The sequence below is a fragment of the Fictibacillus sp. NRS-1165 genome, assembly GCF_050468105.1.
Classification (GTDB): Bacteria; Bacillota; Bacilli; order Bacillales; family Fictibacillaceae; genus Fictibacillus_C; species Fictibacillus_C terrinigri.
This window is the reverse complement of sequence record NZ_JBDPNU010000025.1, coordinates 57,672-115,342: the sequence shown is the minus strand read 5'-3', so window position 1 is coordinate 115,342 and position 57,671 is coordinate 57,672. Positions and strand designations below refer to the sequence as shown.

At 44.1% G+C, this 57,671-nt stretch carries 57 protein-coding genes and 2 pseudogenes (2 of these 59 cut by a window edge); 7 read left to right on the top strand and 52 right to left on the bottom strand.

Annotated elements, in window-relative coordinates; genetic code table 11:
* The 22 genes from ybeY to gpr all read right to left on the bottom strand — a co-directional run.
* A protein-coding gene (gene ybeY / locus ABHN01_RS11180) for an rRNA maturation RNase YbeY (RefSeq protein WP_429875613.1) crosses the window boundary here: on the bottom strand, positions 1 to 379 show its 5' portion. Its footprint begins 92 nt before the window's first position; only the first 379 of its 471 coding nucleotides appear in the window; its start codon is at positions 377 to 379; its stop codon lies beyond the left edge, outside the window.
* Positions 380 to 381: 2 nt separating this feature from the next.
* Positions 382 to 2,517, bottom strand: coding sequence for an HD family phosphohydrolase (locus ABHN01_RS11175; protein ID WP_429875612.1), 2,136 nt, complete (start codon positions 2,515 to 2,517; stop codon positions 382 to 384).
* Positions 2,518 to 2,641: 124 nt separating this feature from the next.
* Complete coding sequence (locus tag ABHN01_RS11170) at positions 2,642 to 3,604, bottom strand: PhoH family protein (protein ID WP_429875611.1); 963 nt, start codon at positions 3,602 to 3,604, stop codon at positions 2,642 to 2,644.
* A gap of 5 nt (positions 3,605 to 3,609) precedes the next feature.
* A complete protein-coding gene (gene yqfD / locus ABHN01_RS11165) occupies positions 3,610 to 4,803 on the bottom strand; it encodes a sporulation protein YqfD (RefSeq protein WP_429875610.1) in 1,194 nt (397 codons plus the stop codon).
* Positions 4,804 to 4,824: 21 nt separating this feature from the next.
* Positions 4,825 to 5,109, bottom strand: coding sequence for a sporulation protein YqfC (gene yqfC / locus ABHN01_RS11160; RefSeq protein WP_429875609.1), 285 nt, complete (start codon positions 5,107 to 5,109; stop codon positions 4,825 to 4,827).
* A 100-nt stretch (positions 5,110 to 5,209) separates the two neighbouring features.
* Positions 5,210 to 5,605, bottom strand: coding sequence for a hypothetical protein (locus ABHN01_RS11155; protein WP_429875608.1), 396 nt, complete (start codon positions 5,603 to 5,605; stop codon positions 5,210 to 5,212).
* A 2-nt stretch (positions 5,606 to 5,607) separates the two neighbouring features.
* Positions 5,608 to 6,615: a flotillin-like protein FloA gene (gene floA / locus ABHN01_RS11150; RefSeq protein ID WP_290400912.1), complete on the bottom strand. Its 1,008-nt coding sequence runs from the start codon at positions 6,613 to 6,615 to the stop codon at positions 5,608 to 5,610.
* Entirely contained in the window at positions 6,616 to 7,950 is a 1,335-nt protein-coding gene (locus ABHN01_RS11145; protein ID WP_429875607.1) for an NfeD family protein, read from the bottom strand.
* A gap of 186 nt (positions 7,951 to 8,136) precedes the next feature.
* Positions 8,137 to 8,580, bottom strand: coding sequence for a GatB/YqeY domain-containing protein (locus tag ABHN01_RS11140; RefSeq protein ID WP_429875606.1), 444 nt, complete (start codon positions 8,578 to 8,580; stop codon positions 8,137 to 8,139).
* Positions 8,581 to 8,594: 14 nt separating this feature from the next.
* Entirely contained in the window at positions 8,595 to 8,768 is a 174-nt protein-coding gene (rpsU, locus tag ABHN01_RS11135) for a 30S ribosomal protein S21 (RefSeq protein ID WP_007202240.1), read from the bottom strand.
* Between the two features lie 115 nt (positions 8,769 to 8,883).
* Positions 8,884 to 9,549, bottom strand: a complete 666-nt coding sequence (deoC, locus tag ABHN01_RS11130; protein ID WP_429875828.1) for a deoxyribose-phosphate aldolase — start codon at positions 9,547 to 9,549, stop codon at positions 8,884 to 8,886.
* Positions 9,550 to 9,678: 129 nt separating this feature from the next.
* Positions 9,679 to 11,031, bottom strand: coding sequence for a tRNA (N(6)-L-threonylcarbamoyladenosine(37)-C(2))-methylthiotransferase MtaB (mtaB, locus tag ABHN01_RS11125; protein ID WP_429875605.1), 1,353 nt, complete (start codon positions 11,029 to 11,031; stop codon positions 9,679 to 9,681).
* A gap of 5 nt (positions 11,032 to 11,036) precedes the next feature.
* The gene (locus ABHN01_RS11120; protein ID WP_429875604.1) at positions 11,037 to 11,789 is read right to left on the bottom strand and encodes a 16S rRNA (uracil(1498)-N(3))-methyltransferase; all 753 of its coding nucleotides are present in this window, start codon (positions 11,787 to 11,789) and stop codon (positions 11,037 to 11,039) included.
* A gap of 3 nt (positions 11,790 to 11,792) precedes the next feature.
* Positions 11,793 to 12,752 (bottom strand): 50S ribosomal protein L11 methyltransferase, encoded by a 960-nt coding sequence (prmA, locus tag ABHN01_RS11115; RefSeq protein WP_429875603.1) that lies wholly within the window; start codon positions 12,750 to 12,752, stop codon positions 11,793 to 11,795.
* Positions 12,753 to 12,793: 41 nt separating this feature from the next.
* Positions 12,794 to 13,915, bottom strand: a complete 1,122-nt coding sequence (dnaJ, locus tag ABHN01_RS11110) for a molecular chaperone DnaJ (protein WP_429875602.1) — start codon at positions 13,913 to 13,915, stop codon at positions 12,794 to 12,796.
* A 171-nt stretch (positions 13,916 to 14,086) separates the two neighbouring features.
* Complete coding sequence (dnaK, locus tag ABHN01_RS11105) at positions 14,087 to 15,919, bottom strand: molecular chaperone DnaK (RefSeq protein ID WP_290400919.1); 1,833 nt, start codon at positions 15,917 to 15,919, stop codon at positions 14,087 to 14,089.
* Positions 15,920 to 15,964: 45 nt separating this feature from the next.
* Complete coding sequence (gene grpE, locus ABHN01_RS11100) at positions 15,965 to 16,546, bottom strand: nucleotide exchange factor GrpE (protein WP_429875601.1); 582 nt, start codon at positions 16,544 to 16,546, stop codon at positions 15,965 to 15,967.
* A gap of 40 nt (positions 16,547 to 16,586) precedes the next feature.
* On the bottom strand, positions 16,587 to 17,609 hold the full coding sequence (gene hrcA, locus ABHN01_RS11095; protein WP_429875600.1) for a heat-inducible transcriptional repressor HrcA: 1,023 nt from the start codon (positions 17,607 to 17,609) through the stop codon (positions 16,587 to 16,589).
* Between the two features lie 89 nt (positions 17,610 to 17,698).
* Positions 17,699 to 18,838 carry a radical SAM family heme chaperone HemW gene (gene hemW / locus ABHN01_RS11090; protein ID WP_429875599.1) on the bottom strand — a complete coding sequence of 380 codons (1,140 nt, stop codon included), beginning with the start codon at positions 18,836 to 18,838 and terminating at the stop codon, positions 17,699 to 17,701.
* 82 nt (positions 18,839 to 18,920) lie between these two features.
* Positions 18,921 to 20,744 carry a translation elongation factor 4 gene (gene lepA / locus ABHN01_RS11085; RefSeq protein ID WP_429875598.1) on the bottom strand — a complete coding sequence of 608 codons (1,824 nt, stop codon included), beginning with the start codon at positions 20,742 to 20,744 and terminating at the stop codon, positions 18,921 to 18,923.
* Positions 20,745 to 20,911: 167 nt separating this feature from the next.
* Positions 20,912 to 21,250, bottom strand: a complete 339-nt coding sequence (locus tag ABHN01_RS11080) for a DUF3679 domain-containing protein (protein ID WP_290400924.1) — start codon at positions 21,248 to 21,250, stop codon at positions 20,912 to 20,914.
* Between the two features lie 76 nt (positions 21,251 to 21,326).
* Positions 21,327 to 22,442, bottom strand: a complete 1,116-nt coding sequence (gene gpr / locus ABHN01_RS11075; protein ID WP_290400925.1) for a GPR endopeptidase — start codon at positions 22,440 to 22,442, stop codon at positions 21,327 to 21,329.
* A gap of 153 nt (positions 22,443 to 22,595) precedes the next feature.
* Here gpr and rpsT point away from each other — a divergent pair, with 153 nt between their 5' ends.
* Entirely contained in the window at positions 22,596 to 22,862 is a 267-nt protein-coding gene (gene rpsT / locus ABHN01_RS11070; RefSeq protein WP_429875597.1) for a 30S ribosomal protein S20, read from the top strand.
* Between the two features lie 458 nt (positions 22,863 to 23,320).
* On the opposite strand, the gene holA is transcribed toward rpsT, so the two are convergent.
* Positions 23,321 to 24,340, bottom strand: a complete 1,020-nt coding sequence (gene holA / locus ABHN01_RS11065; RefSeq protein ID WP_429875596.1) for a DNA polymerase III subunit delta — start codon at positions 24,338 to 24,340, stop codon at positions 23,321 to 23,323.
* A 330-nt stretch (positions 24,341 to 24,670) separates the two neighbouring features.
* Here holA and ABHN01_RS11060 point away from each other — a divergent pair, with 330 nt between their 5' ends.
* Complete coding sequence (locus ABHN01_RS11060) at positions 24,671 to 24,805, top strand: YqzM family protein (RefSeq protein WP_289486104.1); 135 nt, start codon at positions 24,671 to 24,673, stop codon at positions 24,803 to 24,805.
* 31 nt (positions 24,806 to 24,836) lie between these two features.
* Here the strand turns inward: ABHN01_RS11060 and ABHN01_RS11055 are convergent, their stop codons facing one another.
* The 4 genes and pseudogenes from ABHN01_RS11055 to ABHN01_RS11040 form a co-directional block, all read right to left on the bottom strand.
* Positions 24,837 to 26,492 (bottom strand): DNA internalization-related competence protein ComEC/Rec2, encoded by a 1,656-nt coding sequence (locus ABHN01_RS11055; protein WP_429875827.1) that lies wholly within the window; start codon positions 26,490 to 26,492, stop codon positions 24,837 to 24,839.
* 151 nt (positions 26,493 to 26,643) lie between these two features.
* Positions 26,644 to 27,144 (bottom strand): ComEC/Rec2 family competence protein, encoded by a 501-nt coding sequence (locus ABHN01_RS11050; protein ID WP_429875595.1) that lies wholly within the window; start codon positions 27,142 to 27,144, stop codon positions 26,644 to 26,646.
* Positions 27,145 to 27,147: 3 nt separating this feature from the next.
* The gene (locus tag ABHN01_RS11045) at positions 27,148 to 27,729 is read right to left on the bottom strand and encodes a ComE operon protein 2 (RefSeq protein ID WP_429875594.1); all 582 of its coding nucleotides are present in this window, start codon (positions 27,727 to 27,729) and stop codon (positions 27,148 to 27,150) included.
* Positions 27,730 to 27,793: 64 nt separating this feature from the next.
* A pseudogene (locus ABHN01_RS11040) lies at positions 27,794 to 28,182 on the bottom strand (helix-hairpin-helix domain-containing protein).
* Positions 28,183 to 28,532: 350 nt separating this feature from the next.
* Here ABHN01_RS11040 and comER point away from each other — a divergent pair.
* Positions 28,533 to 29,369: a late competence protein ComER gene (gene comER / locus ABHN01_RS11035; protein WP_429875593.1), complete on the top strand. Its 837-nt coding sequence runs from the start codon at positions 28,533 to 28,535 to the stop codon at positions 29,367 to 29,369.
* A gap of 71 nt (positions 29,370 to 29,440) precedes the next feature.
* Here comER and ABHN01_RS11030 read toward each other — a convergent pair whose 3' ends face one another.
* Genes ABHN01_RS11030 through ABHN01_RS10995 form a run of 8 tightly spaced genes read right to left on the bottom strand, consistent with a single transcriptional unit; the run spans position 29,441 to position 34,471 of the window.
* Positions 29,441 to 30,181, bottom strand: coding sequence for a class I SAM-dependent DNA methyltransferase (locus ABHN01_RS11030; protein WP_429875592.1), 741 nt, complete (start codon positions 30,179 to 30,181; stop codon positions 29,441 to 29,443).
* Between the two features lie 13 nt (positions 30,182 to 30,194).
* Entirely contained in the window at positions 30,195 to 30,554 is a 360-nt protein-coding gene (gene rsfS, locus ABHN01_RS11025) for a ribosome silencing factor (protein ID WP_429875591.1), read from the bottom strand.
* Positions 30,551 to 31,138 carry a bis(5'-nucleosyl)-tetraphosphatase (symmetrical) YqeK gene (gene yqeK / locus ABHN01_RS11020; protein ID WP_429875590.1) on the bottom strand — a complete coding sequence of 196 codons (588 nt, stop codon included), beginning with the start codon at positions 31,136 to 31,138 and terminating at the stop codon, positions 30,551 to 30,553. Before yqeK ends, rsfS begins: the two co-directional genes overlap by 4 nt.
* Positions 31,116 to 31,706 carry a nicotinate-nucleotide adenylyltransferase gene (locus ABHN01_RS11015; RefSeq protein ID WP_429875589.1) on the bottom strand — a complete coding sequence of 197 codons (591 nt, stop codon included), beginning with the start codon at positions 31,704 to 31,706 and terminating at the stop codon, positions 31,116 to 31,118. The genes yqeK and ABHN01_RS11015 overlap by 23 nt, the downstream gene beginning before the upstream one ends.
* Positions 31,707 to 31,718: 12 nt before the next feature.
* Positions 31,719 to 32,009 (bottom strand): ribosome assembly RNA-binding protein YhbY, encoded by a 291-nt coding sequence (gene yhbY / locus ABHN01_RS11010; protein ID WP_429875588.1) that lies wholly within the window; start codon positions 32,007 to 32,009, stop codon positions 31,719 to 31,721.
* The gene (gene aroE / locus ABHN01_RS11005) at positions 31,996 to 32,838 is read right to left on the bottom strand and encodes a shikimate dehydrogenase (RefSeq protein ID WP_429875587.1); all 843 of its coding nucleotides are present in this window, start codon (positions 32,836 to 32,838) and stop codon (positions 31,996 to 31,998) included. The genes yhbY and aroE overlap by 14 nt, the downstream gene beginning before the upstream one ends.
* 14 nt (positions 32,839 to 32,852) lie before the next feature.
* Positions 32,853 to 33,953, bottom strand: coding sequence for a ribosome biogenesis GTPase YqeH (gene yqeH / locus ABHN01_RS11000; RefSeq protein ID WP_429875586.1), 1,101 nt, complete (start codon positions 33,951 to 33,953; stop codon positions 32,853 to 32,855).
* A 2-nt stretch (positions 33,954 to 33,955) separates the two neighbouring features.
* On the bottom strand, positions 33,956 to 34,471 hold the full coding sequence (locus ABHN01_RS10995; protein ID WP_290400938.1) for a YqeG family HAD IIIA-type phosphatase: 516 nt from the start codon (positions 34,469 to 34,471) through the stop codon (positions 33,956 to 33,958).
* A 391-nt stretch (positions 34,472 to 34,862) separates the two neighbouring features.
* Here ABHN01_RS10995 and ABHN01_RS10990 point away from each other — a divergent pair, with 391 nt between their 5' ends.
* Both ABHN01_RS10990 and pssA read left to right on the top strand, forming a co-directional pair.
* Positions 34,863 to 35,018 (top strand): sporulation histidine kinase inhibitor Sda, encoded by a 156-nt coding sequence (locus ABHN01_RS10990; protein ID WP_290400939.1) that lies wholly within the window; start codon positions 34,863 to 34,865, stop codon positions 35,016 to 35,018.
* A 400-nt stretch (positions 35,019 to 35,418) separates the two neighbouring features.
* On the top strand, positions 35,419 to 35,958 hold the full coding sequence (gene pssA / locus ABHN01_RS10985; RefSeq protein ID WP_429875826.1) for a CDP-diacylglycerol--serine O-phosphatidyltransferase: 540 nt from the start codon (positions 35,419 to 35,421) through the stop codon (positions 35,956 to 35,958).
* 39 nt (positions 35,959 to 35,997) lie between these two features.
* On the opposite strand, the gene ABHN01_RS10980 is transcribed toward pssA, so the two are convergent.
* Positions 35,998 to 37,770, bottom strand: a complete 1,773-nt coding sequence (locus ABHN01_RS10980) for a M3 family oligoendopeptidase (protein WP_429875585.1) — start codon at positions 37,768 to 37,770, stop codon at positions 35,998 to 36,000.
* 887 nt (positions 37,771 to 38,657) lie between these two features.
* On the opposite strand from ABHN01_RS10980, the gene ABHN01_RS10975 reads away from it, so the two are divergent.
* On the top strand, positions 38,658 to 39,908 hold the full coding sequence (locus tag ABHN01_RS10975; RefSeq protein WP_429875584.1) for an Nramp family divalent metal transporter: 1,251 nt from the start codon (positions 38,658 to 38,660) through the stop codon (positions 39,906 to 39,908).
* Between the two features lie 44 nt (positions 39,909 to 39,952).
* Here ABHN01_RS10975 and cysI read toward each other — a convergent pair whose 3' ends face one another.
* Together cysI and ABHN01_RS10965 are read right to left on the bottom strand one after the other, a co-directional pair.
* Positions 39,953 to 41,671, bottom strand: coding sequence for an assimilatory sulfite reductase (NADPH) hemoprotein subunit (gene cysI, locus ABHN01_RS10970; RefSeq protein WP_429875583.1), 1,719 nt, complete (start codon positions 41,669 to 41,671; stop codon positions 39,953 to 39,955).
* Between the two features lie 26 nt (positions 41,672 to 41,697).
* Positions 41,698 to 43,509 (bottom strand): assimilatory sulfite reductase (NADPH) flavoprotein subunit, encoded by a 1,812-nt coding sequence (locus ABHN01_RS10965; protein ID WP_429875582.1) that lies wholly within the window; start codon positions 43,507 to 43,509, stop codon positions 41,698 to 41,700.
* 215 nt (positions 43,510 to 43,724) lie between these two features.
* Between ABHN01_RS10965 and ABHN01_RS10960 the strand changes: the two genes are divergently transcribed.
* Positions 43,725 to 44,618 (top strand): LysR family transcriptional regulator, encoded by an 894-nt coding sequence (locus tag ABHN01_RS10960; protein WP_429875581.1) that lies wholly within the window; start codon positions 43,725 to 43,727, stop codon positions 44,616 to 44,618.
* A gap of 170 nt (positions 44,619 to 44,788) precedes the next feature.
* Here the strand turns inward: ABHN01_RS10960 and ABHN01_RS10955 are convergent.
* The 14 genes and pseudogenes from ABHN01_RS10955 to ABHN01_RS10890 form a co-directional block, all read right to left on the bottom strand.
* Positions 44,789 to 45,184: pseudogene (locus ABHN01_RS10955) on the bottom strand (sigma-70 family RNA polymerase sigma factor); the annotation flags it as partial.
* Between the two features lie 28 nt (positions 45,185 to 45,212).
* Complete coding sequence (locus ABHN01_RS10950) at positions 45,213 to 46,721, bottom strand: recombinase family protein (protein ID WP_429875580.1); 1,509 nt, start codon at positions 46,719 to 46,721, stop codon at positions 45,213 to 45,215.
* A gap of 503 nt (positions 46,722 to 47,224) precedes the next feature.
* A complete protein-coding gene (locus ABHN01_RS10945) occupies positions 47,225 to 47,389 on the bottom strand; it encodes a nuclear transport factor 2 family protein (RefSeq protein ID WP_429875579.1) in 165 nt (54 codons plus the stop codon).
* A gap of 544 nt (positions 47,390 to 47,933) precedes the next feature.
* Positions 47,934 to 48,104 (bottom strand): hypothetical protein, encoded by a 171-nt coding sequence (locus ABHN01_RS10940; protein ID WP_429875578.1) that lies wholly within the window; start codon positions 48,102 to 48,104, stop codon positions 47,934 to 47,936.
* Entirely contained in the window at positions 48,067 to 48,246 is a 180-nt protein-coding gene (locus ABHN01_RS10935; protein ID WP_429875825.1) for a GNAT family N-acetyltransferase, read from the bottom strand. Before ABHN01_RS10935 ends, ABHN01_RS10940 begins: the two co-directional genes overlap by 38 nt.
* Before the next feature lie 483 nt (positions 48,247 to 48,729).
* Positions 48,730 to 49,287 carry a helix-turn-helix domain-containing protein gene (locus ABHN01_RS10930; protein WP_429875577.1) on the bottom strand — a complete coding sequence of 186 codons (558 nt, stop codon included), beginning with the start codon at positions 49,285 to 49,287 and terminating at the stop codon, positions 48,730 to 48,732.
* 17 nt (positions 49,288 to 49,304) lie between these two features.
* The gene (locus ABHN01_RS10925; protein WP_429875576.1) at positions 49,305 to 50,297 is read right to left on the bottom strand and encodes an ABC transporter ATP-binding protein; all 993 of its coding nucleotides are present in this window, start codon (positions 50,295 to 50,297) and stop codon (positions 49,305 to 49,307) included.
* Complete coding sequence (locus tag ABHN01_RS10920; protein WP_429875575.1) at positions 50,294 to 51,295, bottom strand: ABC transporter ATP-binding protein; 1,002 nt, start codon at positions 51,293 to 51,295, stop codon at positions 50,294 to 50,296. The genes ABHN01_RS10925 and ABHN01_RS10920 overlap by 4 nt, the downstream gene beginning before the upstream one ends.
* 51 nt (positions 51,296 to 51,346) lie before the next feature.
* Positions 51,347 to 52,345, bottom strand: coding sequence for a succinylglutamate desuccinylase/aspartoacylase family protein (locus ABHN01_RS10915; protein WP_429875574.1), 999 nt, complete (start codon positions 52,343 to 52,345; stop codon positions 51,347 to 51,349).
* Between the two features lie 14 nt (positions 52,346 to 52,359).
* Complete coding sequence (gene opp4C / locus ABHN01_RS10910) at positions 52,360 to 53,256, bottom strand: oligopeptide ABC transporter permease (protein ID WP_429875573.1); 897 nt, start codon at positions 53,254 to 53,256, stop codon at positions 52,360 to 52,362.
* A 4-nt stretch (positions 53,257 to 53,260) separates the two neighbouring features.
* Positions 53,261 to 54,211, bottom strand: coding sequence for an ABC transporter permease (locus ABHN01_RS10905; RefSeq protein WP_429875572.1), 951 nt, complete (start codon positions 54,209 to 54,211; stop codon positions 53,261 to 53,263).
* Positions 54,212 to 54,288: 77 nt separating this feature from the next.
* Complete coding sequence (locus tag ABHN01_RS10900; RefSeq protein WP_429875571.1) at positions 54,289 to 55,929, bottom strand: ABC transporter substrate-binding protein; 1,641 nt, start codon at positions 55,927 to 55,929, stop codon at positions 54,289 to 54,291.
* Between the two features lie 25 nt (positions 55,930 to 55,954).
* A complete protein-coding gene (locus ABHN01_RS10895) occupies positions 55,955 to 57,373 on the bottom strand; it encodes a M20/M25/M40 family metallo-hydrolase (protein WP_429875570.1) in 1,419 nt (472 codons plus the stop codon).
* Positions 57,374 to 57,480: 107 nt separating this feature from the next.
* A protein-coding gene (locus ABHN01_RS10890; RefSeq protein ID WP_429875569.1) for an ABC transporter ATP-binding protein crosses the window boundary here: on the bottom strand, positions 57,481 to 57,671 show its 3' portion. It continues 805 nt past the right edge of the window; the window shows 191 of its 996 coding nt (coding positions 806-996); its start codon lies beyond the right edge, outside the window; the stop codon is at positions 57,481 to 57,483.

Sequence of the window (57,671 nt, the reverse complement as noted above, 5' to 3'; positions counted from 1 at the left end):
GATGAAGAAATCCATGTACGGTCAGGAAACCAAGCTCTCTCATGAAAGAATGGCCATACTCTTCCGCCTGGCCTTTGGCAATTTCTACAGAGATGATGATGTCGCCAAGTGTTCTCGGCAAGTCTGCACCGGTAATCTCCATTTCTCCCTCCCCCATTTCTTCCATCGCAAAAGAGATGACATCCGTAGGTGTATCTTTGTCCCGAAATTGTTTATTGATCTCGTGAATCCGTTCATTGGTTACAAAGGTAACAGAGAGCTCTGTTTCATCAGGGATACCTTCCATAACGGCCGCATGGTTTAAAAGGTTTGTTAATTCTTCCGTTTGCTCCGGAGTTATTCGTTCTGTTTCGTCTGTAAAATCAATGTGTAAGCTCATTATTAGTCCACCTTCTTTTTGATTTGCTGCTCAGGATATTCAATCCTCGAATGGAATATCCCGTTTAGTGTTTCACTGAGTGTTTTTGCAACCGTATTTAATTCTTTAAACGTAAGATCACATTCATCGAACTGCCCATCCTCCAGGCGTTCTGTGATAATTTTTCGGATGATCGCTTCAATTTTAACCGGTGTCGGTTTGGATAGCGAGCGGACAGCCGCTTCTACACCGTCTGCAATTCCTACTACCGCCGCTTCTCGGGACTGTGCTTTTGGGCCAGGATACCTGAAATCTGATTCCTGAATCTCGGAGTTGCTCATCTCTGTTGCCTTGTGATAAAAATATTGCAGCAAGGATGTTCCATGATGCTGTTCAGCGATATCAATAATTTCTCCCGGCAGCTTATATTCTTTCAACATTTCCGCCCCATCATACGGATGGGCAATAATGATCGTCTTGCTCAATTGCGGTGTCAGTTTATCATGCGGATTTTCCATATTCATCTGGTTTTCGATGAAGAAATGAGGCCGTTTCGTTTTACCCAGATCATGATAGTAAGATCCCACTCTGGCAAGAAGGCCGTTTGCTCCTATCGATTCACAGCCGGCTTCTGACAGGTTAGCCACCATAACGGAATGATGATAGGTACCAGGAGCTTCGATCAGCAGTTTTCTCAACAGCGGATGATTAGGGTTTGAAAGTTCGATCAGCCTCGTTGTGGATAAGATGCCGAACCAGGATTCGAATACCGGCATCAGCCCTAGAGTCAAAACAGATGCGAGGCAGCCTGATAAAAAGCCGAATCCAATCTCCACTCCGATTTGAACCGGAGAGTACTTCCCGTTCTGAAGCAAAAGAATGATCAATATTGATAAAATATTTACGAAGGAAACCAATACTCCAGACTTTAAAATTCTTGTTTTGAGATGCCGTTTTCCTAAATAAATGATGCCTGCGATGCACCCGAGCAATACATAGATGCCTAAAGGAAAATTAAACGTACCTGTTGATCCTTCATTAAAGATCAGGGTGGCACAAACGGCAAATAACACACTGGACAGGATGGCTGTAAACTCATTAAGAAGCATTTTTATCATCATAGCCCCTGCAGCGATCGGTACCACAAAGAAGATACCAGTAACCTCGAGTTTATCAATAAAGCTTGTCAGTTTCATTACGATCAGGGAAAAAGTGACCAGGATGACATACAGCATTATCTGTTTTTTTTGCAGAGGAACCGTAGCTTTTAGAGATTCCCTTATAAAATAATACAAGCCCATGACTAAAATCAGAACAAAAAGCAGAAGGCCCAAATACGGATAAATGGCAATTTCCTTATCAAGAAGTCCTACCAGCTTAAGCTGCCTGAATTTCTCCGGTGTAACGACGTCCCCCTCTCGGACGATGATCTCTCCTTCTTTAATTTCAACCGGCTCTGCTTCATCAATAGCCTTTTGCTTTGCCAATTTGGTCTTGTCCACGTCCAGAAGATAATTGGATATAATATTGCTTCTCGTCAGTTCAACAACCGCATTTTTTAACGCGCCCGAAAAATTCGAATTCTGCTGAATCTTATCTTCTGCACGATCACGGAAAAACTCAATCTGATCAACCCTGATCTTATTTTTAAGCGTGTCATTGATCACTGAACTTGCAAGATCTCTCCCTGTTCTAAGTTCAGTCGGTGAAGCATTGAACAAGGCAGTATAGGCTTCAGGTGAAATCTGATCGTTTCCGACCATCCCCTTGATCTGATCGATTTTCTGCTCCAATGTGAGCGGTTCTTTATCTTTTTTATTGTCCTTCTCCGCCTCATTGATCTTCTCGATCGCCTTAAATATCTCATTGGACTTCTCTGCCTGTTTCAGCGGACTCTCTTCGTCATAGGAATAAATATTCTCCACTTTATCCGCGGCTTCGTTTTGCTTTTTCAGTGTTTCTTCTTTCATTTCAATCGTGATGGGTGATTGGATATCACGCGGGGAAATGGAGTACGGCCCGACATCTACCGTATCGGGAGTTACATTGCTGAGCAGGCTTGCGTAGATGATAAGAGCGAGTAAACCAAACATAAAGAAATTCCATTTGTTTTGCAGACTCTTTTTAATGCGAAAATGTTTTTTTATCTTATTCGTCAACTTGAACATCCCCCGCCTGTCTCAGCTTTTTGTTATCTTCATATTAACAAAAACTGGACATAGAATGTATATTTAATAAAAAAAGAAAAAACGTTCAGGTTTTTCATGAACCCGAACGTTTTTTCTACTTCTCCGTCTTTTCGTATGCTGATATAATTCTTTGCACAAGCGGGTGTCTTACTACATCCAGCTGTTTTAAGAATATGAATTGTATACCTGGAACACCATTGAGTGTCCGCTCGGCGATCTTCAGCCCTGATTCCTTTCCTTTCGGCAGATCAATTTGTGTCAGATCCCCTGTAATCACCATTTTCGAACCAAAACCAAGGCGTGTTAAAAACATTTTCATTTGTTCCGGAGATGTATTCTGTGCTTCATCCAAAATAACGAAACATTCATCAAGAGTCCGGCCTCTCATGTAGGCAAGCGGGGCAATTTCAATCGTGCCCCTTTCGAGAAGCCGTTCTGTATGCTCCATTCCCAATAGATCGTGAAGCGCATCGTACAAGGGGCGTAAATATGGATCGACCTTTTCCTTTAAGTCACCAGGCAGGAATCCGAGGCTCTCACCTGCTTCAACCGCCGGCCTTGTCAGTACGATTTTTTTTATTTTCCCTTCTTTTAAAGCAGCGACAGCCATCACGACAGCTAGATATGTTTTTCCTGTTCCCGCTGGACCAATGCCAAAAACAAGGTCTCCTCTTTTCATTGCAGTTACATAATGGCGCTGACCGAGTGTCTTCACCCTGATTGGTTTACCTTTAACGTTGGTTGTAATCTCCTGTTGATATAATTCGGTGATTTCCTCAAGCATGCCCCTTTCAGCAAGCTGAACCGCGTAAACGATGTCTCTTTCTGAAATGTGAATCCCTTTTCGGATAAGGTTCAAGAGTACCATTAAGACATCCTCCACTTTTTGGACGGTGTCGGATGTTCCAGTAACAGAAATATCTTCGCCTCTTGTTACAATCGTAACCTCCAGCTTATCCTCAATAATGTTCAGAAAGGCATCATTTGGTCCAAAAAGCGCTTGGGCTTCCCCTTGAGTTTCTAGTTGTAATCGCTGTAATTTAATGGGTTCTGACAAACTACTCAGTCTCCTTGTTGGATAAGTATAGGTTGATCAGATGCAATATTTTCAATTACCTGGTAGTGCATCGATAAATTTACTTTACCATTAGATACGGACTGGTGCAAAATTTTTTCTTCTCTAATCTTGGCATCATGGGCGAGCAGTTTCCTCACTTCTTTTCTTGCCATAGCCTTGCCTGCGTCCATCGCTTCCGCTTTCGTATACACTCTTTTTACACCATCTGTTTCCCTGATTTCTTTTTTAATATAGGACATCGGGAGCGTCCATTTCCAGAACTTCAGCGGGGTTTCATTTTCACTGACTTCTTTTGATTTATATTCCCCGTCTTTCCATCCCCAAATCGGAATCCTCAGACCAAATAAATTAAGCTTATGCTGTATGATCGAACTTCCTGTATAAGTCTGAAATTTTGTTTCCAGCGGGATCGTCACATTCGTCGTATACCAGGTTTCCCCCCATACTACACCTTTTGCGGGTACAAGCTTAGTTTTGCCTTCTTTTCCGATATATCCTGAAACCAATAAGCTTCCCTTATAAACAAATTGATGCGGAGCAACTACAGGTTGTCCTTTTTCTACGAACATGTCATAGATTACCGCATCTTTCTTTGCGACTAAATGTCTTGGAGAAAGAGCTTTTTTACGCTCCGGGATCTCTTTTTCCACTACCTGAAAGTTATAGGTTGTCCCATTCAGGCTTACTCCGATCCATGTCACATTATCCATAGCGTTGGTCAGCTGCTGTTGAAGCTGCCTGACGTTCGGCAGAAGGAAAATAAATTTCCCTTTTTTTATGCCTAGTTCCTTAGCCGCATTCAGCAGCTGGTATTCTGTTTTAGGATTTGCTCCTGTCACTTTAATATTCCAAACCATGTTGGATAATAAAAACAGGATGACCAAAAACCCTGCAAGACCTAATATAAGTCCGTTCCTTCTCCACATTCTGGCAGCCCAGAACGGGAGTCCGTTTTTTTCTAAAAAACGAATTTTACAGCCTGTTTGTTTTAAGAGAGGCCGGAGCCCCTTTATATTCTTCGTATAAAGACAAGCTGAAACGGCATTCTCATTTGTTCGTTTAATATTCCAAATCGAGATATTTCGTGCGAGGCATGCGTTAATCAATTCTGCTATGCCTTCTCCGCGTATTTCAACTTTTACATAACTGTTAATCGGCTCCAGCCAGTCCTTTTTCATAACAGCCTCCTGTCCACAGTTTTACGTGGCTTTGTCATAGTAGACACCATCTATACTGCCTTCAAGCAGAATTTCTTCCGGCAAAATAGTTTTTATTACAAACTCCTGGCCCTTGATCACAAGATTTCCTTGTTTTAGTCGGAGTTTTAGCTCCTCTTTTGAAAAAGCAATGACACCCCGGTGATTCTCTATATAAATATGTAACTGGCCAATCATCGTAATACGGGGCAGATCCATCATGGCATCCGCAGGGAGATCCAATTTTTCCACAAGCCATTTTGTTACCTGCTGTCTCCACTTTGCCATCCGCAACACCCCTCTCATCTCATTTTTATGAAGATGTGGGATAAACTATCACACCTAAATAAAAAAAGACGGCCCAATCTGGCCGTCTTTTCATAACCGGTTATTTTTTTCGTATATGCAGAGGATTGTAGGCCCGTGGTTTTCCGAGAATCTCGGACCAAACGATTCCTTGTACAATGTTCACTTTATTCATCTTCATTGTTACAATCTCATCGCTTCTGTCTTTATAACGGTTGCTCTTTAAAGGCTCTATCGAAAATGCTTCTTGCGCTCTCTTTCTGGCTTGCTGGTAGGCTGCTTCCGGCAACGGAGACGCTTTCACTTTTGATTCTTCCGCATCAGGCTGGGAAATCGAACTTGCATTTCCTTGCGTCTTGACCGTTCGTTTGGGATGGGCTGAAAATTTCCGCCTTTTCTTCATTAACCCGAACAAGCCGGCTCCAATAAAAATCAGGAAAGGAATCAAATCTACGAGAGCATCCAAGATATGTTCCATGATTATTTTCCTTTTTTCCCTGGAAGTTCATCGTCACCATTCGGATCGGCGGATTTTCCTATGGATTCACGCATCGAAGTATCAGCCATTACATTGGTTAGGTTCGCATAATCAAGTACACCGAGTTTTCCGGATCGGAGCGCTTCTGCCATGGCTAAAGGAACTTCTGCCTCCGCTTCTACTACTTTCGCACGCATCTCCTGGACTTTTGCGATCATTTCCTGTTCGTTCGCAACGGCCATAGCCCTTCTCTCTTCGGCCTTCGCCTGCGCGATATTCTTATCTGCGAGGGCCTGGTCCGTCTGCAGGGCTGCGCCGATATTTTTTCCGATATCAATATCTGCAATATCTATGGACAAAATTTCAAAGGCCGTGCCTGAATCTAAGCCTTTAGAAAGAACCGTTTGTGAAATGGTATCAGGGTTCTCCAGCACCTTCTTATGATTCTCGCTAGAACCAATCGTAGATACGATACCCTCACCAACCCTTGCGATTACCGTTTCTTCTCCGGCACCGCCGACGAGCCGTTCGATATTGGCTCTCACTGTGATTCTCGCCTTTGCTTTCACTTCAATACCATTGAGCGCTACACCGGCAATAAAAGGTGTTTCGATGACCTTTGGATTAACACTCATCTGTACGGCTTCCAGCACGTCTCTCCCTGCCAAATCAATAGCAGCGGAACGTTCGAAGCTGAGCTCAATATCCGCACGGTGTGCGGCAATTAACGCGTTGACCACACGGTCTACATTACCCCCTGCGAGATAATGGCTTTCAAGCTGGTTGGTCGTTAGATTAAGCCCGGCTTTCTGAGCCTTGATCAGTGGATTAATGACTCTTGAAGGGATAACCCTTCTTAACCTCATGCCAACCAATGTAAAGATTCCGACCCTGACACCTGCAGCCAGCGCCGAGATCCATAAAGCGACTGGAACAAAGGTAAATAACACGGCCAGTATGATAACGATGATACCAATCAGAATTAGCGTTGCAATTGGGCCTGTAAACATTTACATTCCTCCTTCATGATAGTCTTTCACTTCTCTTACTACAATTCTTGATCCCTGAACCTTTACGATTCTGACCGGCTTTCCTTTTTGAATGAAAGACCCTTCTGTCACAACATCCAAATATTCACCATCAAGCTCTGCGGTTCCCGAAGGCCTTAGTGGAGTGATGGATTCCGCAATACGGCCAGTTAGATCCTGACGCTGTTTACTGGAAATATAGCCTTTCTCTGTACTCGTACTGTCAAACAAGACCAGTTTTCTCAAAGGCCCCTTGTATCCAAAGAACTTAAGGAATAGAAATGCACCAAGGATTGTCACCAGGAGCGCGATTCCCATCGAGGTTACAATGGTCGTTATGGATCCTGCTGCCATCACCAGGCTCGCAATCACTGCCGCCAGCCCCAGTATTCCTACAATTCCACCGGGGACAAACACTTCGAGCAGCAGCAGAATGATGCCTAAAATAAACAAGGCAATGGATTCCCACCCCGCCAGCCCTGCCAGAAGGTGTCCAAAAAAATAGAGAAACATTGAAGAGATTCCTATGATTCCAGCAATTCCGAAACCTGCAGTGAACAGCTCAATGACCATTCCGAGAAAGCCAATGGAAAGCAAGATCGGGACTACGACCGGATTTGTTACAAACCGGGCTACTTTTTCGGCCAGACTTTGCTTTTCCTTTGTTACAGAAGCATCTTCCAGTTTTAAATAAGAAAGGAGCTCGGAACGGTTATTTACAATCCTTTCGGCATAGCCGACTTTAACTGCCTGATTAGCAGTCATCGTTAATAATTCTCCTCTTTTTAGCCCGAGTTCTCTTATTTCCATATCATCATCAGCCATCGCCCGGGCATACTTTGGATCTCGGTTATTTAGCTCTGCAGCGGCTTCCATTTCTGCAATCCATGCTGATTTGGCTTTCTTCCCGGCTGTATTTCCCCTAGAGTCGATCACTGCTGCTGAACCGATCGCAGTAGAGGGTTTCATTACAATTTCATCGGCATTCAATGCTATATACGCTCCTGCCGAAAAGGCTTCCTTCACTATGTAGGCGGTCGTAGGTATTTTCGTATCTCTTATTATTTCTGCGATTTTACTAGCAGAATCCACTCTTCCACCAGGCGTGTTGATTTCAAAGATAATGTGGTCTGCCCCTGCATTTTCAGCATCTTTAATACTGCGTTTTAAGAACGCTTCAAGCCCTCTCTCGATCTCTTGCTGAACAGGGATGACATACACCTTTTGGCCGCTTCCTTCACCGCTTGCAGGTTGAACTGAAGCCATCAGAGGTATGATGATGATTGCAAGAAAAAATAAAAATCGACCATATCTCAATTTCGTCCCCCCTTTTGTACCTCTATAATCAATACGCGGTCACGAGCGAAAAGTTTCAAATATTGGAAAAAGATCTCACATTTATTTAACTTGATGAGTTATTGGGGTCCGCATCTGCTCAAGCTTATTGAACGAAATGCAAAAAGACGCCCTCGAGGTTGCAACCTCTCAGACGTCTGTTCGAGTTTAAGATAAATTTTGTTGGACAAGGCGATTGACGAGAGCACCATCGGCTTTGCCTTTAACTTTAGGCATTACCGCTGCCATCACTTTCCCCATATCTGCTTTAGATACGGCTCCAACTTGTTCAATTGCTGCCAGGACGATGTCTTTAACTTCTTGTTCAGTTAACTGCTCCGGCATGTATTCCGTAATGATGACAATTTCGTCTTTTAACGCATCCGCTAAGTCATTACGGCCGGCTTTTTCAAATTCTTGGAGGGAGTCTTTTCTTTGTTTCATTTCACGTGCAAGAACAGTGAGCTCTTCTTCTTCATTCAGGTCGTGCCCGAGCTTGATTGATTCGTTTTGAAGGGAAGCCTTCAACATACGAATCACAGAAAGCTTTTGCTTGTTTTTGTCCTTCATCGCTTGTTTCATATCCTGGTTTAATCGATCAAGAAGACTCATAACTTACACCTCTCTTAGAACTTGCGCTTTCTTGCTGCCTCAGCCTTCTTCTTACGTTTCACGCTTGGCTTTTCATAATGCTTGCGCTTTTTAACTTCTGCCAAAGTTCCATCTTTGGAAACGGATCTTTTAAAACGACGAAGAGCATCATCAATGGATTCGTTCTTACGAACACGAGTTTCTGCCATTTTCTTTCCCTCCCTCCAGACCATTCCAGCATTAAAATCATGTCAGGAATGCGTCACATATCTTTTGCCATTATAATATACCATTCCATAATGGTCAATAAGAAACCGCTTTGTTTTAATAATCAGAATTGGAATCTTCGCCTTTTACGATGGCAATCCCTGCACTTGCGCCAATTCTTGATGCACCTGCTTCAACCATGGCTAAAGTGGTCTCCCGGTCGCGTACTCCGCCTGAAGCTTTGACACCGATATTTGGGCCGACGGTCTTGCGCATCAAAGCGATATCTTCAACTGTGGCGCCTGCTGTAGAGAAGCCTGTGGATGTCTTCACAAAATTGATTCCGGCTTTAACCGCAATCTCACACGCTTTTACCTTTTCTTCATCAGTAAGCAATGATGTTTCAATAATGGCTTTTGTCAAAGCTTTACCTTTGGCAGCCTCAACAACTGCACGGACATCGCGTTCTACAAGGTCGTAGTCCTGTCCTTTTAAAGCTCCAATGTTTATGACCATATCCACTTCGGTAGCACCGTTTTCAATCGCGTTTCGCGTCTCAAATGCCTTTACTTCCGGAGTGCTTGCCCCAAGAGGAAATCCGATTACTGTACATACCGCAACATCTGATCCTTTTAGCTGTTCAAAGGCAGTATACACCCATGTTGGATTCACGCATACAGAGAAAAAGTTATATTCTTTTGCTTCGGAACAAAGTTTCAAAATATCTTCCTTCGTGGTCTCCGGTTTTAATGCGGTGTGGTCAATTAATCTTGCTAGATCCATAACAGACATCATCAATCATCCCTTCAGACAATAGTACATTCTTTAATATCTTACCAAAACTTGACTATAAAATCGAGATCTCAATAGACAAAAGAAAGTCCGGTTGAACCGGACTGATTATGTTTGCAATTATAGGTTTACGATCTGTTTTGAAGCCTGATCATCCAACACTTTAACAAGCTGCCCGTCACTGTATGGGTAGCCTGCTTTCTGAATTTTCACCAGCACCTGTTTTCCAATCATTCCCTCATTCGCCGGAAATCTGACTTTCAAATAGTTAGGAGTATAGCCGACGTACAAGCCTGTACCTGCTTCTTCCTTATACTCTTCTTCTGGGATGACTTCAACAACTTCCCCTTCGTAATCGGAAGCATATTCTTTTGCCAGCTGGTTTGAAAGCTCAATCAGTCGGTGGACTCGTTCGTTCTTAGTATCTTCAGGAACTTGGTCATCCATTCGTGCCGCAGGAGTACCTGTCCTTTTGGAATACGGAAAAACATGAAGTTCAGAGAATTTATGGTCTCGAATGAAATTGTATGTTTCCATAAATTCTTCTTCCGTTTCGCCAGGGAATCCAACGATAACATCTGATGTAATCGCTAATCCAGGCAAAGCTTTTTTCAGTTTTGTGATCCGCTCGGCAAACAGTTCCATCGTGTATTTTCTTCGCATTCTTTGCAGAACCGTATTGGAACCTGACTGAAGAGGAATATGGAGGTGAGGAACGATTTTATCGGAGCGGTCCATCACTTCAATCACCTCATCTGTAATTTGGCTTGCTTCAATGGAGGAGATACGAAGCCGCTTGAGCCCGTCCACTTTTTCATCCAATTCAGAGAGAAGCATGGCAAAATTATAATCTTTTAAGTCTTCTCCATAACCAGCCGTATGAATGCCAGTCAGTACGATTTCTTTATAGCCGGCATTCACCAGCTGCTGTGCCTGATGGATAACTTCTTTCGAATCTCGGGACCGAAGAAGCCCCCTTGCCCATGGAATAATACAGAACGTACAGAAGTTATTGCATCCTTCCTGAATCTTGAGTGACGCACGCGTTCGGTCTGTAAAGGAAGGAACATCCAGTTCCTCATAGACGCGCGCTTTCATAATATTGCTTACCCCATTGATCGGAAGGCGCTCTTCTTTATATTGCTCAATATAGTCAAGCATCTTAGATCTGTCCTGTGTGCCGACAACAATGTCAACGCCAGGAATCGCCATGATTTCAGCAGGTGAAGTCTGGGCATAGCATCCCGTAACGCAAATGACCGCATCGGGATTTTTTCGGATGGCACGTCGGATGACCTGCCGGCTTTTTTTATCGCCTGTATTGGTTACAGTACATGTATTGATTACATAAACGTCAGCTGTTTGTTCAAAGTCTCTGCGCTCATAGCCGTTACCTTGGAACAGCTGCCAGATCGCCTCAGTTTCGTAATGGTTTACTTTACAGCCTAATGTATGAAAAGCCACTGACGGCATTTCAATCACCTCATTAATTCAAAATGATAAGAAATTGCGGATAGGATATAAGAGCTGGCCGTTTCCGTACGAAGTATTCTGGGTCCCAGGCCGCAGGATATAAAGCCCGCTTCAATTAACTCATCAACTTCCTGCTGGTTCAAACCGCCTTCAGGTCCGATGGCACACAAGACAGATACTCCCGGAGCCATCTCGTTTAAAAGCTTAGCAAGACGCTGGGTCTCTCCTATTTTCGCATCTTCCTCATAGGCCACGATTTTATAGTCAAAATCTGCGGCTTTTTTTAATAGGGACTTAAAAGAAACAGGTGGTAAAACGTCCGGTATACGGCTTCGATGAGATTGCTCTGCTGCTTCTTTTGCGATCTTCTCGAGCCGCTGTTTTTTTTTCTGACCCTTCTTTTCATCCCATTTAACAATACACCTCGAAGATGAAAAAGGCAAAAAAGCTTGCGCCCCTAACTCCGTGCCTTTTTGCACAATAGCTTCAAGCTTGTCCCCTTTTGGAATTCCCTGGGCAATGGTCACCCGGATCGGACTCTCTTTGCTTTCCTCAATCGGTTCGATGATGCTGGTGTAGATGGAATCACGTTCTATTTGTTTTATTTCGCAAAGTGCGACTCTGCCTTGATTATCAGAACAGATCACACGGTCGCCGACTTCCATTCTCATAACCTTAGCAATATGGTTGGCATCATCACCCGTAATCGTCACGGATAAATCAGTCATATCTGCAGGGGAGACAAAGTATCTCTGCATGGCTCAGACCTCTTTTGATAATGGATCATCATTTCGTGCAATGATGGCTACCCAGTCTTCCATTTCCAATATTTCAACGATTGAGAAGCCGCTTCTTTTCAATTCTTCCTTCACATCATTCTTTTTCCCTTGTATGATGCCGGATGTAATGAATAATCCGCCTTTTTTAAGTACCCTTGCGGCATCTGGGACAAATCGCAAAATGATTTCTGCGAGCAGATTTCCTGCAATCAGATCAACAGGTCCTTCAATCCCGTTCAGCAGATTATTTTGATTTACAGTAACAGAACCGGCCACTTTATTTAATTTTACATTAAGCCGGGCACTCGCCACTGCTACCTCATCCAGATCATATGCCTGTACATGTTTCGCTCCCAAGTGGGCCGCAGCGATACTCAAAACCCCAGAGCCTGTTCCAACATCGATCATTTCATCGTCTTTTTGCAGATATTTTTCAATCGCCTGCAAACACATGACCGTCGTAGGATGGGTTCCGGTGCCAAACGCCATTCCGGGGTCAAGTTCAATGATCACTTCATCAGAACTAACGGGCTTATAGTCTTCCCAAGTTGGTGTGATGGTAATTTTTTCAGAGATCTTAACCGGCTTGTAGTATTTCTTCCAAGCTGTTGCCCATTCCTCTTCATTTACTTCACTGATCGTAACCTTATTATGTCCCAGGTCGATATCATAGGTCATTAGATTATTGATCGCTTCTTTAATTTCATCGACGGTCTCTCCGAGAAAGCTAGTAACGGGCAAGTAAGCCTTAACGATGACACCCTCTTCAGGATAATCATTAGGATCGAGTTGATAGATTTCCCCATATACGGAGGACCTCTCTTTAATTAAATCTTCCGGATCTTCAATCACTACTCCGCTTGCACCTGCTTCGTGTAGAATGTTTGAGATGGGTTCAACCGCTTCCTGGGTAGTGTGAATACTAATTTCTGACCATTTCAATTCTATCAACTCCATTCCTATGATCCTTTACTCGTGATCCTTTACTCGCCTTTGAAGGCTCTTTTCACTTTATCAAAAAATGATTCTTCATGCTCATCAGGCACATCCCCGCCAATTTCTGCGAAATCGCGGAGCAATTGCTTCTGCTTTTCGGATAATTTCGTAGGAGTCAATACTTTCACCTGGATATGCTGGTCACCCTGGCCTCTTCCCCTGACGTTTTGGACCCCTTTGCCTCTTAGGCGGAAATGAGTTCCTGTTTGAGTCCCTGCTGGAATCTTCAATTTAATGCGTCCGTGCAGCGTCGGCACTTCAATTTCGTCACCTAAAGCAGCTTGGGCGAACGTAATCGGCATTTCGCAGAAAATATCGTCCCCGTCTCTTTCGAAAAATTCGTGGGGAAGTACTCTGAATACAACATACAGATCTCCGGCCGGACCGCCATTAACGCCCGGTTCACCATGTCCTGCCAATCTGATCTGCTGGCCGTTGTCAACTCCTGCAGGAATTTTAACTTTAACCTTCTTTGTAGTCGTTACTTTCCCTTTACCGTGGCACGTTCCGCACTTTTCTTTAATGAGTTTTCCCGTACCGCTGCAGTATTGGCAAACCCGTTTATTAACGATTCTGCCAAAAGGTGTGTTCTGCTCAACATTAAGCTGGCCGGATCCCTTACAATGGGTACAGGTCTCTGGTTTTGTGCCTGGCTTCGCTCCAGAACCATGACAGGTGCCGCATGTTTCTTCCTTAGGGATTTCAATTTCTGTTTCCTTGCCGAAAACCGCTTCTTCAAATTTCAGATTCATATTGTATTGTAAATCAGATCCCTGACGGGGTGCGTTTGGATTTCTTCTGCCACCGCCGCCTCCAAAGAACATATCAAAGATATCTCCGAAACCGCCAAAGTCAGCACCAGCGCCACCGAATCCGCCGAACCCCTGATTTGGATCCGCATGTCCGAATTGGTCGTACTGCGCTTTTTTCTGAGGATCCTTCAATGTATCGTATGCTTCACGGACCTCTTTAAATTTATCAGCGGCATCTGCTTCCTTATTAACATCCGGATGGTATTGCTTTGTCAGTTTCCGGTAAGCTTTTTTTATTTCATCGCTGGATGCATTTTTGTCCAGTCCGAGTACTTCATAGTAATCTCGTTTACTCATAGAAATCCCACTCCCGAATCTTCACATAAAAATTATCTTACCATTGTTCCAATTCTTTTTTCAAGAAAGATCTTTAAATATGTGAAAAGATATTTAATCGACAAAACGGAAAAAAAGTCAAAGCCAAGATGCTCGCCTGACTTTGACTTTTTCCTCACTGATCACCAGCTATTATTTCTTTTCGTCGTCATTCATTTCTTCATACTCAGCATCGACAACGTTGTCATCGGCTTTTTTCTCGCCTGGCTCCTGGCCTTGAGCGGCTTGCTGTGCCTGTGCAGCTTGCTCATAAAGTTTAACAGAAAGCTGCTGAACGATCTCGTTCAATGCGTCTTTTGCTGTTTTTATGGCTTCAATATCTTGGCCTTCAAGAGCTTTTTTAAGATCTTCTTTCGCGTCATTTGCTTTTGTTACTTCAGCTTCTTCCACTTTTCCTTCAAGATCTTTCAGCGTCTTGTCAGTAGCGAAGATCAACTGATCTGCTTCGTTGCGGAGATCGATCTCTTCACGTTTCTTCTTATCCGCTTCAGCGTTCTCTTCTGCATCCTTCACCATTTTTTCGATTTCTTCATCTGATAGTCCTGAAGAAGATTTAATAGTGATCGATTGTTCTTTATTCGTTCCAAGATCTTTCGCACGAACATTTACGATTCCGTTCGCATCGATATCAAAGGATACTTCGATCTGTGGAACTCCGCGTGGAGCCGGAGGAATATCCGTTAGCTGGAAGCGGCCGAGTGTTTTATTGTGAGCAGCCATTTCACGTTCACCTTGAAGGACGTGAATATCAACTGATGGCTGATTGTCCGCTGCGGTTGAGAACACCTGGGATTTTGTAGTAGGAATCGCCGTATTACGGTCGATCAGCTTCGTAAATACACCGCCAAGTGTTTCAATTCCTAAGGAAAGCGGAGTTACGTCAACAAGCACTACATCTTTAACGTCTCCTGTAATGACACCGCCCTGAATCGCAGCACCAAGTGCAACCACTTCATCAGGGTTAACTCCTTTAAACGGATCTTTTCCAGTAAACTTCTTGATCGCTTCCTGTACAGCAGGAATACGTGTAGAACCACCAACCAAGATGACTTTATCGATATCGCTTGGAGAGAAGCCAGCATCGTTTAGGGCTTGTCGCGTTGGACCCATCGTGCGTTCAACCAAATCAGAAGAGAGCTCTTCAAATTTCGCACGGCTCATGGAAACCTCTAAATGTTTAGGTCCGGTTGCATCCGCTGTAATAAACGGAAGTGAGATTTGAGTTTGAGTGACACCGGAAAGTTCTTTTTTTGCTTTTTCAGCAGCATCTTTTAAACGCTGAAGCGCCATTTTATCTTGAGAAAGATCGATCCCGTTCTCTTTTTTGAACTGATCAACAAGATAGTCGATGATCACTTGGTCAAAATCGTCTCCGCCCAGTTCATTATCACCAGATGTTGCGATTACATCGAAGTTCCCATCGCCGATTTCAAGGATGGATACGTCAAATGTACCGCCGCCAAGGTCAAATACCAGAATTTTTTGATCGTTATCTTCTTCCAAACCATAAGCAAGCGCTGCTGCTGTAGGTTCGTTGATGATACGTTCTACTTGAAGACCTGCAATTTGCCCTGCATCTTTTGTCGCCTGCCGCTGTGCATCATTAAAATAAGCAGGAACAGTAATAACCGCACGCTCAACTTTTTCTCCAAGGTAGCTTTCAGCATCATTTTTTAACTTTTGAAGGATGATGGCAGAGATTTCTTGAGGAGTATACTCTTTTCCTTCTGCATCCACTTTATGGTTTGTTCCCATGTGGCGTTTGATGGAGATGATTGTATTTGGGTTAGTGACAGCCTGGCGCTTTGCAACTTCCCCTACAGAACGCTCGCCATCTTTAAAAGCGACAACTGAAGGAGTTGTCCGGTTGCCTTCAGGATTAGGGATAACCGTAGCTTCTCCGCCTTCCATGACGGCAACACAAGAGTTTGTTGTACCTAAGTCTATTCCAATAATTTTGCTCATGTTACATACCCTCCACTTTTATATGTAATATTAAAGAATTTAATATTACTGATTTACTTTAACCATTGCCGGACGAATGACACGATCCTTGAGTTTGTATCCCTTCTGCAGGGTTTCAACAACTACGTTGGATTCATACTCTTCATCCTGTACTTGCATGACAGCCTGATGCAGGTTTGGGTCAAACGCTGCGCCTTGAGAATCGATCACTTCCAAGCCTTCGCTCTTCATGGCCTCAAGCAGCTGGCGGTGTACCATTTCCACCCCTTGAAGGACAGAAGCAGCTTGGGGATCCTCAACCTTTACATCCAAAGCTCTTTCAAAATTATCAAGAGCAGGGAGCAGCTGTGTCAAAAGGCTCTGTGATTTATATTTCAACTGGGCAGCGTTGTCTTCCCGTGTGCGCCGCTTGAAGTTTTCATAGTCAGCCTGAACGCGAAGCAAGCGGTTTTCAGTATCAGCAAGACGGGTTTCAAGTTCTGAAATTCTCTGCTGTTCTTCCGTTGCCTCAACCGTCTCCTCTTTCTCCTCTGAATCTGAAGTCTCGATTGGCTGATCAGCATCCAGATACGCTTCTGCAGCATCTGTTTGTTCAAAGTCAGCGGTTTCCTTTTGTTTGTCTTCCATGTTGTCACCTCCCTAAAATAATGGGGTTTTATTTGTTGAGTTAAAATCTTGCGTTAAATAAGTTCGTAAACTCCTTGCTGATCGTGTCGAGCAAACCGATAACCCGTTTATATTCCATCCGGGTCGGGCCGATCAGGGAAATCGTTCCAATATGTTTTCCATGAAAAGAATAGGACGCTTTAATCAGGCTGCAGTTCTTGACCGCTTCCACCTGATTTTCTTGGCCGATCGTTACGGTAATGCCATCATTATTTGCCGTCAGCAGCTGTTCAATGACCGTTTTTTCCTCCAGGGCATCCAAAAGAATTCGGACTTTTTCTACATCCCTGAATTCAGGCTGATACAGCATTTTTGTTTTTCCGCCAAAAAAGACCTTATCTTTGTTGCTCCATTTAAAAATATCATCAATAAACAATGAAGCCTGTTGATGGTTCTTCAAATACTTTCTGAAAACAACATTGAGCTCATCCCTGATTTTCTTGTGAAGTTCAGCGAGAGGTACCCCTGCCAGTTTTTCGTTTAAAATGTTGACCAGCTTCTCGATCTCTTCGGGTGCGATTCCTTCCGGCAGGATGACATGCCTGTTTTCAACATGTCCTGTACTCGTTACGAAGATAGCAACGGCCTGCTGGGAGCCTAACGGAATCAGCTGAATGTGCTTTAAGGTCGTTTCAATCGCTTCTGGCCCAAGAATAATAGATGTGTAGTTGGTAAGTTCAGAAAGAATTTTAGCAGATTGCTCGAAAATACGTTCAGTCTCTTCCAGTTTTTCGTTGAATAATGCCTGTATATTGAAGATATCCGCTGTTGATAGTATCGTTGGGCTCAGCAGGTGATCCACATAAAAACGATATCCTTTCTCTGACGGAATCCTGCCTGATGAAGTATGCGTCTTCTCTAGAAAACCCAAATCCTCCAAGTCCGCCAGCTCATTCCGGATGGTAGCCGGACTGAAGTGGACATCTTCTCTTTTGGAGATGGTCCTAGATCCTACAGGTTCAACATGCTGGATGTAATCATCAATCAGCACTTGAAGTATAAAAAGCTGTCTTTCAGATAACATCCTTTCACCTCCGAGGCTGTTAGCACTCCGAAAGAGTGAGTGCTAAATCTAATATTAAATTACCAAAAGCAACGGAAGATTGTCAACGATTAAACCACACCGATAAACTCCTGAAAAACTTCATTTCCCAAAAATGTTCCTTCCTTGGTCAGTGATACCCTGTCACCCGACTTTTTAAGCCATCCCTTTGCCAGCAATGCATCGATCTGAGGACCAAAGACAGCGAACATGGAAGTTCCGTATCTTTGTCTAAAACGGGCATCGGACACCCCGTCCATTTTTCTTAATCCCATGAACAGCTCTTCCTCCATTTTTGCGGATGTAGTCAGTTTTTCAGAATGAACGTAAGGAAAGCCCGTCTCATCGATTAACGCCATATATTTTTTGAGTGGCCCTGCATTCGCCATACGCTTGCCGTTCACATAACTATGAGCGCCGGCGCCTATACCGTAATATTCGTTATTATTCCAGTATTGCAGATTGTGCTTGCTTTCATAACCTGGCCTTGCAAAGTTTGAAATTTCATACTGTACATATCCGTGCTTATGCATCTCTTCCATGAGCACTTCGTACATCCTCGCTTCTACCTCCTGCTCCGGCAGCAGCAAGTCCCCTTTCATTGCACGATTGTAGAAAACGGTCTTTTTTTCAAGCTGAAGAGAATAGGCCGAAAAATGGGGCACGTCCATCGAAAATGCGAATTGAAGTGATTCCTTCAGCATATCAACGTTTTGTCCGGGCAATCCGAACATGATATCCAGGGAAATATTCTCTATGCCTACAGCTTTGGCTTCTGACACCGTTCGAAACACATCCTCTTTCACATGTGTCCTTCCGAGTTCTTTTAACAGGTGCTCCTGAAAAGCCTGTACACCGATACTAAGCCGGTTTACGCCCGATGCTTGCATGATTTCAAGTTTCTTACGATCGGTTTGTTCCGGATTAGCTTCTACCGTGAATTCATCAAGGTCATCAGAAGAGAAATGGCGGTTAACCATATTGAGAAACGTTTCGAATTGCTCATATTCAAGGGCAGTAGGAGTTCCTCCGCCAATAAAAATCGTTTTCAATTTGGAAAAGGGGGTCTTCCTTATTGTGTTGATCATTTCTTTTTCCATATAGGCCAGATATTCATCGACAGGCTGCCCTTTTAAAAATACCTTGTTAAAATCGCAATAATGGCATATGTTCACACAGAACGGGATATGAAAGTAAGCCGATTCTGGCATGTGATCCCTGCTTTCGTGTCTAAAATTTGTGAAAGACCGCAAAATAATATGCGGTCTCATCCTGTTGCTTATACATTTCAGATCAATCGTTGTCCATTCTCAGAACAGCCATGAATGCTTCCTGCGGAACATCCACGCGCCCGATTGTTTTCATTCGTTTTTTACCTTCTTTTTGCTTTTCAAGCAGCTTACGTTTACGCGAGATATCTCCGCCGTAACATTTAGCGAGTACATTCTTGCGCAGTGCCTTAATGTTCGACCGCGCGATGATTTTTTGTCCGATGGAAGCTTGGATCGGCACCTCAAACTGCTGGCGCGGAATTAGTTCCTTAAGTTTTTCAACGACGGCCTTTCCGCGTTCATAAGCAAAATCCTTATGCACAATGACGGATAATGCATCGATTTTCTCTCCGTTTAAAAGGATGTCCATCTTCACGAGCTTCGATGGTTTATAGCCGATCAGTTCATAGTCAAGGGACGCATAGCCTTTTGTGCTCGATTTCAACTGATCGAAGAAATCATATACGATTTCCGATAATGGAATCTCATAATGGACATTGACCCTGTTGTTTTCAAGGTAATCCATGGTCTGGAAAATCCCGCGTTTTTTCTGGCAGATCTCCATGATTGTGCCAACATAATCGTTTGGTGTCATTATGGTTGCTTTTACATACGGCTCTTCAACGGTTTGCAAAAGCTGTGCCTCCGGCATATTGGCCGGGTTATCGACTGTTAATTTTTGGCCGTCCGTCAATGAAACATTGTAGATAACACTGGGTGCCGTAGCAATAAGGTCGATATTGAATTCACGCTCGATCCTCTCTTGAATAATCTCCATATGAAGAAGGCCCAAAAAACCGCAGCGGTAGCCGAAGCCGAGTGCTTGGGAGGTCTCAGGTTCATATTGAAGAGCAGAATCATTGAGTACAAGACGTTCTAACGCTTCACGCAAATCATTGTATTTGGCATTATCGACAGGATACAATCCGCAATATACCATCGGATTCATTTTCCGGTAGCCAGGAAGCGGTTCGCTCGCTGGTTTAACTGCACTCGTAATTGTATCTCCGACTTGAGTGTCCCCTACATTTTTAATAGCAGCCGTTAAATAACCTACGTCACCGACCGTTAAGAAGTCTTTGTTCACGGCTTTCGGAGTGAACACACCGAGTTCCACTACTTCAAATTCTTTCTTTGTGGCCATCATTTTAATTTTATCTCCGACTTTAACTGTTCCCTCAGTCACACGGATATAGGTTACGACTCCGCGATATGGATCGTACAGTGAGTCGAAAATAAGAGCTTGCAACGGACCATCCGGGTCACCTGAAGGCGCTGGTACCTTTTCTACGATCTGCTCAAGTATTTCTTCGATTCCGATGCCTGCTTTGGCTGAAGCCAAAACTGCCTCTGAAGCATCAAGGCCGATGATGTCTTCCACTTCCTGCCTTACTCTCTCTGGTTCGGCACTCGGAAGGTCGATCTTATTGATGACTGGAAGGATTTCCAGATCATTCTCCAGAGCCAAGTAAACGTTGGCAAGAGTTTGAGCTTCAATTCCCTGAGCAGCATCAACGATCAAAAGTGCCCCTTCACAAGCGGCAAGACTCCTTGAAACTTCATACGTAAAGTCTACGTGTCCTGGTGTATCGATCAGGTGAAAAGTATATATTTCCCCATCCTTAGCTTTGTAGTTCAACTGAACAGCATTCAGCTTAATGGTGATTCCCCGTTCACGTTCGAGGTCCATGGAGTCTAGAAGCTGCTCCTTCATTTCTCTCTGGGTCAAGGCGCTGGTTTTCTCAAGGATGCGGTCAGCCAGCGTGGATTTCCCGTGGTCAATATGAGCAATGATGGAAAAGTTGCGGATCCTTGATTGCCTGGCCAGTTTTTGTTCTCGATTCATTCATTTCACTCCTACATTTTGCGCAAAGTACACTATTTTAGATTATAGCAATACAAGGTCGGTTGTTCAATGCCGAACCTGTTGAAAAGTACAGCCGTTTAGAGCAAGTGCTGCGGCTGGATAAACGCCATGAAAAAACAGCTATTTTTCTCTTTGAAAAATAACTGTCAGCTTAATGACCCGAATATCTGGGAAAATATGGCTGAAATCAGTCCGATCACTGCTTGAAAAATCGCGGACACCAGCACGGATACTTTTTCACCCATAGAGGAAAAAAAGTTAAAGGCTCTCGAATCTTCTAACTGTTTCTGTTTCGCGGTTAAATCTTGTGCACCGATCGCTGTACCCAGAACCTCAGCATCCGTATGGCCTTTCGTTTCCTTTAACGCCAATGCTTTGCCAGTATCTTCATTGCCTTTCAGATGGTTCATCCCAACTGAAGCCCTCTGCATCCCAAGCAGGACACCGAAAAAGAGAACAGCCGTAATCAGGAAACATTTTAACATGAATTTACCCACCGGACCCACCCCGTTCACTTATGGTATTTACTACATCCTATGAAACAGCTTGTCCCTTTATGTGTCAGTGCGTATATGAAGAGCTGTTGGATTGGTCAACCTGCCTGTGAAGAGCTGTATTTAAACCTACGGCCAGGACATTGGCCATATCCTCTATAAACGTATCAACTTCTTTGGGTGTTACCATTAAATTATGGCCGATTGGAGAAAGAACTTCCCGGATCAGCATCCTTTTTTCATCATCATCAAGATTACCTACCATCCCTAAGAACGATTGCCGCTCTGCTTCTGGTGGAAGATCATCATCTTTCAGTACCCTTTTTTCTCCAAAGGTCATCCATGACGGCGCAAGAGATTTAGACGGTTTATCCTTATCTTTAATCTCCCGTCCGAAATGCTTAAGAATAAAATCAATGGCGTCGCTGGTGATCGTTACTGCGTCAACAACGGTAGGAATGCCAATCGCAATAACAGGAATCCCCAGTGTTTCTTTACTAAGTTCTTTTCTCTTGTTTCCAACACCCGATCCTGGATGTATCCCGCTGTCAGAGATTTGTATCGTCGTGTTGACCCTCTCGAGAGACCTGGATGCTAAAGCGTCGATCGCAATCACAAAATCGGGATTGACTTTTCGAATGACACCTTCAATAATATCGCTCGTCTCGATTCCGGTAATCCCCATAACCCCTGGCGAAATGGCACAGACCGGCCGGAATCCTTCCTCTACATTTTCCGGCGAAACCGCGAATAAGTGTTTGGTGATCAATAGATTTTCCACGACGTTCGGACCGAGAGAATCCGGAGTAACATTCCAGTTTCCAAGGCCCACCACCAAGCAAGTGTCATCATCCTGAATTCCAAGTTCATTAATAAACTCCTTAAAGTCACGGGCGAATACTTCCTGAACCCGCTCCTGGAGTGCTGAATCCTTTTCCCGAATCCCCTGCATCTCGAAGGTTAAGTATGTACCCGGCTTCTTCCCGGTCGCCTGCGCCCCATTTTCATCAATCTCTACTCTCGTGTATTTAATGCCATCATGATCCCGTTCTTTTATGATGATGCCATTAACTTCGCTTTCTTTTTCCTTCATCTTTTCTTCATTGACCAGCATTTCATGCGCTTCGATCGCTAAGTCCGTTCGAATGTTATAATTGTTCAAATCCAAATCTTTATTATTCATTTTGGCACCGTCCTGTGTTAGAGATATATTGTCTCTATTTTTTCCCTCAAAAAGCCATTTCATTCTTGTATTGCAATTGAAGAATTAAACTGATAAAATACTCTGTGTCCTATTTTTTTGCAATCCAGTTGCAATGTTAGGGAGGTGAATGGATTGGCTAATATTAAATCTGCTATTAAACGTGTAAAAACAAACGATAAGAACCGTGCTCATAATGCTTCTTTAAAGTCTGCTATGCGTACAGCTGTGAAAAACTTCGAAACTAAGGTCGCTAACAACGATGCTGAAGGTGCGAAAGAGGCTTTCACTGTTGCTACTAAAAAAGTTGATAAAGCGGCAACTAAAGGACTTATCCATAAAAATGCAGCTTCCCGTCAGAAGTCTCGTCTTGCAAAAGCGTTAAACGGAATCAACGCATAATTACGGGAAAATGACACCATGAAACGACCTTACCGGTCGTTTTTTTAGTGTCTTTTTTTGAATGCACCTAACAGCTGCATTCAAAACATGACATACCTTTATGTTTTTTTTCGAAGCGCTTATGTGAATAAGACACTTCGAGAAAAATGACACTCCTCTGCCCAAAAAGAATGCGTCGAACTTTTTCGTAAACGAGTTGAACATAAATGACCGGATTTTCAACATAAATTGATTTTTTTGAACATAAAAAATTTGGTCCCATGCCTTTTCAGGTAAAAGCAGCCCATTTCAGTGCCCCACCAGCAAATGGACTGCCGAACTGGGCAATTAAGAACTCACTGCAAAAATTTTACTCAAAAACATTCATTTTTTCTAAGTACAGCTCCCAATGCTGCTAAATGCGGCTCGGGGAATACAAAAAACGTCCGGCGACGGTTTCCCATCGTCTGGACGTTTTGTTAATCGGCCATCTTCAGCATAATCAGCTCCAAGATCAGCTGTTTATCCATCTTTCCTGTCTTCATCTCATAATCAGCTTCGGCTATTCGATCGAGCATTTGAAGCAGTTCTTCTTCTTCAAAAAGCCTTGCCTGCCTCGAAGCCAGCTTAACAGCGTAGGGATGCAGTTTTAAAGCTCCCGCAATCTGTTTTTCACCATAGCCTTTGGCAAAAAGCTCTTTAACCCCGTAGATAATACGAAACTGCCTCGCCATGAGCGAGAGAATTTTAATCGGTTCTTCATTCTGCTTTGCCAGATCATAAAAGGTTCTTAGTGCTGCATCAATTTTTTTGTGGACGATATCATCAATAAGCGAAAAGATATTATCTTCCAGTGTTCTCGGTACGAGTTCATCGATGACCGATATCGATATATTGCCCCCCTCCCCAGCGTATAACGCGAGCTTGTCCAACTCTTGAATGAGTGCCATCAGCTCATTTCCAACCTTGGCCGTTAAATACTGTGCAGCATCAGTATCGATATGCACCTGCCTCTGCATCGCCCGGTCCTTGATCCATTCCACCGCTGAATCACCGCTGAGTGGCGTTGCCGCAACCAGCTCGCCCGATTTTTTCAGGGTTTTCACGATTTTCTTACGTTCGTCCAGCTTCTCCGCTGGAACAACAAAGACGAGAAGCGTAAATTCAGCAGGATCTTGAATGTACCTTTCCACTGTCGTAAGGTCATGCTCAACTTTACTCTTATCTTTCACACCCGTTAAAAAGTAAGCATTCTTCACAACGACGACGCGCCGGTCTCCCATAAAGGGAAGAGTTTCAGCATCCTCCATAATCGCCTGAATTGGGGTTTCCATATAGTCATACACAGAGAAGTTAAAATCCTTATCTTCTTCATTCAGTGAATATTTAACAATAGCGGAAACGGCTTGTTCAATAATATAAGATTCTGTTCCGTACAGTACATAAAAGGGAGAAAACCTTTGTTGTTTCAATTTTTTTTGTAATGGGACGATCGACAAAACCATTCACCTCAAACTTTCTCTGTTTCTATCGTAAGTTGTAAAGCTGTTTTTTTCAATAGGATGATAAAAAGAAGAAGCAGCTGAGCTGCTTCTTCATTTATATTAAACGCCGATCACCAAGACCCCGGGACTCCCGGCAATCAGCGAGTAAACCGTTCTTTTCCTTTTAATGTTATGATATCCTATGCAGAGCTTTCGTATTGGTTACAACAGTTAGCAAAAAAGGAAATGAATGCGCATTCTAAAAAAACATGGGTTTAGCAATCAAATATGGATTTTTTTATCAGGATGACTTATACTTATTTACGAAACGGGAGGGTTGCGGAAATGAATCAGTTTGAAAAAGACGTCCAGAGCAAGCGCAATGATTTAATCGATTCAGGAATGGGCTTTGTTTGGTCCTTTGGTTTTTTCACGTTAATCTTTGCACTGGGAGTAATCATTAAACTTATCGCTACATAACCGAAAAAAGAAGCCCTGCAGGGGCTTCTTTTTATTTGGATCCGTTTACACTCGTCAGGATCTTAATTTTATTGTCCTTCACCGTGATTTCAATATCGCCCACCTGATCCGTTCTTAAAAGAGCCGTACCTTGGGCTTTGAAACGTGCCAAGACGTCAGCATGTGGATGGCCGTATCGGTTGTTTTTACCCGCTGAAATAACAGCATATACGGGATCTGCAGCTTCTATAAAAGCCTTCGAGGACGAAGTTTTGCACCCATGATGGCCGGCCTTTAAAAAATCCGCCTTCAACGAGTCGCCTTGTTGTAGAATGCGTTTCTCTCCCTCTTCTTCTAAATCTCCGGTTAAAAGAAAAGAAAAGGGTTTGATATGCGCTAAAAGGACAATTGACCTCGCATTGCTGTCCCTCTCATCTCCAAAGGGAGATAGAACATAAAAAACATCACCACTCCCCACTGACCAGCTTTGTACACCGTGAGTTACTTTGATTGGAACATTGAGCTCTGCTGCATAATTCAGAACTGCCGTTTCCAGCATTCCATCAAGTGCTCCTTTTGGATACAGAAGCTCACTTACCTTGATTCCATTTAAGACCGCTTCCGCTCCCCCAATATGATCCATGTCCCCATGCGTTAAAATTAATTTCCCGATATTCCGGATTCCCATCGCCTTCAACGCAGGAAGCACCACTTCTTCCGTGACATTATAATCGCTCTTTCTTTTTCTCCATTCTTCCTTTTCGAAATCCAACGAGCCGCCGGTATCGATCAAACACACTTCTTTACTGAATGGAAGTTCAATTAAGATACTGTCACCCTGCCCTACATTTAAATAGGTAATTTTCGTTTCCGGATTAAAAGAGTGAAAATTCCAATGCAGCGCTCCTATTATGAAAAGAAAAGCAGCAGGATAGAGCAGACGGCGATCAGACCCGTATTGTTCCCATTGAAAAAAGAGATAGAAAATGCCTATATAATAGATCGGAATGATATAGACAGGAGGCTGCCCGAACACTAAATTAATATTGTATTGCTCGATTTGAAGGAGAATTGAATTGGTGAACTTTAAAAGAATCGCAGGGAGATAAAGGAGAATTTTACCTGAAGTGAACGATAGTATTGATACCGGAAGCGACAGACAGGCAAGAGGGAGAACAGCAAAAGACAATAAAGGTATAAACAATAGGTTTAAGGGTACTGACCACAAAGAAATTTCATAAAAATGAAAGACGAGGATCGGGAATGAAACAATTTGGCATATGAGGGTGGTAACTAGAGCCTGAGCAAGATAGGAAGTATACCGGCTAAAGATGCCGCGGGAGGAAATGAGCAAAGCAAATACATTGATAAAAGAAAGCTGAAAGCCCAGCTGGAAAACGTAATAGGGGTTGTACAGAATCATCAAGAGACAGACACCGCTTACAGCAGTCAGCGGATGGATATTCCTGCGGTACCGCCTTAAAATAAGCAGCGCGATACCCATCATGCCAGCACGGACGATCGAAGCTTCACTGCCGGTGATCAATACATACAGAGGAAGGATTCCCGCAATGAACAGAAATGCTTTTTCCCTAGTGATACCCAGGCGAAGACTGCACGCAAAAAGCAGGCCCATGACAATTGCCACATTAAACCCCGATACGGCAAGCAGATGGGACAAACCCATCCGCTGATAGACATCATCAATGTTGGGGGGGTATATTTTGACGATAGCCGAACACTAGAGCATTGACCAGCCCGGATACATCCTCGTCAACCTGTCTTTCGATCAGCCGGACGCCCATTTCTCGAAGAGCCGCTGTTCGCCCCAATAGCCCCGTAGCTTTGCCCCTGCAATCCTAGGGAGCAAGGTGTGCTGCATTCAGTGTCCAGTGAATGTTCGCTCTTTTTAAATAAGACGCATAATCCATACCAGCAAAATTCCTCCGGCCCTCGGGAACGATCAATTCTCCGTCCAAGGTGCAGACCATCCCCTGATGAAGCTTCTGCTTAAGCTGTTTCTTCATCGTTTCAGATGGAATGGTATATTGAAGTTGAACCCTCTCTCCTTTGGTTTGAAACCTGAACGACAAATAATCTCCATCAATTTCCGGAATGGTCATAACGGTTCCGGTAAATTTTCGTTCATCACCGGAAAGCTTGGTTACGTTTTGTCCATCGATCACCTGGTAATAGGCATAGAAGAAGATGAAAAAGGCTAAACAAAGGCCGATCGTAAGGGATTTTGCGCCTTTTTTGAAATAAAAAAGAGCGACGCCGGCGATCGCCCAGATGTAATGATGAGATGACAGCAACACTCCTGCCGCTGCACTTATTGCACATAAGTAACCGGCTTTCATCCCTTACTTCAGGTTCGGGGAATGGGGGTAAAGCTGCTGCGCTTTACGTTTCAGCGCTTCCAGTTTTTCTTGATCATCCGATCCCCCTTCTTGTACTGCCCGCAGCAGTTCAAAGGTTAGTTCCATCTGTTCTATGTAATGAGGGTTAATATCTTGTTCATTAAAAGGAACCTGCTTCACAACTAGTCCTGCTTCCTTGAATTGTTCGATGGCATATGGGTGGTTCTTATAATCAGCAGCATAGTAAAGGGTCTTAATTCCGCTCTGTATGATGGTCCGGCAGCAATGCAAACACGGAAAATGTGTAACATACATTTCAGCATCTTCAACAGGTACTCCAAACTTAGCACACTGCAAAATAGCATTCATCTCGGCATGAATGGTGCGGACACAATGGCCATCAATAACATAACAGCCTTCATCGATACAATGGACTCCACCGGATATGGAACCATTGTATCCACCCGCAATAATTCTTTTATCTCTTACGATCGTTGCCCCCACCGCAAGTCTAGTACATGTACTTCTATAGGCAAGAAGATGGCTCTGTGCCATAAAATATTCATCCCAGGAAATACGGTCCATCATGTCTCCTCCAATCTATTTGTATTAAGTTTAGGCAATTCCGCTGCTCTGAGTCAATGGTAACTTAATCAATGTTAATCAGTTCTTTTATGTTTTCCAGTGACTTTTCCCCGATTCCAGGTACGTTCAGTAAATCTTCAATCGTCTTAAACGGCCCGTCTCTTCACGGTACGCGATGATGGCTTTCGCTTTAGATGGACCAATGCCGTTCAAAGTTTCCAATTCCTGTTCCCCCGCCGTATTAATATCGACTTTTGGTTCACCAGCCATATCCTGTTCCCCCGTTTCCGTCACCCCAGGCAATTGCTCTGACGGCTCTTCCCCTTTGGACGGAATGTAAAGAAGCATCTCATCTTTCACCCGTGCAGACAGATTGACTCCTTTCTCTTCCGCCTTACCTGTTAATCCTCCCGCTCGATTGACCGCGTCAATTACACGGTCTCCCTGTTCCATCTTGTACACTCCCGGTTTCCTTACAGCACCTTTAATATCAATCTCAATTACCTGGGTTTCGGGTTCCATAGGAGTGAAGTCTTTTTTTCCCATCGTATGGCCCTCTTTTCCCTCCGTCAGCTCCGCAGGTATGCCTTCGGTCTGTTTCACTGGCGGAATTCTTCCTGAAAAATAGATGAAAATCGCTAACAAACCCGCCCCGACAGGCAGAACGAACTTAAGTGTGCGAAAGACACGATCAAAATTTTTGATCATCATTCACCTCCTTTTCGGTTTTTTCAATTTTCATATTCTTTAGATATCCAACATAAACATCAAGATAGGAAAGATAAGGGAGAGGAGGAGTTAACGTGAAACTAGGTTTTATTGGAACTGGAAACATGGGGAGCATTTTAGTGTCATCTTTCATAGAATCATCGGCTGTACAGCCTTCTCGTATAATGGTCACCAATCGGACGCTTGCTAAAGCCGAACGGCTCCAGTCTGTCCACCCCAAACTTCGAGTGGGAACTTCAGCTGAAGAGGTGATCCGCTTTGCCGATATCCTTTTCATCTGTGTAAAGCCGCATCAATTCTATGAGGTTCTTTCTGAAAACAAAAAGTTTATATCCAGACATAAACTCGTCGTTTCCATCACTAGTCCCATTTCCTGCGAACAAATTGAAAACTTGCTGGATTGCAGTGTAGCCCGTGCCATTCCCAGCATTACAAATCGGGCCCTGTCAGGAACATCATTGATCACTTTTGGTGCAAAATGCCACACGGAATACAAGGAGAAACTCTTATCCTTGATGTCGTTTATCTCTAAACCGGTGATCATCGATGAAAATGTGACACGGATCTCATCTGACATCGCAAGCTGCGGTCCGGCGTTTATTGGGTACCTCGTACAGTGCTTTGTTGACAGTTCCATCAAAAAAACTGAACTGACAAGAAACCAGGCAACTTTGCTTGCCAGTGAAATGATCATCGGGATGGGTAAATTGCTGGAGACAGAAGTGTTTTCCTTGCCGTCGCTTATTGAGAAGGTCTGTGTGAAGGGCGGAATCACCGGCGAAGGAATAAAAATATTAAATGAGGGAGCAGGTGATGTTTTCGATAAAGTCATCGGCCGAACGCATGCAAAATATCACGAGGAATGTAAAAAAATCAGTGAGCAGTTCGAGGTAAAAGAAGAATTAAAGTAATGATTCGGCAAAACGTAAAGTATTCCTGCTAAATAATAAAATAAAAAATAAGCCAATCCATGGCTTATTTTTTATTTTTTGCAGATGAAGAAGATTCGTTCAGCTTCAGGCTGAATCAAATCCTGGGTAAAGTCCCCGGATACAGCCAGGATTTGAAACCCTGTGCTTTCAAGCATAGTTTTATAAACTTCAGTTGGAAAGGTCCTTTGAATATGTACTTCATCAAATCGTATATAGCGGTTTTCATTCTCTTGAACAAAAAAGCTAAGTTCATGTTCAATACTATCGGGTTCTTCCCCCTCAAAGCATTGCCAAATAAATGAAAGCTGCTCTTCGTTAGAGCCAAACGTGCTGCCCATAAATATGTTATGAATTTTATAAAGACTGTGTACGTCGAATAAAAAGAGGCCGTCTTCCTTTAAATGTTGATAGACGGACTGAAAAGCTGCCAAAACCTTATCTTCAGTAAGAATATAGTTTAACGAATCACAAAAAATAACGGCCGCATCGAATTCCTGAAGTCCTTCAAGTTGCGTCATATCCTGCTGGAAATATTGAACCGGCACTTTCTGCTGGATCGATTTCTCTTTGGCTATCGCGAGCATATCATCTGACAGATCCACTCCCGTTACATCATAGCCTTGTTTTGATAAACGTATGGAGAGCGAACCTGTTCCGCAGCCAAGATCGAGAACATTGCTTACCTTTGAACCATACGACTGGACCGCTTGTTCAAAAAAAGAAATCCATTGATCGTATGGGGCATCCTCCATTAACTGATCGTAATAATAGGCAAATTGTTGATAGCTCATCGCTGCTCCTTTATTAGGAAAGGATTGTATTCAGGTCAACTGTCGGAGCATCTCCCCACAGTTTCTCGAGATTATAATAAGATCTTTCATCGCGGTGGAAAACATGCACGACCATGTCTCCCATATCTACAAGAACCCATCTTGCCTGATCATAGCCTTCCATCCGTTTGATATTGATTTCTTTTTCAGCAGCAACATCTTTAATTTCTTTAGCGATCGCCTGAACCTGCTTTTCTGAGTTCCCATGACAAATTAAAAAGTAATCAGCAACAAGGGAAATGCCTTTCATATCAAGGATCATAATATTTTCAGCGCGTTTGTCATCCACCGCTTTTACGACTAGCTCAATAAGTTCCTGTTCTTTCAAAATCATATTCCTCCATTCACATTTTTGTTTTTAACTTCAGCCAGCAAGCTGTTATATGTGTAAATCGTTTCAGGGTAGATCAATTGATTTTGTTTCATCAAGAATCCTACTGTATTTTTTAAGGCCTGAATACAAGCAAGTTCAAGATTTTCTTCAGCCAGCAAGCGAACTTCATCCACTCCAGGAAACTTCCTGCCCGGTTCGATATAATCCGCGAGGAAGATAATTTTTTCGAGCGTACCCATACCGACTCTTCCTGTCGTATGACTGGCAATAGCCTCCAGGATTTCATGATCCTCGATCCCAGCTTCCTGCTTGACCAGGAATGCACCAACCGGAGCATGCAAGAGCTCTGTGCCATAATGTAACAGACTTTCTGGCATGCCTTGCTGCTTGACAACTTCCCGCATTTCATCTTTTGAACGGAATTTGGCGTAATCATGAAAGATCGCTGCGAGTTCGGCTTTATGTCTGTCCGCTCCAAAGCGGTCCGCAAGCTCCAAAGCTGTTTCCATGACACCGAGTGTATGAATATACCGATGTTCAGTTAAATGTTCCTTAACGATTTTAAGGGCTCTTTCCCGATCCATAAAGTCCCTTCACCTCTATCATATTTCTTACTGCATCCGGAATTAAATATTTGGTATTCTCTCCAGCGGCTATCCTTTTTCTGATCAATGTCGAAGAAACATCAAATAGAGGCACTTCGATCATCTGGACACCATAAGGGTTATTGCATTCATCAAGGGGATGACCGCTGCGGTTGATCCCGATAAAGGTCACAAGCCGGCTGAGTTCATCAATCCCCCGCCAGGTCGACAAGGAATCAGCCATGTCCCCTCCAATAATGAAAAAATAGTCATGGGCTGGTTCCCTCTTTTTCAGCTCCCTGATCGTATCTATAGTATATGAAGGGCCCTGTCTTTCAAACTCGATAAGAGAGAGGGAAAATTTAGAATTACCCTGGATCGCAGCCCGAACCAATTCCATTCGGTCCTCTGAAGAAACTCCGGATATCAGCTCCTTATGGGGGGGGTGGTTCGCTGGAAGCCAAACGACCCTGTCGAGTGAAAATGCGGCTAGAGCCTCCTGGGCAATGAGAAGATGCCCGTTATGAGGAGGGTGGAAAGAGCCGCCGAAAATACCGATTCTCGCCATATCATCAATCCTTTACGGAAGTATGATCTCTTTATTTTCTTTTGATTCCTTGTAGAGGACAATTACATTTCCAATGACTTGCACGAGGTGAGCTTTTGCTCCTTTAACCAAGGCTTCGGCAACATCCTCCTTGCTCTCCTCGCAATTTTGCAGGATGCTGACCTTTATTAATTCACGTGCTTCAAGAGCATCCGAAATCTGTTTCACCATATTGCTGTTGACTCCGCCTTTTCCTACTTGAAAAATAGGCTGAATCGGATTTGCTTTTGATCGTAAAAAACGTTTTTGTTTACCTGTTAACATAATTTCCTCCTAATTTCTCCAACAAGATCTTTTCCATCAGCTCGACGTCAGGCTGAACACCTGTCCACTTTTCAAAAGCGAGCGCACCCTGCAGAACGAGCATAGCCACTCCGTTGTCGATGACGGCACCTCGCTGCTCACCCTCCTGCAGAAAAACCGTTTTAAACGGGTTGTAAATGATATCCGAAAGCACGGTACCAGGCACAAGAAGACTGAGATCCATAGGAGTGCTTCCGTCGTTCTTCATACCAATGGATGTAGTGTTAATCACAATTTGAAAACCTGAAAGAGAGGCTTCGGCTTCCTCCAAGCCCATAACGGAGTCCTGCTTCCTCAGGCACTCATTATGAATATCCCTTGCTTTTTCCATTGTACGGTTCGTGATGACTATCGATTTTGGACCTGCTTGAGCCAAAGCGTAAGCGATCGCTCTTGAAGCACCGCCGGCTCCAATAATAAGAACATTCGCATGTTCAATAGGAAAATGCACATGCCTCTTTAATCCTTTTACAAAACCTGCACCGTCCGTATTATGTCCAACCAGCTTGCCATGCTCATTCACAACCGTGTTTACGGCGCCGATCTTCCTGGCACCTTCTGATATTTCATCTAGAAAAGGCATGATGGCTTGTTTATGCGGAATGGTTACATTCCAGCCTGCAAATCCTTTTGTCCTCAAATCATTAACTGCCTCTTCCAGGCGGTCCGGATGAACTTCATATTTTTCATAAAAAAAAGGAAGACCTGATTTTTGAAAAGCGGCGTTTTGCATCTCCGGAGACATGGAATGGCTGACAGGATATCCGATCAGACCGACTAATTTTTTCATTTCGTCACCCCCCATTATATGAGTGATGGCCGCAAGGTTACGGCTACCCCTTCAGGTGCATAAGCAGCGATCAGTGCGCCCGGCTCTTTGACCGTAATCCAGCCCAGGCCTGAAAAGACGACGTCCGTGTCTTGTTCTTTAATTTTAAACTCATGTCTTCTCAAAGGCGGCAGATTCTCTGGATCAGAAGGAGGTGACAATAGTTCACCCAGATGGTTCTTGTACAGTTCATCCGCGTTCTCAAGCTTCGTTCGATGAATGTTTAATTCATTAGAAACGTGGCAGACAAACGACCTTCTTCCTCCACTGATGTAATCAAACCTCGCCAGTCCGCCTAAAAATAAAGTCTGGCCCTCATTGACCTGATAGACCATCGGCTTGATTTCTTTTTTAGGCATGATAATTTTTAATTCATCTTTCCCGACAAAGTGAGCCATTTGATGATGGTTGATAATTCCTGGTGTATCAAAGAGCGCTGTTTCAGCATCCAGCGGAATATCAATCAGGTTCAAGGTAGTGCCTGGAAAATGAGAAGTTGTTATGATGTCTTCCTGTTCTGTGCCGAGCTGTTTGATCAACCCATTGATGAACGTTGATTTTCCAACATTAGTACAGCCGACTACATATACATCCTTGCCTTCTCTCAGTTCATCAATTCTTTCAGCAACCTCCAGCAATCCTGTGCCTTTTGCTGCGGAAACAAGATGCACTTCTTCAGCTTTTACGCCGAGGTCTTTTGCCATAGAGGACATCCATTGAGTAAGCCTGTTCTTATTGACGGATTTTGGAAGCAAGTCGACCTTGTTTCCCACCAGCATCAGCTTGTTGCGGCCGATGTAGCGGTGAATACCCGGAAGCCATGAGCCATTGAAATCAAAAATGTCAACGATCTTGACGACCAGGGCATCTGTATCTCCAATACCTGAAATAATCTTGCGGTAATCATCGTCAGTAAGGCTGACATCTTGTATTTCGTTATAATGTTTTAGCCGGAAACAGCGCTGGCAGATCACAGCATCCCGTTTTAAACTGGACGGCGGTGCATAGCCCAGCTTGTCCTTATTTTCGGTCTGTATAGGTGCTCCGCATCCGATACAAATGATTTGTTCCTTCAATCTTATTCCTCCCAGTTAAGCATGCCTTTCCTTTTCATCCATGATAAGATCATTCTTTCAATTTTCCTGTTCACTCGTGTCCAAAGTCCGTCGGTGCTTGCTACAGGGACAACCATGATCGTGTGGAGACCCAGTCGGTTCCCTCCGAGTACGTCCGTCAGCAGCTGGTCACCGATCACTACAATCTCTTCCCGTTGAAGCTTCATATCGCGAATGGCCCGCTTAAACGCACGCGACATTGGTTTTCTTGCACTATAAATAAACGGAATTTTAACAGGGTCGGAGAAACTGCTCACACGCTGCTGTGTATTATTTGAAACGATGGTAATTAAAATTCCCTTCTCTTTAAAAGAACTAAACCATTTTAGCAGTTCGGGAGTAGCTTCTGGACGATCCCATTCCACCAGGGTATTATCCAAATCTGTAATGATCCCTTTCACATTACGTTGGACTAGCATTTCAGGAGTTATATCAAAAACGCTCTGGACGTGTTCATCCGGCAAAAAATTTTTTAACATGCTGGACACCTCTATACTATTCATTCAGTTTACACTTTTACATTGTACCAGTTATTCGACGGGTAACAACTTTTTTATTGTTTTCAGGAAAAGTTTTCGACAAAATGTTCGCATTCCGACAATGTGGATAACTTTATTAACATTATCCTCCTATGCAATGAGCAGAATCTTCTGTCTTATCTACAATATACCCACAAGTTATCCACCAAACATTGTGGATATTCGAACGATTGTTCTGATTACTGTTTCATGTTAAGCTGAATTTAGAAAATTACCAGAACTTATATTTTATGCGGATCGAAGAGAAATCATGACACATTCAACGATGAAAATCCATCATTTATGTATTAAAAACAGGAGGTGAACATGCCACCCGATTGGCATCTCACTTATGGAAAACTTATCGGACGAACTGTTGATTGAATCCTATTTCAAGGCAAAAGAACTTCAGTTGAGCACAGACTTTATTTCTTTAATACAAAAAGAGATTGAACGGAGATCACTTCAGAATCAGCTCAGTAGCCACTTTTGGAAGGCCCATCATTAAAAGATGGGTTTTTTTATGCCCAGATTTCTATTGCTCTTTTCTTAGAGTGTATATTTCCTGGAAATGATATACAATATTTCTTTGCTCGTCCATTCCTTCACTTTTTCTGTTTTTCTATTTAATAGGAAGAAACAGAAAAATTCCTTAACTTTTTACACGGGCGCTTGCATTTATTGCTCGACCTAACGTATCGAGTGGATCCTGCATCTCTATCCATTTGTTTTCAAGAACAGCTTTTGAGACAGGGACTTATTGCCAATTATCCCCTTTCCAATTTTACAAAATTAACATATAATGATAAGAATCAAATATATTTCATTAACAGTGAATATTTTTAATACACGAGTACTCTTTCCATTCAGATGTAGAAAGGTACAGGGAGTGATGTGATGTTATGTTTATGATTGAAAGAGAGAGGATCGACTCTACTGTTAAGAAAATGAAAGGCCAGGCGGCCAACATACTAACGCTGATCAACCTCTCATTGGGTGCCCTTGCCCTCATGTTTATTTTCAAAGATGATTTAAAAGTCGGCTTTATCCTCATTTTTCTAGCAGGTCTTTTTGACAGATTCGATGGCATGGTTGCTCGAAAGTTAAACATAGAATCAGAATTTGGCAAGCAGCTCGATTCTCTTTGTGATTTAATTTCCTTTGGAATTGCACCCGCATTCTTGCTGTATCAAGGCTCCCTTTTTGAATTTGGAGTTCCCGGCATTATTTTTACTATTCTATTTATCGTATGCGGCGCGATTCGTCTGGCACGGTTTAATATTACGGAATTCAACGGATCCTTCGTTGGAGTTCCCATTACTGTAGCAGGGTGCATCATCGCTATGTGCTACCTTCTGATCCCGTTTGTGCCCTCCTATGTTTTTATGTTTTTCATCATCACTTTTTCTTTTTTAATGATCAGTTCGATCTCTATACAAAAACGGTAAGTAAAAAACCATGGCCCAGGCCATGGTTTTTTCTGCCGTTTACTTTGTCAATTCAAGAAATTCTGTTACATCTTCCATCGCAACTTCAACGCCTTTTTTCCAGAACGCCGGTTTGGTAACATCTTCATTCAAATGTTTCATTGCTAATTCCTCTACTGTCATGCTTGCCGTATCTCTAAGAAGAGCAATGTATTTCTCCTCGAAACTGCTGCCTTCCTGTTTGGCTATCGCATAAATACAGGCGCTGAACAAGTATCCAAAAGTATACGGAAAATTGTAGAATGGAACATCCGTAATATAGAAATGAAGTTTAGAAGCCCAGAAATATGGATGATAGCTTTCCAAAGAATTGCAGAACGCTTCTTTTTGAGCTTCTGTCATTAATTCGTTCAATCGTTCTACGGATACAAGCCCCTTTTTGCGTTCTTCGTAAAATCTGGTTTCAAACAGGAAACGGGCATGGATATTCATAAAAAAGGCTACAGAACGCTGTGCTTTATCTTCAAGCAAGGCGATTTTTTCTTCTTTCGTTTTTGCATTTCTAACCGCTGCATCCGATACGACCAACTCAGCGAAAGTAGATGCCGTTTCTGCTACATTCATGGCATACTCTGTAGCCAGGTACGGCATATCATCCATGACATGAGAATGGAAGGCATGCCCTAATTCATGCGCCAGAGTGGATACATTGCTAGGCGTACCGGAAAACGTCATGAAGATACGTGTTTCATTTTTCACCGGGAAGCCCGTGCAAAAACCTCCAGGCCGTTTACCTGTTCGGTCTTCAGCTTCAATCCACTGCTTTTCGAACGCTTTTTTTGAGAATTCCGCCATCTTCGGGCTGAAGGACTGAAACTGCTCGACAATAAAGTTTGCGGCTTCATCATAGCTCATTTTGCTGTCCGCACTGGATAAAGGTGCATCGACATCATGCCAGCTTAATTTCTCCAAACCAAGGAGAGAAGCTTTTCTGTCCAGATAGGACACAAAAAGGTTTTTATTCTCATCGATCGCCTGCCACATCGCATTCAGTGTGTCGGCTGACATGCGGTTGATATCAAGCGGTTCTTTCAGCACATCATCCCATTGGCGGTGCCTATATACACTGTTGCGGAACCCTGCAATATGATTTAATGCTTCCGCACAATAATCACCCTGCTGTGCCCATGCCTCTGTATATTTTGTAAACACCGTTTCTCTTTCCTGTCTGTCCGCACTGGTCATTCGGTTTTCTGCCTGTCCGACAGAAAGCGTTTCTTTCTTGCCGTTCTGTTCAACTTCAATGCCGATTTTCCCTACGACTGTGTCATAGAGAGTAGACCAGCTGTGATAGCCATCAACTGCCAGGTCATTCATCAGTGCTTCTTGTTCATAAGATAATTTTTGGGAAGCAAGGTTTCTTCTTTCGTTCAGCGAAAAAGCAACACTGGACAAATATTCTCCTTCTAACGCTTTGTTCCAGTCTCCATCAGGAATCTCTGCCATCTTATTGTCTAAAAGCACCAAAATCGTACAATAAATGGCATTCATGGACTCCAGCTTTCCACGGAGAGTTAAAGCTTGCTTGTCATTTACGTCCTGGGCAGTAAGACACCCTACAAAGGAGATGCATTCATTCAGTAAAGCAGCGGTCTCCTGCACGTCTTTCACAACCGCTTCCATTGAATCTAACTGAAAGTTTTCTATCTTCTTGTTTAGTGCAGCCAGCTGTGCTTCAATGTTGGAGATAGCAGTAAGAAACTCTTCTGATCTGCTTCCTCCGCTGAATATGGAATCCAAATCCCAGCTCTCGCGCAATCCTTGTAATAGCATGGTTATCCCCCTTGTTAATAAAATATTCGATCTTTTTCCATTATAAAGAAATTTCCAATAAAAATCGACCATTTAGTTTATTTAAAATGAAAAAACTCTTTCCCTCTGCAGGAAAAGAGCTCTAAACCTATTCTTTAATGCAAAGATACATAAAATACACAAGAGTAAGCATCATAACGGCAAACAACAAGGCTTCCTGCATACACCGCAGCCTCCTTCTACGTATTTTTCTTATTACATCTATTCCCCATAATCACCAGTTCAACCCTCTGCACATTCTAAAGTGGTTGCAGCGAGCCAAGCCCTTACAACCACAAGACTGGATTAACGCGGCATCTTCTACCTTGATGACTGCCGTCTTCTTTTTTCTCATGTTGATGAGTGTACCTACCATTATTTTTCTTTTCATTATGTATTTGGCGAGCACCATTCGATTCGAACAGGCTCCAGCCTGGATTTCCATCAATGGAATAATGTTATTCCTATTTACACAATTTATCGTTATACAGAAATTTTTTAACCATACATTTTTACCTTTGCTCAGGAGTACCCAACTTTTACCGGAAGCAGCTTTATCATCCCTTTCCTGCTGGCCGTTCTGGTCGAATGCTTTTTGAAAAGAACAAAGGATAATGATTAGGCATTTTAAAAACGGTTTCCTCCTATGCTGCCGTTATTATCGTTCTGAGTATTTTTCTAATCGTGCCATAAGTGCTGTGACAGGTTCAAAGGAAGCATAGAAGATGATGCTTCCTTTTTGGTTCTAAATTGTTGCATTTTCCTGAACACTCGCATATATTATAGTCAATTCTCAAAAAGTTGAACAAAGGAAACTTTTTAACCTGAAGGACACCCTGTGACTCCTATTGCAAGGAAGGTGAGAAACGATGAATAGTAAAGCCTTGGCTCCTGCTTTCCCTAAAAGAGGTAAACTTCGCAAAGCGTTTCCTTTTCTCGGGCCAGCGTTTCTCGTGAGTGTCGGTTATATCGATCCAGGGAACTGGGCAACTAACATTGAAGGCGGAGCTACTTTTGGCTATACGTTATTATGGGTTCTACTGCTAAGTAACTTAATGGCGATCCTTTTACAGATTACAGCTGCAAAACTTGGAGTAGCAACGGGAAAATCATTGGCAGAAAACTGCCGTGAGCATTTTTCAAAACCGGTTGCCGTGTTTTTATGGATTACAGCAGAACTTGCAGCTATGGCTACTGACCTCGCGGAATTTCTAGGTGCTGCGCTCGGAATCTATATACTGCTTGGCATTCCTTTATTTCCTGCTGCGTTAATCGGTGCCGCGGTTACATTTGGAATCCTGCTTCTTCATAAGTATGGATATCGTTTTATTGAACAAATTATTTTGGCGTTTGTGCTTGTTGTAGCCGCCGTGTATATCGTGGAATTATTTTATGCCAAACCCGATCTGGGGCAAATCGGCTACCATATGGTTGTACCTCATTTAAACTCTGCCAGCATTTTGGTTGCTATTGGAATGCTTGGTGCAACTGTGATGCCGCATAATATTTTTCTTCACTCTTCGGTTGTGAAAAATCGTTTAAAGAAGAACCAGCCAAACTATAACTACCGGGTCTTCAAATTTGCCATTGTCGATTCTCTTTTGGCTTTGAACATCGCCTGGTTCATTAACTCATCAATGATTATTGTGGCTGCCGCGGTGTTCTTTAAAAACGGAGTGAGCGTCACATCCATCGAGGACGCCTATTCTACACTTACACCATTGCTTGGCGGGTTTGCCAGCCTTGCTTTTGCGATCGCCCTGCTCTCTGCAGGTTTATCCTCATCGGTAACAGGAACGATGGCAGGACAGTATATATTGGAAGGCTTTTTGAACGTTAAACTGCCGATCTGGATCAGAAGGGCTGTAACGATGATCCCAGCGCTGATCATAATCGGAATGGGCATTGATACATGGAAAGCGCTCGTTATCAGCCAGGTTGTACTCAGCCTGCAGCTGCCTTTTACCATCATCCCGCTGATCATGTTCACCCGCAGCAAAAAGATCATGGGCACCTATGCGAACCGCCCGTTTACAAATGTTTTACTGGTGATCGTAGCTACGCTGATTATCTTTTTAAATGCACTCCTCATCTACGAAACGTTCGGCGGGAAATTCTAATAAAGACAAAAACAAGCCAGCAACAAAGCTGGCTTGTTTTTTATTTAATCATGAAAGTTTGTCCCATCAGTTACTTCTTTGACGACTCCAGTTCGGATCACAAAGTCACCGAAGTGCTCACCCTCCTGCCGATCTTTCGCATAGCTGGAAAGAAGAACTCTTAGCTCGCTTAAAATTTCTTCCTCCCCGATGTTTTCGCGGTACATTTTGCTCAGGCGGCTGCCGTCAAAAGCCGCACCCAGATACATATTGTATTTCCCGGGCGCTTTTCCAATGAAGCCAATTTCACCCAATGCATGGCGAGCACACCCATTCGGGCAACCCGTCATGCGGATCGTAATTTCTTCGTTACGAAGGCCGTTTTCATCGACAATCGCCTCAATTTTATCAATTAGGACCGGTAAATAACGTTCGGCCTCCGCCATCGCCAGCCCGCAGGTTGGAAGAGCGACGCAGGCCATGGAACTGCGGCGAAGTGCTGAATGATGCTTGCCGTCTGTCAAACCATAATGTTCCATTAATTCGCTGATTTCTTTCTTCTTCTCGGTCGATATATTGGCAATGATCAGGTTTTGATTCGCCGTAAGACGGAAATCTCCAGTATGGATTTTGGCAATTTCACGCAAACCTGTCTTCAGCTTGTAATTATCAAAATCTGCAATGCGTCCGCCTTCGATAAACAGCGTATAATGCCAATTCCCTTGAACACCTTGCACCCAACCGTAACGGTCGCCGTTATCATTAAAATGAAAAGGTTTCTCTACTTCTAAGCTCCAGCCGAGGCGGTTTTCCAATTCAGCCTTGACCGTTTCTAGTCCCAGCCGGTCTACTGTGTACTTAAACCGTGCATTTTTCCGTTTGGAGCGGTTTCCATAGTCCCGCTGGATAGTTATCACTTTTTCAGCCAGATCCAGTATCTGATCCGGCCTGCAGAAACCGATGACTCTAGCGAGTTGCGGATACGTTGTTTTATCGCCGTGGCTCATGCCCATGCCGCCGCCGATGGCTACATTAAAACCAACTAGCTTGCCATCTTCGATAATCGCGATAAAACCGAGATCCTGAGAAAAGACATCAATATCATTTGACGGTGGAACGGCGATCCCAATCTTGAATTTTCGCGGCAAGTAAAGCGGTCCATACATCGGTTCAACTTCTTCCACTTCCGGGGTACCTGCCACTTTCTCTTCATCCAGCCATAGTTCGTGGTACGCTCTTGTGCGCGGCAATAAATAATCGCTTAATCGCTTCGACCATTCATACACTTCTGAATGGATCTCTGATTGATAGGGATTCGGATTGCACATGACGTTCCTGTTCACATCTCCGCATGCTGCGATTGTATCCAGAAGGGAAGCATGAATTTCCTGAATCGTCTTTTTCATGTTCCATTTTAAAATACCATGCATCTGAAACGTCATGCGTGTTGTCAGTTTTAAGGTGCCGTTGCCGTTTTTTCGGGCAAGTTCATCCATGACAAGCCATTGAGCCGGTGTAGTCACTCCGCCTGGTAACCGGAGACGAAGCATGAACTGATAAGCCGGTTCCAGTTTTTTCTTCTGGCGCTCATTGCGAAGATCCCGGTTATCCTGCAAATAGCTGCCATGATGTTTCATCAGGCGGTTGTCATCGTCAGGGATTCCGCCGCTGATCGGTTCCAGCATCGATTCCGCCAATGTACCGCGCAAATAATTACTCTCTTCTTTAATGCGCTCAACATCGCTTGGCGGGCCGTCCGGCGCCTTTAAAATTCGGTTCACCATGTTACAAAACTCCTTTCAAATTGAACTCAGTATACATCACGCTGATATCGTTTTTGCTGCTGCATGCCAGCAAGATAGTCTTCAGCTTTCTCACGGCTCATGTTCCCTTCTTTTTCAATAATTTCAAGGAGAGTGCTGTGAACGTCATGAGCCATTTTTTTCTCATCGCCGCAAACATAAAATACTGCTCCTTCTTGCAGCCACTCAAACAGTTCCTTGCTGTGTTCAAGCATACGGTGCTGCACATATATTTTTTCACTGGTGTCACGTGAAAAAGCGACATCCATTTTCGTCAGCACTCCGTTTTTGAGCCATTTTTGCCATTCCGTCTGGTAAAGAAAATCCGAAACAAAATGCTGGTCCCCGAAGAACAGCCATGATTTCCCTTCTGCTCCCATTTCTTCACGCTCCTGCAGAAACGAGCGGAATGGGGCAATTCCCGTTCCAGGACCTACCATAATAATCGGTGTATCCGGATTCTTCGGCAGCTTAAAATTTTGATTGTGCTGGATGAAAACAGGCAGCGTGTCTCCTGGCTGAAGCCGTTCGGCGCAAAGTATGGAGCAAACGCCTTTTCGTTCACGTCCATGTGATTCGTACCTAAGGGCACCAATTGTCAGATGCACTTCATCCGGGTTTGCAGATAGGCTGCTCGCAATCGAATATAGCCGGGCTGGCATTTTCCGGAGTATAGAGATAAATTCCTGCGGCGAAACACCCCAAGGGCCAAAGTCATGGAGCAAATCAAGCAAATCACGCCCTTCAAGATACTCTTTTAACCTCTCTTCACTTCCAGGTGATAAAAGCTCACGCAGCTCTTTATTCTCTGACAGGTGTGCGGCCTTCTCAAGAAGCGGTTTGGTTAGGACTGTAATTTCAAAGGAAGAGATGAGCGCCTCTTTAAGTGAACGAACATCTCCTTGTTTATTGACCGTCACAATTTCTTCCGGATCCCAATTCATTTCTTCAAGAAGCAGTTCAACGAGTGATGGATCGTTTTCTGGGTAGATTCCGAGGCTGTCCCCTGGTTCAAATGTGAGTCCTGACTCTTCAAGCGACAGCTCAAGATGGGTCGTTTCTTTATTCGAACCGCGCCCATTCAAATTAATTGTTTCCAGTATTTCCGCATGAAATGGATTCGTTCTGGAATACTCCGTCTCCCCTGTTTGAGGTACTGTAGCTTGAGAAGGTGCAGCATTGCCTCGCTGCGGTTCATTTAATCCGCCCAGCACTCCCTCGAACCATTCTGCCGCAGGCTCATCATAGTCAAGATCGCAGTCAACTCGCGGATAAAGCCTTGTGCCGCCAAGCTCTTCCAGCGCCTGATCAAATTCTTTTCCCGTCTGACAGAAATGCTCATACGAACTATCTCCAAGCGACAAAACAGAAAAACGAAGTTCCTCGAGCTTTGGCGCTCTTTTCCCATGCAGAAATTCATGGAACGACAGCGCATTATCCGGCGGATCGCCTTCTCCATGTGTGCTCACTACAATTAGCAAGTTTTGAATCTTTTTTATTTGATTCGGCTTGAAATCGTTCATTGATAATACATTTACTTGAAAGCCGCGGCCTTCCAGCATTTTTCCTCCGGTTTCCGCTACCCCTTGGGCGTTTCCTGTCTGTGATCCATAAAGAATGGTCACTTCTTTTGAAATGGTCTGATCCGAATGTAATTCAACCTCCGCAGCTTCTGATGCCCCCGGAACGGAAACGGCTTGGGACGCGGCCAAATAACCACTGAGCCAGACTTTTTGTGATTCTGAGAATGTCGGCAGCAATCGGTTAAGGAGGTCTGCCTGCTCTTGAGTAAAAGGACTGTTTGTTACTTGAAGTTTCAAAATATCACCTCACAAAGGATTATAAACATAATTTTCTGTTTTTTATTGACAGTAAAAACCAATTGTCAATCATGCATTTCACTTTTTCCCTATCCATTAAGTAGGTTTTAAAGTTAAAAAGTTTTATTTCCTACTTTACCTAAAGAGAGTATATTAGTAAAATAAATAAAAATTATTGCAACTATTAACTTTTCTAATAATAAGGTGGGATTCTATTGCACTATGATGCATTAAAAACATTTGTAACCCTTGCTGAAGTTAAAAATTTTACTAAAACGGCTGAAATACTTCTCATGTCACAGCCGAGTGTAAGTTTACATGTGAAAAATCTTGAAAAAGAATTTCAGACCACATTATTTTTGCGCTCTCCAAAATTATTACAAATCACTCCCACAGGCGAGATCTTATACGACAGGGCAAAGCGAATGATCACTATCTATGAACAGACGAGACAAGATATCCTGGAACACCACAATTCTATTAAAGGAGTTTTAAAGATTGGCGCAAGTTTTACAATTGGCGAGTATATATTGCCTGCTTTACTTATTGACCTTCAAAAAGAATATCCAGAGCTTGAGCTTCAGGTTCTAATCGGCAATACGGATGAAATCGTTAAATCCGTTAGGATGTATCAAGTTGATATCGGATTAATTGAAGGGCAGACCAATGAAAAGGAGCTGTCCGTACACGCTTTTATGGAAGATGAGTTATTTATTGTTTCCTCTAACCATCACGAACTCGCTCATAAACAAGAAGTGACAGTGTCTGATCTTCAAAGTCAGCCATGGGTAACCAGGGAAGTCGGTTCAGGTACACGTGAATACTTGAACCACGTCATCCGCTCAAATGGCTTGAAAGTTAAATCACTGCTCACCATCAGCAGTAATCAAGGCATCAAAGAAACCATTATTAAAGGCGAGGGGCTGTCACTACTATCCCGAAGTGTTATAGAAAGAGACGTACAGCACAACAATCTTACGATGATCAAATTAAAGAATAAGTCCTTTAACAGGACGCTTTCCTACATTTATTCCCCGATTTTACAAGATAAGAAGAATGTTAAGACATTTATTAATGTATTAAACAGGAAATGGCCTCCGCACTCATAATAAAACCAAAGAAGTTAATGTTGTGATGGCGATAAACGGCAGTAAAAGAAATCCCCTGACACATCGTCTGGGGATTTTATTTTCATCGTCTTTTCCAGCTGATATCCGCAGCCTTATCATTACTAAAATAAAAAAACCCTTACCGTCTGGGTAGGTAAGGGTCTCTCCAGTTACGAAGGCTTCTCCTTCTGCCCCTGCTGCCGGCTTCTGTAAAACTCATGAAACAGCTTCATCAGTGCCCTTTTTTCAATCCTAGAGACATAGCTCCTGGAGATCCCCAGCATTTTCGCGATCTCCCGCTGTGTTTTTTCCTTCTGAAGATCCAGGCCGAACCGACCGACAATTACTTCCTTCTCACGGTCATCTAACACATGAATGTAGTCATAGATCTTCTTTTTCTGCATCTTCAGCTGAATGGCATCCACAACATCCTCGGTTTCCGCTTTCAGGACATCGATCAGGGTAATTTCATTGCCCTCCTTATCCGTACCGATTGGATCATGAAGCGAAACATCCTTTTTCGTCTTCTTTAACGCCCGCAGGTGCATGAGGATTTCGATTCTAATGTCATTAGATCGCGTTAGATATTACCAATCAGAATGTATAGATTTGAATACTGTCCTCATACACTCTAATTTCTTTTATCACATGCCGCAAAAGGGACTTTTTATCTTCAAAGCTTAACTCCTCTTTACCTCTCGAGAAGTAAAATTCCGCAGCCTCTTCCAACAACTTTTTCCCGTATATATGTTGTTCGTTATTTTTCTTCTTCGCTTCCAGTTCATCTAAATCCTTTTGCAAACGCATTTCTTTTTCTTTCAGTTCTTTTAATGAGTGCTTTATTTCTTCTTCAGAAAGATCCAATCCTTGAGTGAATAAGTTCAGCAGTCTTTTTCGTCCAGCTTTTACTTTTTTGATTTCTGACTGAAGCCGTTCAATTTCAATCTCCTCAAAATGGATAGGTTTTTCTTCCTCTTCTCTTTCGGTCGCAGCTGCAATTTCCTCCGGGGCATTTAACCATTCTAAAATTGTCTCCCATACTTCCTCATCTAATTTGGGGACATAGACTTTTCTACCGCAACCTGGATTTTTTGCACCTGAGGTATTCTTTTTATCGGTATAAATAAAAACGGTCTGTCCCCAGTTTTTGGTTTTAACGCCAACCATCGTATTGTTGCATTCACCACAACGCAATAAACCACTTAAAAGATATTCACTCTTGCTTTTTTTGGCCCATCTGCGCCTTGATTCCGTTAATAAGGTTTGAGCATGTTCAAATACCTCTTCGTCTATGATGGAAGGACATTCGATTCGTATCCATTCCTCCTTCGGACGAACAGTCATAGGAACACGGTCTTCTTTGGACTTATACTTGTTCCCAAGCATGCCTTCCGTGTTCCAGCGGTTTTGATAAAACTCCCCCGTATAAACTCTGTTCATCAGTACCTGCCGAACCACCTGGCGATGCCATACTTTTGCACCCCGTTTGGTAGGTATTCCTTTGCTCGTTAAATATTTTGCAATACCATTGATGCCTTCAACCATCGTATTCGGCTGGGTAAACAGATCAAATATGAGATGTACGACTTTTGCTTCTTCTTCATTTATGACGATTTTCCCATGTTCTTTATCATAATCAAATCCGTAAATCTGAAAGTTCCGTAAAACTTTGCCTTGCCGGGCTTTTTCTTTTCTCCCCCGGCTCATCCGTTCGTTAATTTTTGCTTTTTCAAATTCCGCAATGGCTCCGCGCATACTATAGAAGAGGTTGCCTTCAGGAGTCTTCGTATACTCTCCATTGACAAAAACGAGCTGCACTCCCCGTTTTTCAATTTCATCTGTAATAATTAACTGATTCATTAACTTTCTGGAAAGCCGGTCAGGATCTAAGCATATGACTTTAGTGATCAACCCTTCTTTAACGTCATTTCGTAATTTAGTCAAAGCGTGCCGATCAAGGATTTCTCCAGAAACTCCTCGGTCTACATACTCCATCACTTCATCTGTCTTTGCCTTCTTTCTGCATTCCTTGATCTGATCCTCCAAGCTGAAGCCCTTCTTTACCTGCTCCTCTGTACTCACCCTTGCATAGATCGCGATCATTGAGCTTCTCCCTTCTGTACTTATCTTTAAGATAAGAGTAGCAAGAATACCTGATTTTGTCAGTAGAAGTTCCTTCAATGATTTTGATATGCACCGCGCATCACCTCTATAAAAGGTATGCCGTTACGGCTTGGTTACTTTCTAAAGTCTTATAGGGCCATATGAAAACCCCTCACACCCAATAGTGTAAGGAGTTAAAAATGGTTTAAAGGTTCCAATGTGGACCCTGTGTGCGGAAAATATACTATGTGTTTTTTTATGCACAATTAAATACTATAACCCTATAAAATTAATACTTCATAAAAATAAGCGTGTATTAAAATGTATTAAAGTTTTTACTTTCGTGGGTAAAATGTGGGTGGTTTTGTGGGTGGAAATGTAAGTGATATTACACATCGTTCTAATTCCACAATCGCACCCGTTTATTGAAGAAGAAGGGATATTCTATTTAAAGAATACCCCTATAATTTAAGGAATGATTATATTTTAGTTAGTTCTGGTTATTACTTTAAGTTAGAAATGCATTTTCCCGTTTCCATACTTATTGGTAATGATGAATGTTGATGTATTATTTTCCAAGAATTGTTTTCCTTTTTTAATCCAAATGTAAATCTATTAGTAATCTGGCGTAGTTTCTCTTCAGACCCATTGTAAGCTATTAAAGACATATTACTATATATGAAGGCAAGTCCCTTCCACGAAAATTAACCGCACACGCTACGTGTAGTTGTTGGGCAATATCCACACCAACTACCAGATGTTTATCGAAAATTCTTTCTATTAGTTGATTTTGGTTGTCCTGCATTTTGAAAATTCATAGTAAGGGTTCCTCCTAAGGTTTTGAGTTAGAGTCGTGTCTTACTCACATCTTACCGAGGAGCTCTATTTTATTCAAAGATGAAAAATAACGCTCTACAGGAATGCTAACCTGCACGTTTGTTTAAGTACATTACTGCACAAATTCCCCTATACCGTTTCATTACGGAATGAACTGTCAAATGAATATTGGATTAGTTAAGACTCTGGAATTCCGGAAGACTTATTAATGCAGAAAGAAATTCGAGAGGAAATTGAACACGTATTAGAACAATTAACCCCAATACATACATTTTGAAATATGAATTGGATTTATCTTATAAAGACATAATTAGTTTGCTCGATATCAAAGAGGGATTGGTAAAAGACTTATTTATTCAGGGCGAGAAAACAGTTTCAAACTCCTGCATTTTTGATATTGTCCTCTAATTTATTTCCCGATAACCCAGGATCTGACACAGGAACTCCCTGACTTCCAATCCTTACATATACAAAAACATTTTCCATTACTCTTCCTTTACTCTTAGCCTCAACCTTTTTCAATGTATATGAAGGAATATCTCCCACTGGTCCAGAAACCTGAATCCCTTTTTATATTCTTTTGTTGAAATCCATACTTTAGAACACTACGGAATGCTTCACTTGCAATTCCTTTCCCCCAATAATCCTGATTTAGCTCGACTCCTATTTCCGCACGGTGATGTTTGATATTTTATGTTATGGAATCCGCAGCAGCATATGATTTTATTAGTCTCCTTCAGTGCTATGCCCCACCTGATACCTGTGTTTTCCTCGAAGATTTTGTTTACCATTCAATTTCATTATCTATCTCATCCCAGCTATTGAAAGGTTCCATCCCATAATTTTCCATTACCTCCTGGTCGTATAAGTAAGTGTATATATCCTCCCCCTCTTCAATGCTAATCTGCCTCAAAGAAGCGAGTGGTTTAAAAGTTTGGAAAAAGTTTATCCATTATCAACCATCTTTTAAGTCTAGCTGAAATAAAAAGGATAGATTAAACAGCTAGAATACTGTTTAATCTATCCTTTTTTATGACATCTAATAGAATTTATACACTTAGCAAATTTTCTTCTTGTTCGTCCCAAATGGAGATAAAAACCATCTGAGCTCCTGTGTAACTTTCTAAAAAATTGCCCCACCCGTTATTAACGTATTATGGGACAGTTCTTCTTACACTTTTAATATCGGCGGGGTTGCCGCCCAGATGGTTACTACTTCCTTGTCGGTTCGGTTTTCCCAGCCGTGCGGGATGTTGCCCGGAAAATAGATGCTGTCTCCCTGGTTTACCTCGAATTCCTCGTCGCCAAGGAACAGGACAAGGGTTCCTTGCAGAATATAGCCGACTTCTTCGGCATTGTTGACATAGAGCCTGTCGCTCTTGCCGCCTGGTTCGATGACGATCATGTGCATTTCGATGTTCTTGATATTGTGGGAAGGGGTGAGCAGGAACACTTCTGCTTTTTCCCCAGGGCTGTTCAGTTTCTTCCGCTTTTCTCTCCTGACGATATACTCTTCCTCAGGGGTTTCCTCAATTGATTCCTCGAAAAAGTAAATGAGTGGGACATCCAATGTCGTTGCGATTTTTTTAAGCGTATTGATGGACGGGTTAGCCAGGTTACGCTCAATCTGACTGATGAAGCTGGGTGTGCAGTCTGTGACTTCGGACAGCTGCCGGACCGACATATCCATACTTTTCCTCAACGTCCTGATTTTTGTACCGATATCCAATGTGCTTTCCTCCTGGGCTAATCGATAGGATAGTGACATGCCGCAAATTGCCCCTTTCCTAAATCACTTAGCTCAGGAAATTCATCCCTGCATTTGTCTTGAGCGACAGGGCAGCGCGGGTGAAAGGGACAACCGGATGGCGGGTTCATCGGGCTGGGTAATTCTCCCTTTAGTATAACACGTTCGCGCTGCCTTTGGATGAATGGATTTGCGACAGGGATGGAGGAAAGCAATGCTTGTGAATAGGGATGCCTCGGCTGTTTGAAAAAGCTGTCCCGCTCCTTGATTTCGACGATGTTACCAAGATACATGACGGCAATCCGGTCACTGATGTGTTTCACCACGCTCAAATCATGAGAAATGAAGATGTAGGCCATGCCGAGCTTTTCCCTTAGCTCGGTCAGCAAGTTCAAGATTTGCGCCTGTACGGAAACATCGAGTGCCGATACCGGCTCATCGCAGACAACCAGCTTCGGGCGCAAGGTCACTGCCCTTCCGATGCCTATCCGCTGCCGTTGGCCCCCCGAAAATTCATGAGGATACCTGTTGATATAACTCGGGTTTAGCCCAACGAGCTCCATTAGTTCAAGGATGGTTTGTTCATTGTAAGGAAGCCCGTGGACCTTGTACGGTTTTGCCAGGATATCGCGTACCGTCATTCTCGGATTAAGGGAAGCATAAGGGTCCTGGAAGATCATTTGAAAATCGCGCCTAAGCGGCCTCAACTGGTGTTCTTTCAGGTTCGTAATCTCGCGGCCTTCGAACCTGATCGTTCCTGATGTTGGTTCATGGAGCTTCATGATTAGCCGGCCAAGTGTCGATTTCCCGCAACCGCTCTCTCCGACCAAGCCCAGTACCTCACCTGGCTTGATATCTAGCGTGACATTGTTGACCGCCTTTGTTGCTCTTAAGCTTTTGAAAAGTCTACTGCCGGAAACAAAGTGCTTCGACAGCCCTTCCATCTCAACCAGATGTTCGGCATTTTCTTTTACGGAACTTGGTGCTTTCATGCCTCTAAAACCCCTTTCAGCTGCAGTTCCACCGCATACCAACAAGCGCTTTCATGTCCATTTTTAACCTTTTTTAATGGCGGCCTTGAGCTCCTGCATTTGTCCGTCGCATACTGGCATCTCGGGTGGAACTTGCACCCTTCCGGCATTTCGGAAAGCAACGGAATTGAGCCTTTTGTTACCTGCAGAAACTTAACTTCTTCCTCAATACTAGGAATCGACTTCAAGAGTGCTTCTGTGTAAGGATGGGCAGGTTCCTTAAAGAGCGAAAACACATCGGCTGTTTCGACGATACTTCCCGCATACATGACAATCACCTTATCAGCCATTTCGGCCACGACGCCGAGGTCGTGAGTGATCAGGATAATCGAAGTCCCGGAGTTCCGTTTCAACTCCTTCATCAGTTCCAGGATTTGCGCCTGGATGGTCACATCGAGAGCTGTTGTCGGCTCATCGGCAATCAGAAGCTTCGGATTGCATGCCAGGGCAATCGCAATCATCACCCTCTGCCTCATCCCGCCCGAGAGCTGGTGCGGATATTCTTTTGCCCGGATTTCCGGCTGAGAAATCCCAACCTTCTTCAGCATCTCGATAGCCAGTTTCCTCGCTTCCCCTTTGCTTGCCTTAGTATGGTTCAGGAACACTTCCTCGATTTGCTTTCCAATTGTAAAAACCGGATTCAGGGACGTCATTGGTTCCTGAAAGATCATCGAAATATCTTTTCCTCTTATCGAAAGCAGCCTGTCTGTTGAAAAGCGGATGAGGTCCTCGCCTTCAAGATGGATGGCTCCCTCGGTAATTTTGCCGGGCGGGGAAGGAATCAGGCCCATAATCGATAGGGCGGTGATGCTTTTGCCGCAGCCGCTTTCCCCGACGATGCAGACAGTCTCGCCTTTTGCTACATTGAATGAAATTTGGTCGATTGCCGGAAAGCTGCCTGCACTTGTATCAAAGCTTGCGGTCAGATTTTCGACATCGAGAACATTGGTGCCTGCCATTGGACACCCTCCCTTCTCACTACCATCCGTTTCTGGATGCTTGTCTCAGTCTTACTGTTCTTCATGCGATTCAATTACTATTGATTCGGCGACCAGTTCCCCGGAATCGCATGGCCAGAAAGGCAGGCGGATTGCCGCAATATAGGCGTTATCAGCCGGATTGACGATTTCTTCCACCACTTCTCCGAAGAGGTTAGTAACTTGACCGATGATGTCCCCTTTTGACAGGACCGAACCGACCTTGCATTTCGGGTTGAACAACCCGCCTTCTTTGCAAAACAGGAAGTTGCCATCGGTGATATAGGAGTACCGCGAGAGCACAGGCGTATCGCCGTCCAGCATCCCGGCTGCTTTCATGACATTGGTGACCGATATGGTGTAATCACTGATATGAGCTTGTGTCACATTGCCTCCGCCGACTTCCACTGTCAGCGATGGGATGCCCTTGTTGACGATGTGAGCGACGACCGCCCCCATCAGTCCCGCTTCGCCTTTGATTTTCCAAATGTATTCAACGCCAATCGCCTTGCAAAGATGTTTCGATTCCTCGGCAGCTTTGGATTTGTCATCGACATAGATGGCGTAGGTTGGAACCTCTGCCCCGATTCCTCCGCTGTGCAGGTCTATGAACAAGTCGGCAGTCCTGGCAATCTCATCAACAAGGGCGCTAGCCAATTGCTGGCTGTATGTACCGCCCGGGTTGCCCGGGAAGATTCGGTTCAGGTTTTCCCCGTCAAGCGGCGAGGTCCTTGCTTTTACCCGGTAGCTTGGAAGGTTGGCAACAGGTACAGCCACAACAGTTCCCTTCAATTCTTCTAGATTCAAAGAGTTCACGAGCTGGATGATGCTGGCGGAGCCGCCGTATTCCTCGCCATGTACGGCTGCCTGGAGCCATAGAACCGGCTCTTGCGTTTTACCGGTTGCGATCATAACCGGGATGGAAATCGAACTTCCGTCAGAATAACTGCCTACTTTGAAAAATCCTTTTTGCACAGTCCCTTTTTGTCCTTCAACATTGCCAACCTTTATGAGTCTTTCAGTTTTTTCCATGTTCAGTCCCCTTATTATTTTTGTCTTGGATCAAGCGCGTCCCTCAGGCCGTCGCCAATGAAATTGATTGAGATGACGGCTAACACGATACAAAGGCTCGGGAATATCCAAAGCCAGGGCATGCTCGTCAAAACCGTAATGGATTGTGCGTCCATCAGCATATTTCCCCAGCTCGCATTTGGCGACTGGACGCCGAGCCCTAAAAATGAAAGGCCCGCCTCAAGCAGGATGGCGTTGGCAATCCCAAATGTGCCAGCCACAATCACCGGTGCCAGAACATTCGGGATCAATTGGGTAAAGATGATAGACATCGGTCTTTCACCGATGGACCTCGCTGCTTCAACGAATTCCTGTTCCCGTAAAGACAGAATCTGTCCCCTGACGATCCTTGCCACTTCCGGCCACATGACAAGGCCGATGACAAGGATAATGTTGAATACGCCATTACCGGCGATCGCAACCATGACGATTACAAGCGGCAGGACCGGGAAGGATATCATTGCGTCAGCAAACCTCATAATGACCATATCAATGATGCCTCCGAAATAACCCGCAATCGACCCAAGCAGGATGCCGATACCAAGGTACATCGTAACAGCAGCGACCCCTACCGTCAGCGAGACCCGTGAAGCGTGGATGACCCGGCTCAGTACATCCCTCCCGACTGAATCAGTCCCTAACAGGTGCTCGCTGCTTGGGGGTTGTTCAAAGGCAGCCGGGTCGATTTTGTTCGGCTCAAACGGAGCGATGAAATCGGCAAATACTGCCACTAGGACGAGGATGAGCATGATGATGCAGCCGGCCATGCTCATTTTGTGCCGACTGAATTTTTTAAAAAGCTTCTTCCATTCCTTCGCAGGAGGCTTTGGCTTCACTTCACTTACGAACGTTGTTTTCGCCAATTCACTCATGGGATCACCTCAACTTTACTTTCGGATCGACAACACTATAGAGAATGTCCGCGATTAAGTTGCCAATAACGACGAGCAAGGAGGTAATCAAAATCAGGGACATCAACACCGGATAATCCCTCGAAAACACTGAATCGACCATCAGTTTGCCGACCCCCGGCCAGGAGAAGACCTGCTCGGTGATGACTGCGCCGCTGAACAGGGTCGGAATTGATAACCCCATTAGAGTCACAATCGGAATCAGTCCATTCCTGAGCGCATGGACAAAAATGACCTTGCGTTCCTTTGTCCCCTTCGCCCGCGCTGTCCGGATGTAATCCTGCTTGATGATTTCAAGCATGCTCGACCTCATATAACGGGTATACACTGCTGCACCGTGCAGGCCGAGTACGACCATCGGCAATGCCAAGTGCCAGATCCGGTCCAAAAGAGACCCTTCAACACCAGGCGTCGACATCGTCCCGGTCGGGAACATGCCTAGTTTTACTGCAAAAACATAAATGACGGAAAGGCCAAGGAAAAAGGTTGGAATCGAGACCCCGGCAAGTGTAAAAAACGTGAGGAGATAATCCCACGTGGAATATTGTTTTGTAGCGGAAAGCACCCCGATGGGGATGGCGATCAAGAGGCTGAGCAAAAGGGAAAGACCCATCAAGAGCATCGTGGCGGGAACCCTATCGGCGATCATCTCTTTAACCGGTTCATTCTTTGAATAAGAGTATCCTAGATTGCCAGAAAGAATTTCCTTCAGCCAATGGGCGTACTGGACTGGAAGCGGATCGTTCAGACCCATCTGCTCTTTCTTTTTCTCAAGCTCTGCTCCTGAAATCGTGGTATCAATCATCATATCGACCGGGTTCCCGGGCATGAGGTTCACGAGCAGGAACGCGATGATGCTGATTAAAAACAGCAAAGGAAGTGCCCCAACGATTCTTTTGATTACAAAGACGAACATACTGCACACCACCATTTCAAATTAAAGAGTTCCATGTACCCGGCACCAGGCCGGGTATATGGAGCTTCAACCATTCTTTAGTTGCCGAACGACCACTTGTGCATATTCCACTCAATACCGACCTGGTTTGGAACAGCATTTTGCAGCGACTTGTTGACAGCACCGATGGATTGCTCATAGTACAGATAGATATAAGGAAGTTCATCGACGGTGATTTTCTGAATTTCATCATAAATCGCTTTCCGCTTTGCTTCGTCCTGTTCCGCAGCTCCCTGGTGAAGGAGTGTGTCCACCTGGCTGTTGGCGTAACTGGCAGTGTTCCAGCCGGTTGGCCTGAACTGGGACGAATGAAGGAATGGATACAGGTTGGCATCCGGGTCGACCATGCCTGTAGAAGTACCAAGTAATACCATGTCAAGTTCCTGTTTCTCCATCTTGCTCATCAGAGTTGGGAAGTCCATGAACTCGAGTTTCACCTTCATGCCAATTTCCTGGAGGTACTGCTGGATCAGCGGAGCCGAACGTTCCCTGACAATATTTCCTTTCGGGACTGAAATCGTGATTTGTTTATTGGAATCCCAGCTTGCTTTTTGCAACAAGGACTTAGCCTTTTTCTTATCATACTCATACGCAGGGAGGTCTTTGTTAAACCACGGCGAATCCTCGGCGATTGGGCCTTTAGCGATCTTCCCTTTGCCTTGGAGCAGCCGGTCTACAATCGCTTTTCTGTCAATTCCGTACATGATTGCCTGGCGAACCCTTTTGTCAGCCAGGTACGGCTTTTTCGTATTGACGGTAATCGTCTGATAGGACATTGTATCGAACACGGTAACATTGACCGACTTCACATCCTGGATTTTTTGAAAGTCGGAAACGTTAATGGTTCCAATTCCAGTCCTTGTTGTGGCATCCACCTCGCCCGCTTCAAATCCGGCAAGGGCCAGGTCTGGCGTCATGATTCTCAGGATTGCCTTTTTGAATTGAGGCTTGCCCTGGAAATACTTTTCATTCGCTGCATATTCCACGTATTGGTCCGTTTCATACTTTACAAATTTAAGTGGCCCTGTCCCGATTGGGGTCTTCGAGAATGGTGCAGTCGCAAAGTCGGCCGGCTTCACATCTTTAAACCCATGCTCAGGCAGGATCCAAAGGCCCTTTCCGACAGCTTCGAGGAACGGGGCATACGGTTTGACAAGAGTCAGCTTGATTGTATGCTCGTCTACAACCTCGATTCCCGGGACTTCCTTCGCTTTTCCTGCCTTGTATTCGGCTGCACCTTTGACTGCGCTCAGGCTGACGTAGCCAGTACCAGTCCAGCCCGGATCCATGATGGACTTGAAGGTAAAGGCAACATCATTGGCAGTGAACGGCTGCCCGTCATGCCATTTGGCATTTTCCTGCAGCTTGAATGTATAGACGAGGCCGTCAGGCGATACATCGTATTCTTTCGCAAGGGAAGGCACATATTTGTAATTTGGATCGTAATCGAGAAGGGTATCAAGGACGAGTTCCCCGCCTGCGTATTTCCCGTAGTTCCCCTGGGAGAAATATGGATTATACGTATCGGGTGCGCTCCACATCACAAGAGTGACGGTATCTTTTTTCGTTTTCGCCTCGCCTGGATTTTTTTTACCTGAACTGGTTTCCGTTTTGGCGGAGCAGGCAATCAGCGCGAAGACGATGAGCAGGGTGAAAACTAACTGCAGCCTTCTTTTCATTTGTTTCCCCTCACTTTCTATTAGTCTAGTACCTCGAAAAGTATTCAAAGAACAGCACACATGACTTTTCGAGATTTTTCATCCCCTCAACTGTTGCGTATTCATCCGGGCTATGCTGCCGTGAGCCATGACCCAGTCCACCGAAGGCAAACGGCAGGCCAAGCTTGGACTGGAACAGGGAGAATGGTGCGGACCCTGCCATCGTGATCCACGGCTCGTAATCGAAGCCGAGATCCTTGAAGCTTTGCAGGAGCGCCTTCATCGCCGATTCTTCCGTTGACGTCCTTGCCCAGTTGTAGGCATTGATTGCTTCTATTTCCACTGCGGTAAATCCGTGCTTCTGGAAATGCTGTTCGACCTGGCGGATGAGTTTTTCCGGCTCCATATTCGGAACCATCCGGATATCGAGCTTCGCCTTCGCATCGTTCGGCAAGAGGGTTTTCGTACCGTCCGTATGATGGCCGCTCACCATGCCATTGATGTTCAATTCCGGCGAATAGAAGAACCGTCTCAGCAATTCCTTTCCATGGAGGCCGAGCTTGAACCGCCTCACATCGTCGCGCTTAAGGATTTCCTGTTCATCGAATGTCTTCATCATCTGGTCAATAATTTTGTCATCACCTGGCCACGGCTCGGCGACATCGTCGTAAAAACCATCAATCAGCACTTTTTCATTCCGGTCCTTCAGGGAGGCGAGGGCATGGACGAGGTACCAGGCAGGGTTATCGAACCAAACAGCAAAGGAACCGTGGATACCCCTGCTGACCGGGGCGCCCCAATCGCCGCCCCTGACGGTTAATTCAAGATGGATGATCCCTTTCGAGCCAAGATACAGCTCCACTTTCCCTTCGGGGGTCTGGGAAAAGTGCGGGAAGAACACACAATCGCAGGAGGTGAACTCATCCTTCAGTTCATCAAGCACATAAGGAAGGTTCACGCTACCCAACTCTTCTTCCCCTTCGAGGCAAAACTTGATATTGACCGGCAGAGACCCTTTTACTTTCCTGATTGCGGCAATCGCGTTAATAAGCCCTGCGAGCGGACCCTTCTGGTTGGTAATCCCCCGGCTGACGATGGACTCGCCAAATTCCGGCAGGTCGATGACTTCACCCGAGAAAGGATCGACCGACCAAACTTCCCCTTCGACCGGCTGTACATCATACATGCCGTACAAAAGGACCGTTTTTTCCTTTCCTTCATCGAGGTGGCCGAAGACAACCGGGTAACCTTCCGTCTCTTTCAGGGAAACCCGCTGGCAGCCAAGCTCCTTCAGGTCCTCCTGGAGAAGCTTGGCCATCTCCTTCATCCCGGTTCCGTCCCCGCTGATGCTCGGCTGGGAGACATACCGCTTGTACCGTTTCAGTTCTTCCTCCCAGTTTTCATCTATGTAGGCCAGGACTTCCTCCATACCTGTTACTGTTTTGGTTTCGCTATTTGTACCCATTTATAAAACCTCCATTCTTCTTTCAAGTTTTAAAAAGCAGCCCCTGTTAAACCCAGGGGCCTTGTCAACGACTCGCGCCCTTCACAATAATGGCGCTCCCCGCATGGTTAAATTTCAGCATAATGACAAGCGACCCACCGGCCCGGTTTCTTTTCTTCAAAGACGGGCTCTTCTTGCTTGCACCTCTCTGTCGCAACCGGACAGCGGGTATGGAACCGGCAGCCTGATGGCGGGTTGCTTGGGTTCGGTACGTCGCCCTGTAGTATGGTCCGTTCGCGCTGGCGCTGGTGAATCGGGT

Coding starts and splice junctions, on each gene's coding strand:
- ABHN01_RS10920 (WP_429875575.1), bottom strand. CDS start 51,295: ATGGCAGGCACCAATGTTCTCGATGTCGAAAATCTGACCGCAAGCTTT.
- ABHN01_RS11015 (WP_429875589.1), bottom strand. CDS start 31,706: ATGGCGAGAATCGGTATTTTCGGCGGCTCTTTCCACCCTCCTCATAAC.
- hrcA (WP_429875600.1), bottom strand. CDS start 17,609: ATGTTATCTGAAAGACAGCTTTTTATACTTCAAGTGCTGATTGATGAT.
- lepA (WP_429875598.1), bottom strand. CDS start 20,744: ATGAATCGAGAACAAAAACTGGCCAGGCAATCAAGGATCCGCAACTTT.
- ABHN01_RS10905 (WP_429875572.1), bottom strand. CDS start 54,211: ATGTTCGTCTTTGTAATCAAAAGAATCGTTGGGGCACTTCCTTTGCTG.
- ABHN01_RS10990 (WP_290400939.1), top strand. CDS start 34,863: ATGGAAAACTTATCGGACGAACTGTTGATTGAATCCTATTTCAAGGCA.
- ABHN01_RS10945 (WP_429875579.1), bottom strand. CDS start 47,389: ATGTCTTTAATAGCTTACAATGGGTCTGAAGAGAAACTACGCCAGATT.
- mtaB (WP_429875605.1), bottom strand. CDS start 11,031: ATGCCGTCAGTGGCTTTTCATACATTAGGCTGTAAAGTAAACCATTAC.
- yqfC (WP_429875609.1), bottom strand. CDS start 5,109: ATGGCAAAGTGGAGACAGCAGGTAACAAAATGGCTTGTGGAAAAATTG.
- gpr (WP_290400925.1), bottom strand. CDS start 22,442: ATGAATAATAAAGATTTGGATTTGAACAATTATAACATTCGAACGGAC.
- ABHN01_RS10895 (WP_429875570.1), bottom strand. CDS start 57,373: ATGGGTACAAATAGCGAAACCAAAACAGTAACAGGTATGGAGGAAGTC.
- ABHN01_RS11120 (WP_429875604.1), bottom strand. CDS start 11,789: ATGCAGAGATACTTTGTCTCCCCTGCAGATATGACTGATTTATCCGTG.
- ABHN01_RS11060 (WP_289486104.1), top strand. CDS start 24,671: ATGAATCAGTTTGAAAAAGACGTCCAGAGCAAGCGCAATGATTTAATC.
- ABHN01_RS11045 (WP_429875594.1), bottom strand. CDS start 27,729: ATGGACCGTATTTCCTGGGATGAATATTTTATGGCACAGAGCCATCTT.
- floA (WP_290400912.1), bottom strand. CDS start 6,615: ATGTTTACAGGCCCAATTGCAACGCTAATTCTGATTGGTATCATCGTT.
- ABHN01_RS10925 (WP_429875576.1), bottom strand. CDS start 50,297: ATGAAAGCACCAAGTTCCGTAAAAGAAAATGCCGAACATCTGGTTGAG.
- ABHN01_RS10915 (WP_429875574.1), bottom strand. CDS start 52,345: ATGGAAAAAACTGAAAGACTCATAAAGGTTGGCAATGTTGAAGGACAA.
- yqfD (WP_429875610.1), bottom strand. CDS start 4,803: ATGAAAAAGGACTGGCTGGAGCCGATTAACAGTTATGTAAAAGTTGAA.
- ABHN01_RS10900 (WP_429875571.1), bottom strand. CDS start 55,929: ATGAAAAGAAGGCTGCAGTTAGTTTTCACCCTGCTCATCGTCTTCGCG.
- hemW (WP_429875599.1), bottom strand. CDS start 18,838: ATGCCAGAATCGGCTTACTTTCATATCCCGTTCTGTGTGAACATATGC.
- grpE (WP_429875601.1), bottom strand. CDS start 16,546: ATGGAAGACAAACAAAAGGAAACCGCTGACTTTGAACAAACAGATGCT.
- cysI (WP_429875583.1), bottom strand. CDS start 41,671: ATGGTGAACCGAATTTTAAAGGCGCCGGACGGCCCGCCAAGCGATGTT.
- ABHN01_RS10975 (WP_429875584.1), top strand. CDS start 38,658: ATGAATAGTAAAGCCTTGGCTCCTGCTTTCCCTAAAAGAGGTAAACTT.
- ABHN01_RS10995 (WP_290400938.1), bottom strand. CDS start 34,471: ATGTTAAAAAATTTTTTGCCGGATGAACACGTCCAGAGCGTTTTTGAT.
- rpsU (WP_007202240.1), bottom strand. CDS start 8,768: ATGGCAGAAACTCGTGTTCGTAAGAACGAATCCATTGATGATGCTCTT.
- ABHN01_RS10950 (WP_429875580.1), bottom strand. CDS start 46,721: ATGATCGCGATCTATGCAAGGGTGAGTACAGAGGAGCAGGTAAAGAAG.
- dnaK (WP_290400919.1), bottom strand. CDS start 15,919: ATGAGCAAAATTATTGGAATAGACTTAGGTACAACAAACTCTTGTGTT.
- opp4C (WP_429875573.1), bottom strand. CDS start 53,256: ATGAGTGAATTGGCGAAAACAACGTTCGTAAGTGAAGTGAAGCCAAAG.
- ABHN01_RS11080 (WP_290400924.1), bottom strand. CDS start 21,250: ATGTTAAAATGTTTCCTGATTACGGCTGTTCTCTTTTTCGGTGTCCTG.
- dnaJ (WP_429875602.1), bottom strand. CDS start 13,915: ATGAGTAAACGAGATTACTATGAAGTACTCGGACTGGACAAAAATGCA.
- deoC (WP_429875828.1), bottom strand. CDS start 9,549: ATGGATCTAGCAAGATTAATTGACCACACCGCATTAAAACCGGAGACC.
- ABHN01_RS11050 (WP_429875595.1), bottom strand. CDS start 27,144: ATGAAAGCCGGTTACTTATGTGCAATAAGTGCAGCGGCAGGAGTGTTG.
- yhbY (WP_429875588.1), bottom strand. CDS start 32,009: ATGTTAACAGGTAAACAAAAACGTTTTTTACGATCAAAAGCAAATCCG.
- yqeK (WP_429875590.1), bottom strand. CDS start 31,138: ATGGATCGGGAAAGAGCCCTTAAAATCGTTAAGGAACATTTAACTGAA.
- ABHN01_RS10980 (WP_429875585.1), bottom strand. CDS start 37,770: ATGCTATTACAAGGATTGCGCGAGAGCTGGGATTTGGATTCCATATTC.
- ABHN01_RS11140 (WP_429875606.1), bottom strand. CDS start 8,580: ATGAGTCTTCTTGATCGATTAAACCAGGATATGAAACAAGCGATGAAG.
- ABHN01_RS11030 (WP_429875592.1), bottom strand. CDS start 30,181: ATGAGCTATCAACAATTTGCCTATTATTACGATCAGTTAATGGAGGAT.
- rsfS (WP_429875591.1), bottom strand. CDS start 30,554: ATGATTTTGAAAGAACAGGAACTTATTGAGCTAGTCGTAAAAGCGGTG.
- pssA (WP_429875826.1), top strand. CDS start 35,419: ATGATTGAAAGAGAGAGGATCGACTCTACTGTTAAGAAAATGAAAGGC.
- ABHN01_RS11155 (WP_429875608.1), bottom strand. CDS start 5,605: ATGGAACATATCTTGGATGCTCTCGTAGATTTGATTCCTTTCCTGATT.
- aroE (WP_429875587.1), bottom strand. CDS start 32,838: ATGAAAAAATTAGTCGGTCTGATCGGATATCCTGTCAGCCATTCCATG.